55 protein-coding genes and 1 tRNA gene (1 of these 56 running past the window's edge) are annotated in these 57,671 nt (G+C 50.7%); 42 read left to right on the forward strand and 14 right to left on the reverse strand.

Annotation, left to right across the window (positions count from 1 at the left end; all coding sequences use genetic code 11):
* Position 1: 1 nt before the first annotated feature.
* Positions 2-77: transfer RNA gene (locus NFR90_RS05405), tRNA-Gly, on the reverse strand.
* Positions 78-390: 313 nt separating this feature from the next.
* On the opposite strand from NFR90_RS05405, the gene NFR90_RS05410 reads away from it, so the two are divergent.
* The gene (locus NFR90_RS05410; RefSeq protein ID WP_160334145.1) at positions 391-813 is read left to right on the forward strand and encodes a DUF1178 family protein; all 423 of its coding nucleotides are present in this window, start codon (positions 391-393) and stop codon (positions 811-813) included.
* Here the strand turns inward: NFR90_RS05410 and abc-f are convergent.
* From abc-f to queF, 6 genes are all read right to left on the reverse strand, one after another.
* On the reverse strand, positions 806-2,704 hold the full coding sequence (gene abc-f, locus NFR90_RS05415) for a ribosomal protection-like ABC-F family protein (RefSeq protein WP_251451276.1): 1,899 nt from the start codon (positions 2,702-2,704) through the stop codon (positions 806-808). The two genes, NFR90_RS05410 and abc-f, sit on opposite strands and share 8 nt — an antisense overlap.
* Entirely contained in the window at positions 2,704-3,594 is an 891-nt protein-coding gene (gene prmB, locus NFR90_RS05420; protein WP_251451278.1) for a 50S ribosomal protein L3 N(5)-glutamine methyltransferase, read from the reverse strand. Before prmB ends, abc-f begins: the two co-directional genes overlap by 1 nt.
* The gene (dapE, locus tag NFR90_RS05425; protein WP_251451280.1) at positions 3,587-4,729 is read right to left on the reverse strand and encodes a succinyl-diaminopimelate desuccinylase; all 1,143 of its coding nucleotides are present in this window, start codon (positions 4,727-4,729) and stop codon (positions 3,587-3,589) included. Before dapE ends, prmB begins: the two co-directional genes overlap by 8 nt.
* Before the next feature lie 52 nt (positions 4,730-4,781).
* Positions 4,782-5,588 (reverse strand): 2,3,4,5-tetrahydropyridine-2,6-dicarboxylate N-succinyltransferase, encoded by an 807-nt coding sequence (gene dapD, locus NFR90_RS05430; protein ID WP_251451282.1) that lies wholly within the window; start codon positions 5,586-5,588, stop codon positions 4,782-4,784.
* Positions 5,589-5,599: 11 nt separating this feature from the next.
* On the reverse strand, positions 5,600-6,784 hold the full coding sequence (dapC, locus tag NFR90_RS05435; protein ID WP_251451284.1) for a succinyldiaminopimelate transaminase: 1,185 nt from the start codon (positions 6,782-6,784) through the stop codon (positions 5,600-5,602).
* Positions 6,785-6,932: 148 nt separating this feature from the next.
* A complete protein-coding gene (gene queF / locus NFR90_RS05440; RefSeq protein WP_160334139.1) occupies positions 6,933-7,352 on the reverse strand; it encodes a preQ(1) synthase in 420 nt (139 codons plus the stop codon).
* 237 nt (positions 7,353-7,589) lie between these two features.
* Between queF and NFR90_RS05445 the strand changes: the two genes are divergently transcribed.
* The 3 genes from NFR90_RS05445 (at position 7,590) to NFR90_RS05455 (ending at position 11,660) form a co-directional block, all read left to right on the forward strand.
* On the forward strand, positions 7,590-8,771 hold the full coding sequence (locus NFR90_RS05445) for a hypothetical protein (protein ID WP_251451287.1): 1,182 nt from the start codon (positions 7,590-7,592) through the stop codon (positions 8,769-8,771).
* 92 nt (positions 8,772-8,863) lie between these two features.
* Positions 8,864-10,912, forward strand: a complete 2,049-nt coding sequence (gene ligA, locus NFR90_RS05450; protein WP_251451289.1) for an NAD-dependent DNA ligase LigA — start codon at positions 8,864-8,866, stop codon at positions 10,910-10,912.
* Positions 10,905-11,660, forward strand: coding sequence for an S-methyl-5'-thioinosine phosphorylase (locus NFR90_RS05455; RefSeq protein WP_160334137.1), 756 nt, complete (start codon positions 10,905-10,907; stop codon positions 11,658-11,660). Before ligA ends, NFR90_RS05455 begins: the two co-directional genes overlap by 8 nt.
* Here the strand turns inward: NFR90_RS05455 and glnD are convergent.
* Positions 11,657-14,206, reverse strand: a complete 2,550-nt coding sequence (gene glnD / locus NFR90_RS05460) for a [protein-PII] uridylyltransferase (protein ID WP_251451291.1) — start codon at positions 14,204-14,206, stop codon at positions 11,657-11,659. The two genes, NFR90_RS05455 and glnD, sit on opposite strands and share 4 nt — an antisense overlap.
* Positions 14,207-14,223: 17 nt before the next feature.
* Positions 14,224-15,039, reverse strand: a complete 816-nt coding sequence (gene map, locus NFR90_RS05465; RefSeq protein ID WP_251451293.1) for a type I methionyl aminopeptidase — start codon at positions 15,037-15,039, stop codon at positions 14,224-14,226.
* Positions 15,040-15,335: 296 nt separating this feature from the next.
* On the opposite strand from map, the gene rpsB reads away from it, so the two are divergent.
* The 3 genes from rpsB (at position 15,336) to pyrH (ending at position 17,817) form a co-directional block, all read left to right on the forward strand.
* Entirely contained in the window at positions 15,336-16,094 is a 759-nt protein-coding gene (gene rpsB / locus NFR90_RS05470) for a 30S ribosomal protein S2 (protein WP_251451295.1), read from the forward strand.
* Between the two features lie 86 nt (positions 16,095-16,180).
* Entirely contained in the window at positions 16,181-17,068 is an 888-nt protein-coding gene (gene tsf / locus NFR90_RS05475; RefSeq protein WP_251451297.1) for a translation elongation factor Ts, read from the forward strand.
* A gap of 23 nt (positions 17,069-17,091) precedes the next feature.
* A complete protein-coding gene (gene pyrH, locus NFR90_RS05480) occupies positions 17,092-17,817 on the forward strand; it encodes a UMP kinase (RefSeq protein WP_251451299.1) in 726 nt (241 codons plus the stop codon).
* A gap of 104 nt (positions 17,818-17,921) precedes the next feature.
* On the opposite strand, the gene NFR90_RS11625 is transcribed toward pyrH, so the two are convergent.
* Positions 17,922-18,053, reverse strand: coding sequence for a hypothetical protein (locus NFR90_RS11625; RefSeq protein WP_255453124.1), 132 nt, complete (start codon positions 18,051-18,053; stop codon positions 17,922-17,924).
* Positions 18,054-18,341: 288 nt separating this feature from the next.
* On the opposite strand from NFR90_RS11625, the gene frr reads away from it, so the two are divergent.
* The 13 genes from frr to NFR90_RS05545 all read left to right on the forward strand — a co-directional run bounded on the left by frr (position 18,342) and on the right by NFR90_RS05545 (position 31,003).
* Positions 18,342-18,863 (forward strand): ribosome recycling factor, encoded by a 522-nt coding sequence (gene frr / locus NFR90_RS05485; RefSeq protein ID WP_370267787.1) that lies wholly within the window; start codon positions 18,342-18,344, stop codon positions 18,861-18,863.
* Positions 18,864-18,878: 15 nt separating this feature from the next.
* Positions 18,879-19,622, forward strand: a complete 744-nt coding sequence (gene uppS, locus NFR90_RS05490; RefSeq protein ID WP_160334130.1) for a polyprenyl diphosphate synthase — start codon at positions 18,879-18,881, stop codon at positions 19,620-19,622.
* A gap of 4 nt (positions 19,623-19,626) precedes the next feature.
* The gene (locus NFR90_RS05495) at positions 19,627-20,481 is read left to right on the forward strand and encodes a phosphatidate cytidylyltransferase (RefSeq protein WP_160334129.1); all 855 of its coding nucleotides are present in this window, start codon (positions 19,627-19,629) and stop codon (positions 20,479-20,481) included.
* A gap of 9 nt (positions 20,482-20,490) precedes the next feature.
* Entirely contained in the window at positions 20,491-21,675 is a 1,185-nt protein-coding gene (locus tag NFR90_RS05500) for a 1-deoxy-D-xylulose-5-phosphate reductoisomerase (RefSeq protein WP_251451301.1), read from the forward strand.
* 5 nt (positions 21,676-21,680) lie between these two features.
* Complete coding sequence (rseP, locus tag NFR90_RS05505; RefSeq protein ID WP_160334127.1) at positions 21,681-23,030, forward strand: RIP metalloprotease RseP; 1,350 nt, start codon at positions 21,681-21,683, stop codon at positions 23,028-23,030.
* Between the two features lie 31 nt (positions 23,031-23,061).
* Positions 23,062-25,383 carry an outer membrane protein assembly factor BamA gene (bamA, locus tag NFR90_RS05510; RefSeq protein WP_160334126.1) on the forward strand — a complete coding sequence of 774 codons (2,322 nt, stop codon included), beginning with the start codon at positions 23,062-23,064 and terminating at the stop codon, positions 25,381-25,383.
* 42 nt (positions 25,384-25,425) lie between these two features.
* Entirely contained in the window at positions 25,426-25,926 is a 501-nt protein-coding gene (locus tag NFR90_RS05515) for an OmpH/Skp family outer membrane protein (RefSeq protein ID WP_160334125.1), read from the forward strand.
* Positions 25,927-26,079: 153 nt separating this feature from the next.
* A complete protein-coding gene (gene lpxD / locus NFR90_RS05520) occupies positions 26,080-27,168 on the forward strand; it encodes a UDP-3-O-(3-hydroxymyristoyl)glucosamine N-acyltransferase (protein ID WP_251451304.1) in 1,089 nt (362 codons plus the stop codon).
* Between the two features lies 1 nt (position 27,169).
* On the forward strand, positions 27,170-27,613 hold the full coding sequence (gene fabZ, locus NFR90_RS05525; RefSeq protein ID WP_160334123.1) for a 3-hydroxyacyl-ACP dehydratase FabZ: 444 nt from the start codon (positions 27,170-27,172) through the stop codon (positions 27,611-27,613).
* A gap of 9 nt (positions 27,614-27,622) precedes the next feature.
* Positions 27,623-28,417 carry an acyl-ACP--UDP-N-acetylglucosamine O-acyltransferase gene (lpxA, locus tag NFR90_RS05530; RefSeq protein WP_251451306.1) on the forward strand — a complete coding sequence of 265 codons (795 nt, stop codon included), beginning with the start codon at positions 27,623-27,625 and terminating at the stop codon, positions 28,415-28,417.
* Entirely contained in the window at positions 28,417-29,568 is a 1,152-nt protein-coding gene (gene lpxB, locus NFR90_RS05535) for a lipid-A-disaccharide synthase (RefSeq protein WP_251451308.1), read from the forward strand. Before lpxA ends, lpxB begins: the two co-directional genes overlap by 1 nt.
* Positions 29,568-30,203: a ribonuclease HII gene (gene rnhB / locus NFR90_RS05540; protein WP_160334120.1), complete on the forward strand. Its 636-nt coding sequence runs from the start codon at positions 29,568-29,570 to the stop codon at positions 30,201-30,203. The genes lpxB and rnhB overlap by 1 nt, the downstream gene beginning before the upstream one ends.
* Positions 30,200-31,003 (forward strand): TrmH family RNA methyltransferase, encoded by an 804-nt coding sequence (locus NFR90_RS05545; RefSeq protein ID WP_251451310.1) that lies wholly within the window; start codon positions 30,200-30,202, stop codon positions 31,001-31,003. The genes rnhB and NFR90_RS05545 overlap by 4 nt, the downstream gene beginning before the upstream one ends.
* Here the strand turns inward: NFR90_RS05545 and ppsR are convergent.
* Positions 30,996-31,862 carry a posphoenolpyruvate synthetase regulatory kinase/phosphorylase PpsR gene (gene ppsR, locus NFR90_RS05550; RefSeq protein ID WP_251451313.1) on the reverse strand — a complete coding sequence of 289 codons (867 nt, stop codon included), beginning with the start codon at positions 31,860-31,862 and terminating at the stop codon, positions 30,996-30,998. The two genes, NFR90_RS05545 and ppsR, sit on opposite strands and share 8 nt — an antisense overlap.
* Before the next feature lie 89 nt (positions 31,863-31,951).
* Here ppsR and ppsA point away from each other — a divergent pair, with 89 nt between their 5' ends.
* The 5 genes from ppsA to NFR90_RS05575 all read left to right on the forward strand — a co-directional run bounded on the left by ppsA (position 31,952) and on the right by NFR90_RS05575 (position 37,054).
* A complete protein-coding gene (ppsA, locus tag NFR90_RS05555; RefSeq protein ID WP_160334117.1) occupies positions 31,952-34,330 on the forward strand; it encodes a phosphoenolpyruvate synthase in 2,379 nt (792 codons plus the stop codon).
* An 83-nt stretch (positions 34,331-34,413) separates the two neighbouring features.
* Positions 34,414-34,863 carry an NfeD family protein gene (locus tag NFR90_RS05560; protein ID WP_251451315.1) on the forward strand — a complete coding sequence of 150 codons (450 nt, stop codon included), beginning with the start codon at positions 34,414-34,416 and terminating at the stop codon, positions 34,861-34,863.
* Positions 34,860-35,345 (forward strand): hypothetical protein, encoded by a 486-nt coding sequence (locus NFR90_RS05565; protein WP_251451317.1) that lies wholly within the window; start codon positions 34,860-34,862, stop codon positions 35,343-35,345. The genes NFR90_RS05560 and NFR90_RS05565 overlap by 4 nt, the downstream gene beginning before the upstream one ends.
* Positions 35,338-35,859 (forward strand): hypothetical protein, encoded by a 522-nt coding sequence (locus NFR90_RS05570; RefSeq protein WP_251451319.1) that lies wholly within the window; start codon positions 35,338-35,340, stop codon positions 35,857-35,859. The genes NFR90_RS05565 and NFR90_RS05570 overlap by 8 nt, the downstream gene beginning before the upstream one ends.
* A gap of 25 nt (positions 35,860-35,884) precedes the next feature.
* Positions 35,885-37,054, forward strand: coding sequence for an iron-containing alcohol dehydrogenase (locus NFR90_RS05575; RefSeq protein WP_251451321.1), 1,170 nt, complete (start codon positions 35,885-35,887; stop codon positions 37,052-37,054).
* Between the two features lie 32 nt (positions 37,055-37,086).
* Here NFR90_RS05575 and NFR90_RS05580 read toward each other — a convergent pair whose 3' ends face one another.
* Together NFR90_RS05580 and smpB are read right to left on the reverse strand one after the other, a co-directional pair.
* Positions 37,087-37,635, reverse strand: coding sequence for a phospholipase D-like domain-containing protein (locus NFR90_RS05580; RefSeq protein WP_251451323.1), 549 nt, complete (start codon positions 37,633-37,635; stop codon positions 37,087-37,089).
* 12 nt (positions 37,636-37,647) lie between these two features.
* Positions 37,648-38,097 carry an SsrA-binding protein SmpB gene (gene smpB, locus NFR90_RS05585; RefSeq protein ID WP_251451325.1) on the reverse strand — a complete coding sequence of 150 codons (450 nt, stop codon included), beginning with the start codon at positions 38,095-38,097 and terminating at the stop codon, positions 37,648-37,650.
* Between the two features lie 86 nt (positions 38,098-38,183).
* Between smpB and NFR90_RS05590 the strand changes: the two genes are divergently transcribed.
* The 10 genes from NFR90_RS05590 to ilvC all read left to right on the forward strand — a co-directional run bounded on the left by NFR90_RS05590 (position 38,184) and on the right by ilvC (position 49,742).
* The gene (locus tag NFR90_RS05590; protein ID WP_251451327.1) at positions 38,184-38,492 is read left to right on the forward strand and encodes an RnfH family protein; all 309 of its coding nucleotides are present in this window, start codon (positions 38,184-38,186) and stop codon (positions 38,490-38,492) included.
* A gap of 100 nt (positions 38,493-38,592) precedes the next feature.
* A complete protein-coding gene (gene guaB / locus NFR90_RS05595) occupies positions 38,593-40,059 on the forward strand; it encodes an IMP dehydrogenase (RefSeq protein ID WP_160334110.1) in 1,467 nt (488 codons plus the stop codon).
* Between the two features lie 85 nt (positions 40,060-40,144).
* Positions 40,145-41,710, forward strand: a complete 1,566-nt coding sequence (guaA, locus tag NFR90_RS05600) for a glutamine-hydrolyzing GMP synthase (RefSeq protein WP_251451335.1) — start codon at positions 40,145-40,147, stop codon at positions 41,708-41,710.
* A 255-nt stretch (positions 41,711-41,965) separates the two neighbouring features.
* Complete coding sequence (locus NFR90_RS05605) at positions 41,966-42,073, forward strand: Arm DNA-binding domain-containing protein (RefSeq protein WP_251451337.1); 108 nt, start codon at positions 41,966-41,968, stop codon at positions 42,071-42,073.
* A gap of 563 nt (positions 42,074-42,636) precedes the next feature.
* Complete coding sequence (gene tadA, locus NFR90_RS05610) at positions 42,637-43,473, forward strand: tRNA adenosine(34) deaminase TadA (RefSeq protein ID WP_251451339.1); 837 nt, start codon at positions 42,637-42,639, stop codon at positions 43,471-43,473.
* Complete coding sequence (locus NFR90_RS05615) at positions 43,466-44,371, forward strand: LD-carboxypeptidase (protein ID WP_251451340.1); 906 nt, start codon at positions 43,466-43,468, stop codon at positions 44,369-44,371. Before tadA ends, NFR90_RS05615 begins: the two co-directional genes overlap by 8 nt.
* Entirely contained in the window at positions 44,368-46,254 is a 1,887-nt protein-coding gene (locus NFR90_RS05620; protein ID WP_251451342.1) for a hybrid sensor histidine kinase/response regulator, read from the forward strand. The genes NFR90_RS05615 and NFR90_RS05620 overlap by 4 nt, the downstream gene beginning before the upstream one ends.
* 187 nt (positions 46,255-46,441) lie before the next feature.
* The gene (gene ilvB, locus NFR90_RS05625; RefSeq protein WP_251451344.1) at positions 46,442-48,184 is read left to right on the forward strand and encodes a biosynthetic-type acetolactate synthase large subunit; all 1,743 of its coding nucleotides are present in this window, start codon (positions 46,442-46,444) and stop codon (positions 48,182-48,184) included.
* A complete protein-coding gene (gene ilvN / locus NFR90_RS05630) occupies positions 48,184-48,678 on the forward strand; it encodes an acetolactate synthase small subunit (RefSeq protein ID WP_251451346.1) in 495 nt (164 codons plus the stop codon). Before ilvB ends, ilvN begins: the two co-directional genes overlap by 1 nt.
* Before the next feature lie 47 nt (positions 48,679-48,725).
* Positions 48,726-49,742 (forward strand): ketol-acid reductoisomerase, encoded by a 1,017-nt coding sequence (gene ilvC, locus NFR90_RS05635; RefSeq protein ID WP_160334104.1) that lies wholly within the window; start codon positions 48,726-48,728, stop codon positions 49,740-49,742.
* A gap of 72 nt (positions 49,743-49,814) precedes the next feature.
* Here the strand turns inward: ilvC and NFR90_RS05640 are convergent, their stop codons facing one another.
* A complete protein-coding gene (locus tag NFR90_RS05640; RefSeq protein WP_160334103.1) occupies positions 49,815-50,717 on the reverse strand; it encodes a YicC/YloC family endoribonuclease in 903 nt (300 codons plus the stop codon).
* A 189-nt stretch (positions 50,718-50,906) separates the two neighbouring features.
* On the opposite strand from NFR90_RS05640, the gene rph reads away from it, so the two are divergent.
* The 7 genes from rph to NFR90_RS05675 form a co-directional block, all read left to right on the forward strand.
* Positions 50,907-51,659: a ribonuclease PH gene (gene rph, locus NFR90_RS05645; RefSeq protein ID WP_277612797.1), complete on the forward strand. Its 753-nt coding sequence runs from the start codon at positions 50,907-50,909 to the stop codon at positions 51,657-51,659.
* Positions 51,652-52,257, forward strand: a complete 606-nt coding sequence (gene rdgB, locus NFR90_RS05650) for an RdgB/HAM1 family non-canonical purine NTP pyrophosphatase (protein ID WP_251451353.1) — start codon at positions 51,652-51,654, stop codon at positions 52,255-52,257. Before rph ends, rdgB begins: the two co-directional genes overlap by 8 nt.
* Complete coding sequence (gene hemW, locus NFR90_RS05655; protein ID WP_251451355.1) at positions 52,254-53,393, forward strand: radical SAM family heme chaperone HemW; 1,140 nt, start codon at positions 52,254-52,256, stop codon at positions 53,391-53,393. Before rdgB ends, hemW begins: the two co-directional genes overlap by 4 nt.
* Before the next feature lie 205 nt (positions 53,394-53,598).
* A complete protein-coding gene (gene glnA, locus NFR90_RS05660) occupies positions 53,599-55,020 on the forward strand; it encodes a type I glutamate--ammonia ligase (protein WP_160334099.1) in 1,422 nt (473 codons plus the stop codon).
* Positions 55,021-55,072: 52 nt separating this feature from the next.
* On the forward strand, positions 55,073-56,143 hold the full coding sequence (gene glnL, locus NFR90_RS05665) for a nitrogen regulation protein NR(II) (RefSeq protein WP_251451357.1): 1,071 nt from the start codon (positions 55,073-55,075) through the stop codon (positions 56,141-56,143).
* Between the two features lie 30 nt (positions 56,144-56,173).
* Entirely contained in the window at positions 56,174-57,580 is a 1,407-nt protein-coding gene (gene ntrC / locus NFR90_RS05670) for a nitrogen regulation protein NR(I) (protein ID WP_251451358.1), read from the forward strand.
* A gap of 21 nt (positions 57,581-57,601) precedes the next feature.
* Positions 57,602-57,671: the beginning of a radical SAM protein gene (locus NFR90_RS05675; RefSeq protein WP_251451360.1), read on the forward strand. It continues 974 nt past the right edge of the window; the window shows 70 of its 1,044 coding nt (coding positions 1-70); it begins with the start codon at positions 57,602-57,604; its stop codon lies off the right edge, out of view.

Genomic DNA, 57,671 nt, shown 5'->3' on the forward strand with positions numbered 1-57,671 from the left:
TTGGAGCGGGAGACGAGTCTCGAACTCGCGACCTCAACCTTGGCAAGGTTGCGCTCTACCAACTGAGCTACTCCCGCGACAGGAGTTGAACTATACAGGTGGATTTCTATGTTGTCAAACGACACCCGCAAATTTTTTTGAATTTGCAGGAAAAGGAAGTAAAAGAATGTAGCAGACACTGCGAATCGCCCGAGTAATTAGGCAATATCTCACTTGTTTTGAGTGTATTTGTAATGAATATCAATCCAAAGTTATAAATCACTTCAAGTTAGTCTGAAAATTATATGGGAAAACATTAAGTTATATTCCATTTATTGTCTTTAAGAATTACTGCATAACAGAGAATTTTTTGCAATAATCTGAATATAGAGATGGAGTTTTAAAAATACTATGGCACTGAAGGTCTTTAATTTCGCCTGCGTTAACGGCCATACATTCGAAGCAATGGTCGGTAGTGAAGAAGACTTTGAAAAGCAGAAAAAGGCCGGCTTGTTTACCTGTCCTGTCTGCGGGTCTTCAGAGGTGAAGCGCGCCCTCTCTGCGCCGCACGTGAAAACTCAGGCCGCCGATGAAGTGAAAAACAGTGAGTCGTTGGATAGTCTCAGCGATCTTTTTAAGGCCATTCACAAAATCTTGGACGACAGCGAATATGTCGGAGATAAATTTGCTGACGAAGCGCTTGCTATTAAAAGAGGAGAGGCCGAGGAAAGAGTGATTTCCGGTACGGCCTCTCAGGAAGAAGTGGAGCAATTGAGAGAAGAGGGCGTTGACGTGCTTCAGGTTCCCGTCGTGCCCAAAAATAAAGTTAACTGATGTCTTGAAGTTGCTCGGATAAATCGAGCCATTTGGCTTCAAGTTCATCAATCTCGGCAGAAAGCTCTCCGTGCTTTTTCAGACAGACTGCAACTTCATCTTGGTTGCCCTGATAGAAATCTGTGTCCGCAAGCTTTGCATCAAGAGTTTTCTTTTCTGCAGAAAGCTTTTCGAGCTTCTTCTCAACTTTTTCAAGCTCTTTTTTAATGGGTCTGGACAGAGCCGCGATTCTTTGCCTTTCCTGCGCGTCGTTTCTGCGCTGTTCTTTACGGCTGACTACAGCTTTCTCTTCCGGTTTGCCGGCGTTCTTCTTCTCCTGTTTGTCACGCAGAACAAATTCCGCATAGTCATCCAGGTCGCCATGGAACTCCGTCAGCGCCCCGTCATGAACCAGCCACAGCTCGTCGCAGCAGGCGCGAAGCAAATGGCGGTCATGTGAAACCAAAAGCACAGCTCCGCCGTAGGAAGAGAGCGCTTCAGTGAGCGCGTCTCTCGTCGCCATGTCCAGGTGGTTTGTCGGTTCGTCAAAAACCAAAAGGTTCGGCTTTGACCAAGACAAAAGCGCAAGAGAAAGACGCGCTTTCTCGCCTCCGGACATCGGGCCGACCAGGGCCGTTGCCATCTCACCGGAAAACTTGAAGCCTCCGAGATAATCACGAAGCTCTTGTTCTCGTGTATTGGGCGGAGCGACGCGAGCTAAATGCTGAAGCGCGGTTTCATCATCCCGAAGATCGTCAAGCTGATGCTGCGCGAAATAGCCGATGATGAGGCCGTTGCCGTAGCGAATTTCACCGGAGAGCGGCTTGAGCGCGCCGATGAGCGTTTTAATGAGGGTTGATTTACCCGCACCGTTGACACCTAAGACTCCGATGCGAGCGCCTGCTGAAATCACACACTTAACGTTCGTCAGAATCTTTTTGTCGGGATATCCGCAGTCAAGCTCCTCTGCGTGAATCAGGTGCTGAGGAATCTTCTCCGGTTCACGAAAATGAAAGGACCACTGGTAGGTGGAATGAAGAGGAGCGACCTTCTTCAGTTTTTCAAGCATCTTGATGCGGGACTGAGCCTGCTTGGCTTTGGTCGCTTTGTAGCGGAATCGATCAATGTAGGCCTGCAGGTGAGAAGCCGTGGCTTCATAAGCCTTTGCCGCAGCTTGCTGAAGCTTGATTTTTTCAGCTCTTGCGAGCTCATACTGACTGAAATTTCCGGAATAACGATTGATGGTTCCGTCTTCAATAGCCCAGATTGTTCTGGAAACACTGTCAAGAAACTCTCGGTCATGCGAAATCACAATGACTGTCGAATGAATGTGCTTCAGAAAGTTCTCCAGCCAAATGACGGAATCGATATCCAAATGGTTGGTCGGTTCGTCAAGAAGCAGCAAATCCGAGGGTTTCATCAGCGCTCGAGCTAATGCCAGTCGGTTGCGCCATCCGCCCGAAAATTCGGAGACCTTTCTTTGGGAGTCAGACGGCTTAAAACCAAGACCGTAGAGAATCTCTTCGGCTTCAGCAACGACCGCGCCTTCATTAATTTCCGCAAGCTGAGAAAGTGCGGTCGCATAAGCGATGTCATCAGAAGACTCTTCCGCCTTCTTCAGAGCCGCTTTGGCTTCCATCAGCGGCTGATGACCTCCCAGGACAAACTGCAGAGCCTGAGAGTCAGTTTCTAAAATGCGCTGAGCGATATGACTGATTCGAATGGGAGCTGGCGCGAGGATGTCACCGTCCTCGGGCGAGAGCTCTGAGAGGATAGCGGCAAACAGCGTCGATTTTCCGGAGCCGTTTGGGCCGACCAAACCGACTCTTTCTCCGTCGGAAGCCGTTAAATTAACACCTTTGTAAAGGACTCTGACTCCGCGAGTCAGAGATAAATTCTGTAGTTTCAGCATTACGGAACTTGTTCTTTTTTAATGAGAAAGACTTGTTCGTCTCCTCCCGATGTTTTGATCCATTGCACGGGAAGATCAGGGAAGCGGGCTTTAAAGAAGTCCGAATTGTCCCCAAGCTCAACAATGAGGACGCCATTATCGCAGAGGTGCTCTTTGGCCTGATCCATGATCTTTTGGATGACATCCATTCCGTCTTCTCCCGCTTCAAGCGCAAGCGCGGGCTCGTGACAGTATTCGGCCGGCAGACTTTCCATCGCGCTCTGTGTCACATAGGGCGGGTTGGAAATAATGAGATCGTATTTGGCTCCCTGCAGCCCGCTGAATACATCGCTTTGCATCGGGAAGACGCGGTTTTCCAATCCATACTCTTCAATATTGATCTGAGCGACCTCCAAGGCGTCCGGGCTAATGTCTGCGGCGTCAACTTCGGCATTGGGAAAAAGATCGGCAAGCATGATGGCAAGACATCCGGAGCCGGTGCACAGATCCAAAACATGCTTGACATTGAGCGGATCTTCCACAATTCCTTCAAATCGATCTTCGATCATTTCGGCGATAAAGCTCCGTGGAATCAGTACGCGTTCATCCACGTAGAACCGGTAGCCGACTAACCACCATTCGTGGACAATGTAAGCGGTAGGCTCCAAATCATCACATCTTCTGGAGATGTTGTTCAGAAGCATCTCGCGCTCATTGCTCGTCAGAGAAGCGTCTAAAAACTTCTGTTCATACTCCAGCGGAATATGCAGCGAACGCAGCACAAGAAAAGACGCTTCCTGAAAGGGATCGTCATATCCGTGACTGAATGTGGCCTCAGACTCGAAAAGGCGGGTCGACGCATAGCGAATGAAATCGCGTATGGTGGTCAGCGAAGATGTTTTATCACTCATGAGTTTGGTCCAAAAATATATTTCTCAGTGTTTGATAGTAAATTTCCGCTAAATCGGAAATTTGAGAAAGTTCGACACGTTCGTCAATTTTATGGATTCTGTCGTTCGTGGGACCGAATTCAACTATATCCGGGCACCAATTTTTCACAAAACGTCCGTCGCTGGTTCCGCCGGAAGTCGACAGCACCGGCTCAATACCGGTAACGGCGGTAATCGCTTTAGAGAGTCTGCTGGTCAGGAATGTGCCCTGAGCAAAAAACGGTTCCGCGCTTTCCTGCCACGCGACGGAATAGTCAAGACCAAGTCCGCGGCAGATGGATTCGATCTTTTCTTCTAAAGATTTGGCCGTGTGCGCAGGGTTGTAGCGAATGTTAAACGTGATTTCGCAGACGGGCGGGACCACGTTGACCGCTCCCGTGCCCGCATGAATGTTGCTGATTTGGAACGACGTCGAAGGGAAAGGTTCGAAGCCTTCATCCCAAACTTCTGAAGAAAGACGGCTGATGAGCGGACCGGCCATATGAATCGGATTTTTAACTTTTTCCGGATAGGCGACATGCCCTTGGATACCCTTCAGGATCAGTTTTCCGTTGAGAGAGCCTCTTCGACCGTTTTTTATGGTGTCTCCGAGTTTTACCGAGCAGCTCGGCTCTCCCACGATGCAGCACATCGGTGCTTCTTCCGTCTTTATCAGCGCTTCAAGCGCGAATTTGGTTCCGTCACGCCCGTCACCTTCCTCGTCCGAGGTGATTAGAAAGGAGATGCTTCCGTTAAAGTTCGGATACTCTAGGACAAAGCGGCAGGCGGCAGCAGTAAATGCGGCGTCCGATGTTTTCATATCCTGCGCGCCGCGGCCGTACAGATATCCTTCGGATTCCGTCGGCTCAAAGGGCGGGAATTTCCAAGGGGCGCTTCCTGCAGGAACGACATCGACATGACCGCAAAACAAAATGGACGGCTGAGAAGCGCCGATTTTGGCCCAAAGGTTTTTCGTTTCGCCTCGGTTGATTTTTCGGCATTGGAAACCGGCATCCGTGAGCGCTTTTGTGAGAATGTCCAGGCAGCCGGCGTCAGACGGCGTGACCGAGGGGCATTGAATCAGAGATTTGGTTAAGGAGATGGCGTCGTAAGACATAAGTGTGCAGGTAAGCGAAAAGGCAGCCGAAGCTGCCTTTCGTTAATGAAAATTATGAACGCAGCAGTTCGTTGATGCTGGTCTTGGAGCGTGTCTTTTCGTCAACGCGTTTGACGATCACGGCGCAGTTCAGGTTGTACTTGCCGTCTTTAGAGGGAAGACCTCCCGGGACGACAACAGAGCCTGAGGGAACTCTGCCGCGGAAGATTTCACCGGTGGTGCGGTCGTAAATCTTCGTGCTTTGTCCGATGAAAACACCCATTGAAATAACAGAGTTGGCTTCCACGACGACGCCTTCAACAATTTCGCTGCGCGCGCCGATAAAGCAGTTGTCCTCAATGATGGTAGGACCGGCCTGAAGCGGCTCGAGAACGCCGCCGATGCCGACACCGCCGGAGAGGTGGCAGTTCTTGCCGACCTGAGCGCAGGAGCCTACGGTCGACCAGGTGTCAACCATGGTGTTTTCGCCGATGTGCGCGCCGATGTTGACAAAACTCGGCATCAGAACGACACCCGGTGCAATATAGGAGCCCTGGCGGACAACAGCTCCCGGAACACAGCGGATACCGGTTTTTGCCCAGTCGTCCGCGCTGAAGTCTTGGAAGCGAAGCGGGACCTTGTCGTAGAAACTCATGTCTCCTGCACGCATAATGCGGTTCGGATTAATTCTGAAACTGAGAAGAACCGCTTTTTTGATCCACTGATGAGTAACCCATTCGCCGTCGATTTTTTCGGCGACGCGGAGTTCTCCGGATTCAAGCTTGCGGATGACTTCATCGACCGAGTTGGTCACCTCGGGCGGAAGGTGCTCCGGCTTGAGTTCAAAAGCGTTTTCAATCATTTGCTGCAGCGCTAACATTTATCTTTCCTTTATTTAGGGTTAAATTCTGAAATTCTCCTTGCGGCTTCCTTAACCTCGGGAACAGTTGCGACAAGTGCGATACGGATGTAGCCGCGCCCCGGATTCAGGCCGCCGCAGTCCCGACTGAGGAAACTTCCGGGCAGAACCGTAATCGCCTTTTCTTCGTAGAGGCGTTTGGCGTACTCCTGATCATCGATCGGAGTTTTAGCCCAGAGATAAAAACTTGCATCCGGCATAGAAATTCCGAGTGTCTTAGACATCAGCGGAACCGCTGCCGCGAATTTTTCTTTATAAAGCCGTCTGCTTTCACGCACATGTTCTTCATCGTTCCATGCGGCAATGCTTGCCTGCTGAATCGGACCGCTCATTGCGCATCCGTGATAAGTGCGGTAAAGAAGGTAGGGTTTGATCAGAGCTGCGTCTCCGGCGACAAATCCCGTACGCATGCCCGGAATATTGGATCGTTTGGAGAGGCTCGAGAAGACAATCAGGCGCTCGAAATTATCGCGGCCAAGCAGCTTGGCAGCTTCAAGCGCACCCAGAGGCGGCCTTTCTTCATCAAAATAAATTTCGGAATAGCATTCATCGCTTCCGATCACAAAGCCGTATTTGTCGGAATAGCTGAAGAGTTTCTTCCAATCTTCTAAATTCAAAACCTTTCCGGTCGGATTGCTCGGACTGCAGACAAAAACCAGCTGAGTATTGCGAAGAACTTCTTCCGGGACTGAGTCAAGGTCCATCGCGAAGTTATTCTCAGCGGTCTGAGGACAGTAGTAAGGCGTTGCGCCGGCCATCAGAGACGCACCTTCATAAATCTGGTAGAAGGGGCAGGGGAGAATAACAAACGGACTTTTAGTGCGGTCGATATAGGCCTGTGTAAAAGAAAACAGGGCTTCGCGCGAACCGTTGGTCGGAAGAATCTGCGTCAGCGGGTCGGTCTTTACGCCATAGCGGCGGAAAATCCAATCAGAGATTGCAGTTCTGAGTTCAAGCGCGCCGGTCGTGGCGGGATACTTCTCAAAAAGCTTGGAACTGTCGAAAAGAGCCCGGATTACAGCTTCCGGCGCGGCGTGCTTAGGCTCGCCGATAGAAAGGGAAATATGTTCAATGCCGTCAGGCAGCTTCGAATCGGAGAGGAGCGCTCTAAGACGTGTAAAGGGATAAGGTTTTGTAAGCGATAGATCTGGATTCATTATTTTGTATTCCGAAATCAAACTTGATTTTTGATTTTATCAGCACGATTCCCAAAACACTCTTCCGTACACCATAAAAACCTGTGAATACAGGACGGATAGAAAAAAAGCCCGACTTGTGCCGAGCTTTTTTGAACTTCCTCACAGATTAGCCGCGGGTCGGATCGTTGGTTTCGAATTCAGGCAGTTCCACCGGAGCGACAGGTACCCAGCCCTCTTTGCGGTGTTCAACGACAACGGTTGTATAAATGCCGCCGCGGACCCACCATTTTGCTTTCAGACGCATGTAGCGCGGCTTCAGAGCCTCGACGAGATCGTCCAGAATTTTGTTGGTGATGGCTTCATGGAAGGCGCCTTCCTGACGATAGCTCCACATATAGAGCTTGAGCGCCTTCAGTTCAACGTTTTTCTGATCAGGAATGTAGTCAAGAAGCAGAGTCGCGAAATCGGGCTGACCGGTAAGGGGGCAAAGCGAAGTGAATTCCGGGATTTCAATGTGGATCAGGTAGTCGCGATTGGGCTGCGGGTTTGGGAAAGTTTCCAAATTTTTAGTGGGTCTTGTAGACATTTACGAATATTTACCTAAAAAATAATGATATTTTCTGTCAAAAAGACGGAATGATTCTTGAAGGTCAAAAATGTTATCACAGTGCGATGGCCGGCAAGCCCGTATCGGGATATTGCAATATCTTGTAAAGAAACAGTTTTCTTCATTAAGGATCAACCTCAATAGGCCTTTGGCAATAAGACTGTAAAATATCGAATTCAGCGCTAAGTTTTACCGAGGCTTTTGGGGTTTTAAACAATGATAAGTACAGTGGGTATGGTTGTCACAATTGTGATAATCATCGCAGCCGCAATCGGCGGGGTCTGGTATTGGACCAAGATTAAAGAGGATAAATCCTCGGAGCCGCCTAAAGATAATAGGCATGCAGAGATTCAGGAGCCGATTCTTCGAAATGATGACGCTTTGCCGAAACCCATCAGTCATATAAAGATTCCTTCAGAGGAGCCTAAAGAAGAGGATGCTCCGGCGGCCGAGCCTCCTCTTGAAACAGCAGAAGAAGAGAAGAAAGAGGAATCGGAAGTTTCTGCGCTGCCGGCTGAGCAGTCCGAGCCCTCCGATAACTATCTGGAGCAGCCGCAGCCGGAAGAATTAAGTGAATCGGGCCTTTTTAAACATGATCCGTTCTTAATGGAACTGGTGCGAATTAATTTCCGTAAACCTGTTACGGGCAGCCAGCTGACGCCTTTTGTCCGCAGCGCGCTTGATGAAATCGCTCCGCACGGTCTTCTTCGTGTGCTCGCACTTGAAAGCAACAGCCAGCGCTGGTTCAAACCCGACGCGATCGGTATGTTTGAAGCAGTCGCTTTTTACGTACAGCTTGCTTCAAGTCACGCTTCCTTTAATGATGTGTCTCTGAATCAGCTGAACGGCCAGATTTTCCAAAGAATGGAAATGCATTTGGACGGCAGCTGCGAAATTCAGGATGTGCAGGAGCTGGTGAACCGCACCCAGTATCTGAACGCGCTGATCAAGCAGTTCGGCGTGCAGATTACGCTGCTGCTTCGTCCGATTGAAAAGGTTTCTATTGATACCTTTGAGAGAGAGGCCACGCTTCTTGGGTTCAAGCGCCGCAGCTCCAAGCACTACGAAAAGATCGGAGAGTTGGTAACGGACAAAGAAGGCCGACGTCTCGGCAACCGAAAGGGGACGATCGAGATTCGCTGGATTGATGACAGCAACATCACGATTTCTCTGAATGTTCCGCTGATTGCGCCCGAGAAGGATCCGCTGCGCCTCTTTATGACGGCAGTGAACGCCTTCGCGGCAGTCTTCGATGCAGAAATTGTCGGCTCTAACGGTAAAGTTATCGACGGCGCGATGATTTCCCTTCTGAAGCAGGAACTCGATCGTTTCTATAAGGAAATGCGTGCCAAAGATGTTGAGCCGGGCAGCCTGAGAGCGCACCGTCTCTTGGATTAGAGTCGGCTCATAATTACTCATTTAATTTTTATCAGAGCCTTCAATCGGTGTAAATTGAAGGCTCTTTTTTATTCTGACCGCTAGGAGACGCAATGTCGGAGACCGAGAATTTAGACCAAGTCAGGCAGCGAATGGAACAGCTCACCGATGAGCTGGAAAAGCATAACAAGGCTTACTACGTTGACAATAATCCGACGATTTCCGATGAGCTTTACGACTCGATGTTTCAGGAACTTTCGCGTCTGGAAGCTCAGTATCCGCAGTTCAAAAGTCTTTTTTCTCCAACCCAGAGGGTGGGTGCTGCCGTACAGAGCGAACTCTCCAAAGTCCGTCACGCCGTGCCGATGCTTTCCATCTATACGGAGACTGACTATACGGCTGAAGGCGCCTATAACTTTGAAGCGCGTATGCGCAGAGAGCTTGAGCTGCCCGAGGATGTATCGATTGAGTACGATACAGAGCTGAAATTTGACGGTTTGGCGATTAACCTCCGATATGAAGACGGTATTTTGGTTCAGGCGGCAACGCGCGGGGACGGTTATACGGGCGAAGATGTGACCGCCAACGTCAAAACGATCCGTACGATTCCGCTTAGGGCTGAGGGACTTCCGAAGGTTTTTGAGGTCCGCGGTGAGGTCATCATGCATAAAGCGGTTTTTGAGCGTCTGAATGAAGAACAGAAGGCGCTCGGCCTGAAACTTTTCGCCAATCCCCGTAACGCGGCTGCGGGCAGTCTGCGTCAGCTCGATCCGGCGCTGACCGCGAAAAGAAGCCTGAATTTCTATGCGTACGGTTTTGGCGAAGTCTCTGAAATGCCGGTGTCCTCTCAGTCGGAACTGTTGGCCTACCTCAAAGGAAAAGGTTTCCCGGTCGCTCCTGAGCACGGTCTGGCGCACAATCCGGAAGAGCTTCAGGCTTTCCATTCGCGTGTCGCGGAAATTCGTCAGGATCTTCCTTTTGACATCGACGGCGTGGTTTACAAAGTCAACAGTTTTGACCGTCAGAAGCAGCTTGGATTTGTGTCCCGCGAACCCCGCTGGGCATGTGCGCATAAGTATCCGCCGGAAGAAGTACAGACGCAGGTGCTCGATATTACGGTCCAGGTGGGAAGAACCGGAAAACTGACTCCGGTCGCTCGGCTGAAGCCGGTGTTTGTCGGCGGCGTTACCGTCAGCAACGTATCCCTCAACAACGAAGAGTTTTTGGAAAAGCTGGGTGTCAAAATCGGAGACACCGTCGTCGTCCATCGTGCCGGCGATGTGATCCCGGAAGTGGTGCGAGTGATTCCCGAACTTCGGCCGGCGGATGCGAAAGATTTTGTGATGCCGGAGATTTGTCCGGTCTGCGGTTCTCATGCCTATAAAGAAGAAGGCGAGAAGGATCGCCACTGCAGCGGAGGTCTCTTCTGCAAAGCTCAGCGTGTACAGGCTATTCTGCATTTTGTCAGCCGTACGGCGATGGGCATTGACGGCATTGGAGAGAAACTCGCAGAACAGCTCATCCACGCTGATTTGGTGAAAACCGTTGCGGACATCTACAAACTGAAGAAAGAAAACCTGCTCGGCCTCGAGCGCATGGGCGAAAAATCCGCGGAAAAGCTTCTTGCCTCTATTGAAGCGTCCAAACATACGACTTTAGAGCGGTTTATTTACGCGCTAGGCGTTCCGGAAGTGGGAGAGGCGACCGCACGGACGCTGGCGTCGCATTTTGGCGCGCTGAAGAAGATTGAGGAAGCATCGCTTGAGCAACTGATGGAAGTCGAAGACATTGGTCCGGCGGTTGCCGAATGCATTCTGCATTTCTTTGCCGAACCGGTGAATCTGGAAGTTATCGGCGCACTGATTGAAGACGGCGTAACGTGGGAAGAAAACCAGGGGACTAAGGACGAGGATCTTCCGTTTAAAGGGATGACTTTTGTTTTAACAGGCTCTCTGCCTACACTCTCTCGTGATAAGGCGAGCGACTTAATCCGAAAATTCGGCGGCAAAGTCAGCGGCTCCGTATCGAAGAAAACCGCTTATGTTCTCGCAGGTGAGGCGGCCGGTAGTAAACTTGCTAAAGCGCAGGAGCTTGGTATTAATATCATTTCTGAAGAAGATTTGTTTAAATTAATCAATCGGGGGGACAACACGGATGTCTAATGTTTACGCTTTGATCGGAGGCAGCAGACTCGATCACCTCAGCCGGCTCGAAGGCCGCATGATCGACAGGATCGATACTCCGTACGGCAAAGAACCGGTGGAGCTGACTCGCGGTCAGATTGACGGCCTGGAAGTGGTGTTCCTTTCTCGGCACGGCGTCAAAGAGAAAAAGCCGCCTCATATGATCAATTACCGAGCCAATATCTGGGCGCTTTCGACATTTAAGCCCAAGGCGATTATCGCGCTGGCTTCGGTGGGAGCCGTGCTGGTTGAAGATGAAATCGGCACTGTCGCGATTCCGGATCAGATCATCGACTACACTTGGGGCCGTGAGACCTCGTACAACACCGGCAAAGAGTCTGTCATCAATTTCATTGATTTCACATATCCGTTTGATATGGATCTTCGCGATGAAATTGTGCGTATGGCCGACATCATGAATTTACCGATTGTTGACGGCGGTACCTATGCGGTGACACAGGGTCCGAGATTGGAAACCGCGGCAGAAATCGATCGCATCGATCGTGACGGCGGCCATTATGTCGGTATGACGCTGATGCCCGAAGCATGTCTCGCTAAAGAACTGAATCTGCCCTATGCCGCTATTTGTCAGGTAGTAAATCCGGCTGCCGGCAGAGGGGCTTCCGCTAATTCTGTTGAGATTGCTTCGAATGACGAAGAACTCAATAAAGTGACCGATCAGTGCGTAGATTTAGCGATCAAGACCTTTGTAGAGCTCAATCGCTAGACTTCGAGTACCTCTAAAATCGCGGTTTCAAGTTCTCCGCAGAATGCGGGATCCTGAAGCCGCGGACTTTCTATTAAGAAAATATCTTCAACTCTTTCGCCGAGCGTGGCGATACGCGCGGTCAGCAGGTTCAATTTAAACCGAACAAACACGGTCGCAACGGATGCGAGAAGCCCAAGCCTGTCGGTTGCTACGACAGACAGCAGGTAGATGCGTTCGGAGGCATCGGGACGAAGTGTGACGCTCGGCGTGATCGGGAACTGTCTGGATTGTCTGGAAAGACGCCCCTGGACAGGCGGCTGAAGTTTTTCGCCGCTGTCGATGAGGCGCGCGAGTTTTACTTCGAACTCTTTGAGCGTTGCTCCGAAAGTCGGATCCGATTCATCGTCCGTAACAATGAATGAGTCGACGACTCTGCCGTCTTTGCCGGTGTGAATTCTCGCCTCCAGAACCGACAGGTTCGTTCTCTGCAGGGCAGAGACAATCTGAGCGAACAGTTCCGGCCGGTCCTTTGTAAAAACCAGAATTTCGTGGGCGTGTTCCAAACCGCGCAGAGGACGTGCAGCGACAAAGGAATGCTCGGACTCAAGGTGCGGAAGCAGCGTCTTGGCATGCCAGACGATATTGCGCACTGAATGCTTCATAAAATAGGCGACGTCAAAATTATCCCAAAACGCATTGATTCGTTCGGTGTCCTGCGCCGAGAATTTGCAGAGCGCAAGCGCATCCTGACGGCGGCGTGCGACCAGCATGCCGCGGGTCATCTTCCTGCCTTTAAGAATTTTGGCGGTTGATAAGAATAAATCCTGAAGCAGCTGAGCCTTCCACGCGTTCCATATCTTATGGGAGGTCGCACGAATATCACAGACAGTGATGAGGTAGAGGCCGACCAGACGGTCCAAATTTCCTACTTTCCGAGCAAATGCCTCGACAACCTCCGGATCGGAAATATCCTGTTTCTGAGCAACCTGACTCATGGTCAGATGTTCTCGCACCATAAACTCGATGTACTCGGCATCATCGCTTTTAAGGTTTAGACGCCGGCAGAGATCCCTAACAATCTCCGCGCCGATTTTGCTGTGGTCTCCGCCTCGGCCTTTGCCAATGTCATGATAAAGAAGCGCAAGTACCAGTCGCCAATTATCCTTCAGCGATACCATCAGCTCCGTACACATGGGCAGTTCATGCGCATTTTCACTGTGAGTGAAATTTCTGAGGTAGCGGATCGCGAGCAGCGTGTGCTGATCTACGGTGTAGGCGTGGAAAAGATCGTGCTGCATCTGACCGACTATTTTCTTGAAATCCGGCAGCAGCCTTCCAAGCACACCCCAGTGATTCATCTCATTGAGCGCATGCCAGACGCCGCGGCGGCCCTGAATGATTTTTAGAAATGCCTGCAGGTTTTTCGGATCCTCACTCCAGGATTCATCCATCAGCATGTGTGCGCCAAAGAGCGCTCGGTAAAGACGTGATGATTTACGGGCGATCTCAGGATGCCGCTCCTGAATCATAAAGGCCTGAAGAATTCGCGTGCGTGATTCCTCGAACGCATTGTCCGAAGCGATGTCGAGGACTTCTCCGCGGACAGTAAAACCGTCGATCAGATCAAGGGGCGGTCCGCTGTCAGTGACAAAACGCTCTTTGACCGCTTGAAGAATAATACTGTTGAGTTGCCCGATGGTTTTGGCGTTGACATAAAAACGCTGCATCAGGATTTCGCTGGCTCGACGGCCGGGGACGCCGCTTAGTCCTAGTTTTTTGGCTAACGGCTCCTGGATCTCAAATACCAGTCGGTCTTCGTGCCGGCTCGTGAGCAGGTGCATGTGTATTCTCAGTCGGTACAAGTTAACGCGCACCATTTCCAAGAGGTCGCATTCACGCCTCGTGATTAGGCCGGAGCGGTGTACTTCGTCAAAAGTCGCGCCGAATTTTGCAGCACGAAGTACCCAGATGAGAATATTCAGATCTCTGAGGCCGCCGGGAGATTCCTTGATATTGGGTTCAAGCGTGTACGAACTCTCGTGGTATTTAAGATGACGGTGTTCCTGCTCAATAAATTTAGCTCGGTAGAAGGATTTGAAATCCAGACTCTTCTCAAGTTCGGAGGTATAGCGTTTAAAGAGTTCCGAATCGCCCGCGATTAACCGGGATTCCAACATCGCGGTTTGGGCCGTGATATCTAACCGTGCCTGTTCGATGCACTCATCGAGTTTGCGAACTGAGTAACCGACGGTCAGTCCGAGCGACCAAAGCTCTCCGATAACGGCACCGACAGAGTTAAGTTCGGAATCCAGCACGTCATCCGGGAGTAAAAAGAGAAGGTCAAGATCCGAGTAGGGAAAGAGCTGCTCTCTTCCGAAGCCGCCGATTGCGACGACCGAGATTCTGGAAGAGAGCTCCTTAAGTTTCAGAATTTCGCGGACCGCTTCATCTGCCGCCCGCGAATGTTCGAGAAGATATTTATCGGCATCATTCGTCTCTGCGAAATCATTAGCCAGCTGCTGTCGAGTCTTTTTGAAGTTGTTGATGATTTCACTGATCTGCATATGCCGAAATTGTTTCGTTACTTGGTTTTAACCCAGGAGGGGAGTGCGGGGCTGCCTTCGGATACGGTGAGGACTTCCCAACCGGTATCAGTGACCAGCACGGTATGCTCCCACTGCGCGGAAAGACTTTTATCCTTGGTCACGGCGGTCCAGCCGTTGGAGAGGATGGTGAGCTCTTTGCGCCCGGCGTTGATCATCGGTTCGATCGTAAAAATCATACCGGGCTTCATTTCCGCTCCGGCACCCATTTTGCCGTAATGAAGAACCGGAGGCTCCTCATGGAATCCGACGCCGACACCGTGGCCGGTGAATTCTTCGACAACGCTGCAGCCCTGAGCGTGCGCAAATTTCTGAATAGCGTAGCCGATATCGCCGAAGTGTGCGCCGGGTTTGACCATTTCAATGCCTTTCCACATCGCATCGTAGGTGACAGCAATCAGATGGTTGGCGGCGATGGAGCATTTTCCGACGCAGAACATACGGCTTGTGTCACCGTAATAACCGTTTTTAATAACCGTGACGTCAATATTAAGGATGTCTCCCTTTTTGAGAACCTTGGGTCCCGGGATGCCGTGGCAGACCTGATGGTTGACCGAGATGCAGGTTGCTTTAGGGTAAGGGATGCTGTGGTCCGGGTCATATCCGAGGCATGCGGATTTATCCTTCAGCACATCTTCGGTGTAGCGGAGCATCAAATCATCAAGATATTCGGTTGTTACTCCGGGTTTGACAAACGGAGTGATGTAGTCCAGAACCATTGAAGCGTCTTTGCAGGCTTCGCGGATTCCCGCGATTTGTTCCGGCGTCTTTATAAGAATTTCTCTTTTAGCCATTTAAATTCAGTTCTCTCTATTTATAGAAACACAGATGCGCGTTATTTTAGTTGATCTCAATATCGAATTAATGTGCCGCTCGGCACTATGGGCGTTGAATTTTTATTGAGACGCCAGCGCGCATCGGTTTGTAATTTATTGTTCGTTCTGCATAATTTTTTTCTTTTCGTGCTAGAATCCCGCGGTCTTCGAAATATTCGAAAGACGAATTATTTTTTATTAGCGCAGCCTCGCAAACAGGGTTCCGGTCGGAATAGGTGAGGCTGTTGGAATTAAACCCTTAAGGAATTACAAATATGTCATCTCTGAGCATGCGTGAACTGCTCGAAGCTGGTGCACATTTCGGTCACCAGACTCGTTTTTGGAACCCCAAGATGTCCCAGTACATTTTCGGTTCCCGCAACAAGATTCACATCATCAACCTTGAAAAGACCGTCGCCAAATTCGACGAAGCCGCCAAGTTCCTGACAAACCTGGCTGCTCAGAAAGGCACGATCCTCTTCGTTGGTACAAAGCGCACATCTCGTGACGCCATCGTAGCTGAAGCCACACGCTGCGGTATGCCTTACGTTGATCAGCGCTGGCTCGGCGGCATGCTGACAAACTTCAAGACTGTTAAAGTTTCCCTGAAGAAGCTCAAAGAAATGGAACAGCTCGTTGCTGACGGCGGCCTCGAGAAAATGACAAAGAAAGAAGCGCTTGATTTCACACGCGAACTCGAGAAGCTGAACAAGGCCATGGGCGGCATCAAAGACATGAACGGTCTGCCTGACGCTCTGGTTGTTGTTGACGTCGGCTACCACAAGATCGCTATTCAGGAAGCCAACAAGCTTGGAATCCCTGTTGTCGGTATCGTCGATACAAACCACAATCCGGCCGGTGTTGACTACGTCATCCCGGGCAATGACGACAGCGCTCGCGCCGTTGCTCTGTACACCAAGGGTTTCGCTGATGCGATCCTTGCTGGCAAGAACAAGAATCTTGACGAAACTGTCAAGGCTGCTAAGGCCGATGACTTTGTTGAAGAAACCGTCGTCGAAGAAAAGGCTGAGTAATTTAGCCCCTTCACATAGGTAGTCTTGAGAGGGGCGTTTTCGCCCCTTTCTTTTAATCCGATTTTTTACTTTTTAAGGAAAATACAATGGCTGTTGTAACTGCCGCTATGGTCAAAGAACTTCGTGTTAAAACCGACGCTCCGATGATGGAGTGCAAGAAGGCTTTGACAGAAGCTGACGGTGATCTTGCAAAAGCAGAAGAAATTCTGCGCGTCAAGCTTGGCAACAAAGCAACTAAAGCTGCCAGCCGTATTACTGCTGACGGTGTTGTTGCGATCTACATTGATGAAAACGGTAAGAACGGCGCTATCGTCGAGCTGAACTCTGAAACCGACTTCGTTGCGAAGAACGCAGATTTCATCGCTTTCGCCGATGAAATCGCCAAACTCGTTGCCGATCACAAGCCGACTGATCTTGAAGCTCTCGGTCAGCTTAAGATTGGCGACGCCACTGTCGAAGAAAAGCGTAAGGCGCTTATCGGCAAGATCGGTGAAAACATCACTGTTCGCCGCTTCCAGATCCTTGAAGGCAAGGGCAAGCTCTCTACATACATCCACGGCGGCTCCAAGATCGGCGTTATCGTTGACGTTATCGGCGGTACCGATGAAGTCGCTCATGACGTCGCGATGCATATCGCCGCTTCCAAGCCGAAAGCTCTTGACCAGTCCGGTATTCCCGCTGAACTGATCGAAAGAGAACGCCGCGTTGCGATTGAAAAAGCTCACGAAGCCAACAAACCTGAGAACATGATCGAACGTATCGCTGAAGGCTCCGTTCAGAAGTTCCTCAAAGAAGTTACGCTTCTTTCTCAGCCGTTCGTTAAAGACGACAAGCAGACAGTTGGTCAGCTTCTGAAGTCCAACAATGCTACAGTATCTTCATTTGCCCTCTTTGTAGTTGGCGAAGGTATGGAAAAACGCTCCAACGACTTCGCGGCTGAAGTTGCTGCTCAGGTCGCTGCTGCGCGCGTTTAATTTCTCTTAATTCGGAGCAAAAGATGAGTGAGACTGGACAAACAAAGACAAAACGGATTCTTCTTAAATTATCCGGCGAAGCCCTGATGGGCGACAAAGCCTTCGGTATTAACCGCGACACGCTGAAAAGCATCGTCGGTGAGATATCTGAAGTTGTGAAATTGGGTGTCCAGCTTGCCATCGTAGTCGGCGGCGGCAATATCTTCCGCGGTGTTGCGCTTGGTTCAACCGGTATGGACCGTGCCACCGGCGACTATATGGGTATGCTCGCCACCTGCATGAACGCTATGGCGCTTCAGGATGCGCTGCGCAACAGCGGCATTGAAGCCCGCGTTCAGTGCGCTCTTGATATTGATCAGGTTGCTGAGCCGTATATTCGCGGAAAAGCCCTGAGTCATCTGAAGAAAGGCCGTGTTGTGATCTTTGCCGCCGGTACCGGCAATCCGTTCTTTACAACGGATACCGCCGCAGCGCTTCGCAGCGCTGAAATCGGCGCCGATATGGTGCTGAAGGCCACACAGGTTGACGGAGTTTATTCTGCAGATCCGAAAAAAGATCCGGACGCTAAGCTCTATAAGTCCATTTCTTTTGATGAAGCGATTCAGAAGAAACTGAAGATTCTTGACGCGACCGCGTTTACGCTGTGCCGCGATCAGGGCATGCAGATCCGCGTCTTCAATCTGCACAAACCGGGCGCGCTCAAACGCGTTGTGCTCGGAGAAGACGAGGGCACGCTCGTTCATCTCTAAGCTCTGAGAGAATTGAACCATGGGCCGGGAATTTCCCGGCTTTTTTCATGCATTAAAAAGCCCAGACAGGCCGGGCGGTATAAAGGATGAATACAGAGGAAGTGTTATTTGCTTTCTTTGTGTTCTTTCTTCTCTTCTTTCATTTTGTTTTCGGCTTGGATCTTTTCGCGAAGTTCATCGCTTTTTTGTTCCTGATCCTTAAGAATGCCGTTGAACATTTTTTCGATTTTTGCCATGTCTTTCTCCTCTTACATCGACGCTTCAGAATAGCGCAGAGGCTAAAGTGCGCAGGCTCCTGCCGCTCGAATCGAGCAGAAAGAGCGGCGGGAAAAGACTTGCGTCAAATGGTAACTTTTTATAGGGCTTGCGGCTGTCATCCGTGTGGAAAACCATGATAAACTCAAAAGATTAAGACGTTACGAAGACCGCATCCGCTTGACAGCGGAATTGATTTACCAGCAAGAAATTAGACAGGTTACTGATATATGACAACAAAAGAGATTTTTTCACAGACTGAACATCACATGAAGCGTTCCATTGAGACGCTTAAAGACTCTTTTATGAAGATTCGTACAGGACGCGCTCATACTGGCCTGCTCGAACATATCACTGTTGATTACTACGGCTCACCGACCCCCATCAGCCAGGTTGCCCAGCTTGGTCTTGCCGATGCGCGCACGATCACCGTTCAGCCGTGGGAAAAGAAAATGGTTGCTGTTGTTGAAAAAGCGATCCGCAATTCCGACCTCGGTCTGAATCCCGCTACATCCGGCGATGTTATCCGTGTTCCGATGCCTCCTCTGACTGAAGAGCGCCGTCGTGATCTTACAAAAGTCGTCCGCGGTGAAGCCGAAGACTGCAAGGTTGCTGTCCGCAATCTGCGTCGCGACGCCAATACCAAGGTCGCCGCTCTTCTGAAAGAGAAAGAGATCACTGAAGACGATGAGCGCCGCTCTAATACGGAAATCCAGAAACTCACCGATAAGTACATCGGAGAGATCGATAAGCTTTCCGCAGAGAAAGAAAAAGAAATTATGACCGTTTAGTACGGTTCGCACCCTATGCCGGGTAGTAATACAAACGAAAAGCCATGTGCTCGGGTGCCCCGGCACGTGGCTATTGTTATGGACGGCAACGGAAGATGGGCAAAAAAGCGTATGCTTCCGCGTCTTGTCGGACATCAAAAAGGGGTAGAGAGCGTTCGTCGTGTGCTGCAGGGCGCCGCGAAAGCCGGTGTCTGTCATCTTTCTCTGTTTGCCTTTTCCAGTGAGAATTGGAACCGACCGAAAGAGGAAGTGCAGGGCTTGATGAAGCTCTTTCTTTCGTCTTTGCGCAAGGAAATTGAATCGCTGCATAAATCCGGCGTTCGGATCCGATTTATCGGCGATTTGAGCGCTTTTTCCGCAGAACTGCGCAGAGAAATAGACGAAGCGGAGCGCAAAACTGAGAACAATAAAGCAATTACTCTGAATCTCTGTATTAATTACGGCGGCCGCTGGGAGATTTTAGAGGCGGCAAGAAAGATCAGGGACAGCGGCGCAGAGTTTACACAAGAGCAGCTGAGCGCAAATCTGCCAATGGCAGAGTCCGGTGATGTGGATCTTTTTATCCGCACCAGCGGAGAGATTCGGATCAGCAATTTTATGCTCTGGCAGCTTGCCTATAGTGAACTTTATTTCACAGACATCCTGTGGCCGGATTTTGGTGAAAAAGAATTTTCCGATGCTTTAGCTTGGTATGCAGGCAGAGAGAGACGTTTTGGCCAAACATCGGAACAAATTAAAGAATCGTCTCGAAAGGAATAGACGTATGCTTCTGCAAAGAGTCATTACAGCGGTTGTTTTGCTGATTATCGTGATCGGAGCCCTTCTTATTTCTCCGCTTGCGTTTACCGCTGTTGCCGCCGTCGCGATCGGATGCTGTTTTTGGGAGTGGCTGCGCCTGTGCCGCTGGAACTCCGCGCTTGCCGGAGTCTGCGGGGCATTAGCCGCTTGTTTCTTCTTTTATATTGAATATGCTTCTCCGGCCTTTCTTCAGGGGCTGCAGAGCGGTACCGGCCTGATGGTCATCACCTGTGCGGCGACGGTTCTTTGGGCTGTTATTACTTTGCTTGTCTTCACACGCAGAACAACGGGCTGGCAGGTAAAACCGATTTTCGGTTCAGTTCTGGCCTGGGTTATTCTGCCTGCGGCATGGTTCTCTCTGATGTACCTGTTCCGTTCAAAGGGACCGATCTACATGCTTTCGGTTTTAGCTATTGTGTGGGTTGCCGACATCGTGGCTTATTTCGGCGGCCGCGCAATGGGCGGACCGAAGATGGCTCAGGGGATCAGTCCGAAAAAGACTTGGTCGGGCGCGCTGACGGCGTTTGTCTGCGTGATTGCGCTTTCGTATGTCCTTTATTGGGCTCAGCCTTCTTTCCCGCTCTGGAGCAATTCGATTATTTCGGGCCTGGATATTTGGGCCTCCGACTTGGTGCTCTTTATTGCGGTTCTTTTTTCCATTGCCGGAGATTTGTTTGAGAGCGCGCTCAAGAGATCCGTCGGAATTAAGGACTCAAGCAATCTTCTGCCCGGTCACGGCGGCTTTTACGATCGCCTGGACGCCCAGATGAGCGTTCTGCCGTATTCTGTTTTTGTTCTTCTGTTTCTTCAAGGCTTCTAATCTGCGACCATGCAAAACGTAGCGATTCTCGGAGCGACGGGCTCCATTGGAAAAAGCACGCAGGGTGTGCTTGAGCTCTATCCTGACAAATTCCGTCTGTATGCGGTCACCGCGCACTCCCGCGTAAAAGAGCTCGCAGAGATTGCCAAGCGGTTTAATGTTTCTTTGGCGGTGACTTCGGATCCGTCGAAATTAGAAGCGCTGAAGGAAGCCCTGGCGGCGATCGGCTGCAATGCACGGGCTGAAGCAGGCGCCGAGGCGGTTGCTCGTCTAGCGGCCTCGCCGGAAGTTGATATTGTCGTAGGTGCCATTGTCGGCGCAGCTGGCATCGTTTCTACATTCCGCGCGGCGGAAGCCGGCAAGAAGCTTTTGCTGGCCAATAAGGAGAGTGTGGTCTGCGGCGGCAAACTTCTCATGGACACCGTTAAGCGGTGCGGTGCGACGCTGATGCCGGTGGACAGTGAACACAACGCGATCTTCCAGTGTCTTGTGGGCGAAACCGAACGTTCGCGTGAAAAAGCACGCATTATTCTGACCGCTTCAGGCGGTCCTTTCCGAACCAGAAAAGACCTTTCCGACGTGACGATCGAAGAGGCGACGCATCATCCGAATTGGTCGATGGGACGCAAAATTACGGTGGATTCCGCCACGCTGATGAATAAGGGGCTGGAAGTCATTGAAGCGCGCTGGCTGTTTGACTTTCCGCCTGAACGCATTGACGTGGTGGTTCATCCGCAGAGCATCATTCACTCAATGGTTGAATACGAGGACGGCGTTGTGATCGCTCAGATGGGCGCGCCGGATATGAAAAATACGATTGCTTACTCTTTAGCGTATCCGGATCGATTTACGGCAGGAGTGACCCCGTTAAAATTTTCTCAGATAAAAACATTGACTTTTGAAGACCCGGATTTAAATCGTTTCCCTCAGCTCGGCTATGCCTATGAAGCGCTTAAGATGGGCGGTTCGGCCAGTATTGTGCTTAATGCCGCCAATGAGATCGGTGTTGAGGCGTTTCTTGAGGGACGTATCGGCTTTACGGATATTGCCGTTTTGTGCCGCTCCATGATGTATGGTTTCCAGCCGCCGGCTCCGACAACTCTGGAGGAAATTCTTGAGACGGACAGACAGGCAAGAGAGCTGGCTCGGGCGTGGGCAGACGGATATTCCGAACATCGGAGAGATAAGAATTGACATTGATGACGACAGTAATCGCTTTTATTGTCACCATCGGAGTTTTGATCACTTTTCATGAGGCGGGCCACTATTTAGCGGCACGCCTTTGCGGTGTCAAAATTTTGAAATTTTCGATTGGTTTTGGCAAACCGCTTTTCTCATGGAAAAGAAAAAATGACCCGGACGGGACTGAGTGGTCCGTAGCGGCGCTTCCGCTCGGCGGATATGTCCGTATGCTTGACGAGCGGGATCCGGCCTGCCTGCCGATAAAACCGGAGGACGCGGACCGTACGTTCGGTTCCAAGTCGGTTTGGCAGAGATTTTTCATTGTGGCCGCAGGCCCGGCTGCGAATCTGATTTTAGCGGTACTGCTTTTTGCCGCAGTGTTTATGGTCGGCAGCGTACAGCCGCTTCCTGTAACTGCGGAACCTCCCGCCGGAACGCCGGCGGCCGAGATTGGTCTTCATCGCGGAGATCAGATCGTGAGGGTGGACGGTTCAGCCGTAAAGAGTTTTGCCGATCTTCGTTTCGAGCTGATTAACAAATTCGGCAAAGAAGTTCCTATTGAAGTGCATTCACCCAACGGAGCGGAGTTTGAGCGCACGCTGGATTTGAGAAATGTCGGTTTTGACTCTCTCAGCCAGGATGACGATCCGCTGACCCGTATCGGTCTGTCTTTGCAAGTCAGCCGTCCCATTATTACCGGATTTGTCGGAGATTCCGCTGCCAAAGAAGGCGGCCTGGAAGTTGGTGACGAAGTCATCAGCATTAATGGCAAAGCAGTTCCAATGCCCGCTGACCTGGTCGAAGCGGTTAAAAAGTCGCCCGGCATGCCGTTGGAATTTATCGTTGATCGCCAAGGGAAAGAGTTTAAATTCCGCGTAACACCTTCAGCACATCTTGAAGCCGACGGAGAAGAAGCCGGACGCATCGGGGCTTCCATTGGCGTGGATTACCCGAAAACAAAAGTTGCATACGGTTTTTTTGAAAGTTTGCTTCAAGGCGTACGTAAGACATGGGAGACGGCCTCAGTTTCTCTGAAAATGATCGGATTGATGTTTACCGGAGATGTTTCGGTAAAAAACATTTCCGGTCCGGTTTCTATCGCTGATTATGCCGGACAGTCCGTCCAGCTGGGCTTTATCCCGTTTTTATCCTTCCTTGCCGTCATCTCGGTAAGTTTAGGAATATTGAACTTACTACCGATTCCTATGTTGGACGGGGGCCATCTCCTGTATTATTCTCTCGAAATGATTAGAGGCAAGCCTGTATCCGAATCTTTTCAAAGTGCAGCCCAAAAAGTTGGGATTGCTGCTTTGTTAGGTTTGACTGTGCTCGCTCTTTTTAATGATTTGACGAGGCTTTTTTCATAGTTTTAAGAGAGCCGATTTTTATTAAGAATTTATGCCTTATCCTAAGAAAATTACGTTAGCCTGTCTGGGCGCGCTTATGGCAGCTCAAGTGTGGGCCCAAGGACATGTGATCAAAGACATTCGTCTTGAGGGTATTTCCAGAACAGAAGCCGGCACCGTCTTTTCGCATCTTCCTATTCGAGTTGGCGACACCTACACAGCTGAGCTCGGTGCCATGTCCTTGAGATCGCTTTATGCCTCCGGTATGTTCCAGGATGTTCAGCTTGATATGGACGGCAACGTTTTAGTGGTCCGTGTTCAGGAACGCCCGACGGTCGCAAACATCCATACCACCGGTATTGCGGAGTTCGATTCAAAAGGTGTTGAAAAATCGCTTAGATCGGTCGGACTTTCCGAAGGTTCTGTTTTTGACAGAGCGGTTTTGGATAGGGCTGTTCAGGAATTAAGAAGACAGTATTTGACCCGCGGAAGATATTCCGCGGAGGTCAAAACAACGGTGACTCCGGTTGAGCGCAACCGTGTACGCGTCAATATTGACGTTGATGAAGGAACGACTTCCAAGATTCAGCAGATTCGATTCGTCGGCAACAAGGTTTATTCCGAAGGTGACCTTCGCGACGAGATGCAGCTTGGTACGCCGAACTGGTTCTCCTGGTACACAAAACGCGACCAGTATTCAAGAGAAAAGCTGGAAGCTGACTTGGAAGCCATCCGTGCGCTTTACAACAACAACGGTTATCTGGATTTCAAGATTGACTCCACTCAGGTTTCCATCAGCCCGGACAAGTCCGGTATTTACGTCACCATTAACGTTGACGAAGGCAAGCGCTACAAGATTAAAGGCATTCGTCTGACCGGCGACATGCTCGGTCTGGAACCTGAGTTTGAAGAGCTGGTTGATATTAAACCGGGCAGCGTTTACAACGCTTCGGCCATTAATGCTCTGGGCAAAAAGTTCACCGATAAGCTTTCGACGGTTGGTTACGCCTTTGCAAGAGCCGTTCCGTCTCCGGTTGTCGATCCGGAAAATGACGACGAAGTCACGATTGTTTATACGATTGACCCGGGCAGACGCGTCTACGTTCGCAACGTGCTGATTTCCGGCAACACTCGCACGCAGGACGAAGTCATTCGCCGCGAAGTTCGTCAGTATGAAGCCAGCTGGTTTGACAGCGATAAAGTCGCGGTTTCGCGAGACCGTATCGACCGTCTCGGCTTCTTCGAAACCGTGACGGCTGAGCCGACTCCGGTAGCCGGTTCTCCTGACGAAGTGGATTTGAACGTGCATGTTAAAGAACGTCCGACCGGCAACATTTCCGTCGGTGCGGGCTACTCCACTTCCGAGGGTATTATTCTTTCGGGCGGATTCTCGCAGAACAATATTTTCGGCACCGGCAACTCTCTTTCTCTTGAAGTCAATACTTCCAAGAGCTCCAGAACCTATGCCGCAAACTTTACGCAGCCGTACATTACGACTTCCGGCATCAGCCAGTCGTTTGAAATTTACGACCGCCGCTTAGACCTGGATGAGTTGGAAATTACCGACGACGTTAAGTACGAAACTTACGGTGCCGGTGTGACATACGGTATTCCGATCACTGAAAACGATCAGATTTTCCTTGGCGGAAAATTTGAAATGACGGACGTGACGCTTGGAGCCAATGCGCCTCAGCGTTACCGTGAGTATGTTCATGACTTCGGTGACAAGCCGAAATCGGTCGCGCTGACATTGGGCTGGTCCAGAGACAGCCGAGACAATATTCTTGCTCCGACCAGAGGTCGTTATCAGCGCTTGTTCGGTGAAGTGTCCATGCCGGTTCTTGACCTGAGATACTACCGTGCAACGTATCAGTTCCAGCAGTTTGTGCCAATTACGAAGTCGATTACATTCGCGTTTAACACCGAGCTTGGCTACGGTGACGGCTATAACGGCAAAGAGTATCCGTTCTTCAAGAACTTCTACGGCGGCGGTATCGGTTCTGTCCGCGGCTACGAAACTTCATCTTTAGGTCCTCGTGATTCTGACGGCGATGCTTCCGGCGGTAACCGCAAACTGAACTTCTCGATTGAGCTTCTGACACCGATCCCCGGAGCAGATCGTACACTGCGTATGTTTACATTCCTTGACGGCGGCTGGGTCTGGGGCCGTAAAGCCAATTACTCCAGTGACGGTTCCCTTCTTGGGTACCAGAAGGACAGACTGGACCTCGGAGATTTGAGATACTCCGTGGGTGTCGGTTTAGCCTGGATTTCGCCGATGGGACCGCTTAAACTGAGTTTCGCGTTCCCGCTGAATAAGAAGAATTCCGACGAACTTGAAAGATTCCAATTCCAAATTGGTACAGGTTTCTAGTTAATTGTGGCACAATTAGAAAATTGTGTAGGAGATACATTCATGCAAAAAAAATGGTTGGCGGTTGCTCTTGCTTCCGCATTAGTTTGCTCTGCTTCGACAGCAGTCCTTGCAGACGAAGTTAAGATTGGAGTCGTTAACACAGAAGTTATTCTTCGTGATTCTCCTGCTGCACAGGCTGCAAGCAAGAAACTGGAAAGCGAATTTTCCAAACGCGACAAAGAGATCAACGCTGCCGGTCAGCGTTTGAAGAGCGATTTCGAACGTTTTGAAAAGAATGCTCCGACCATGACTGATCAGGAACGTCTGCGCAAACAGCGCGATCTTCAGGATCGTGACCGCGACTTCCAGCGTCGTCAGCGCGAACTGCGTGAAGACTTCAACCAGCGCAGAAACGAAGAACTTCAGAAGCTTCTTCGTCAGGCCAACACGGTCATCAAGAACATTGCTCAGCGTGAAAAGTATGATCTGATTCTTCAGGAAGCGATTTACGTCAATCCGAAGATTGATATTACAGATCAGGTCCTGAAAGAGCTGAAGTAATTTTCCTCATTACAACAAGCAGGCCCGGTGTCTGCTTGTTGTCTTAAGTGCGCAGTCCGCACCCATTGCGGCTTAAACTGACACCGGGTTTCAAAGAACAGATTTTTGTTCTCCGTGCAGTTAAGCTAAATTTTTTGCCACGGAGGCATAATCATGAACCAGCAGACAGAACCGCTCACACTGCTAGAGTTGGTGGATCGCATCAAAGAGAAGAGCAACGACACGCTCCTCAGCACGATCAGCGCCAACGGCGGTTCGGCAAAAATTCACTCTATTGCTCCGCTTGAGACAGCGGGATTCGGCGAAGTTGCATTTCTCGCCAACAGCAAATACCGAGATGCGGCCAGAGACAGTAAAGCGACCGCGTTAGTTCTTACCGAAGAAGATAAAAAGGCGATTTGGGGCGAAGACGAGCCCGAACGCATTCTGGTTGTCACACGCAATCCATACGCCTGGTTCGCCCTTGCGCTTCAAGTGATGTTCCCGCAGGTCAAAGCACAGCCGGGCATTGATGCAAGAGCGGTTGTCGAAGAGGGCGCTGAGATTGATGAATCCGCAACCGTCGAAGCCGGAGCCGTTATTCGCAAAGGCGCCAAGATCGGTGCCCGCTGCTTTATCGGGGCCAATTCCGTCATTGGAGAGGGTACGGTCATCGGCGAGGATTCGCATATTTATCCGAACGTCAATATTTATTATGGCTGCAAAATCGGCCCGCGCAATATTATTCATTCCGGCGCGGTTATCGGAGCTGACGGCTTCGGTTTTGCGCCGCTCGATCGCCGTTATGTCAAGATTCCTCAGATCGGCGCGGTAGAAACCGGAGAGGATGTTGAGATCGGCGCGAATACCTGTATTGACCGCGGCGCGCTTCTTAGTACGACGATTGGCAACGGCACCAAGATCGATGACCTGGTCATGATCGGTCACAACTGCAAAGTCGGCAACAATGTTGTTTTGTCGGGCCGTACGGGTCTTGCAGGCAGCACAACGATCGGCGACAACGTTCAGGCCGGCGGCGGCTCAGGCTTTGCCGGTCATTTGAAGGTCGCGGCCGGCTCAATTATCGGCGGCGGCGCGGGCGTTCCCGGCAATATTGATAAACCGGATTATTATGCAGGCTATATTCCTGCTATGCCGCACAAAGAGTTTTACAACATTCTTTCCGTTATCAAACGGCTTCCTGAAATTCGCCGTCAGCTTAAGCGCCTGTCGGCTAAGATTGATTCTTTAACTGAGAAATAATATGCAAGACATTAATGACATCATGAGGCTTCTGCCGCATCGTTATCCGTTCCTTCTGGTTGACCGCGTACTTGAGACCAACGGTGTGGATAAACTGATTGCCATTAAAAACGTGACGGTTAATGAGCCGCAGTTTACCGGTCACTTCCCGGGCGTTCCCGTAATGCCGGGTGTGCTGATTATTGAAGCGATGGCTCAGGCCTGCGCGATGCTCGCATTTGCGCGCATGGGCGGAGAGCGTGATCCGGAAAAGCTTTTCTATTTTGCGGCGATTGACAACGCTCGCTTCAAACGCGTTGTCATTCCCGGCGACCAGCTTCGCTTTGAATGTACTTTCCTTCGAGAAAAAGCCGGCATGATCAAGATGCACTGCGACGCGACTGTTGACGGTCAGCTTGCTGCCTGCGCCGACATGATGTGTTCTTACCGCACCCCTAAAAAGTAAAGGCTGAATATGGCTAATATTCATCCATCATCCATCGTAGATCCTGCTGCGAGAATTGCGGACGATGTTGTCATCGGTCCCTTCTGCACGATCGGCCCGAATGTGGAGATCGGCGCAGGCACGACGCTGCAGAGCCATATCGTCGTGACCGGCCATACGGTGATCGGAGAGCGCAATAAAATTTACGCGTTTGCCACCATCGGTATTGATCCCCAGGATAAAAAATACCGCAATGAGCCGACTCGCCTGGTGATCGGAAACGATAACGTCATTAGAGAGCACTGCACGCTCTCAACCGGAACGATTCAGGATCATTCACTCACGCAAATCGGCGACGGCAACCTTTTGATGGCGAACGTGCATATCGCGCATGACTGTGTGGTTGGCGACGGCACGATTATTGCCAACAATGTCGGACTTGCCGGTCACGTGCATGTCGGCAATGACGCAATCATCGGCGGTCAGTCCGGCGTACACCAGTTTGTGCGCATCGGGCGCGGAGCAATGCTCAGCGGCGGTTCGATGGTTCGTCAGGACATTATTCCTTACGGCATGTACCAAGGTTATCCTGCGGCTCCGTTCGGCATCAACGTAGAAGGCATGAAGCGCCATGCATATACTCACACGGCGATTCGCGCCGCTCGTCAGGCCTACCGTTTGATTTTCCGTGACGGCAATACGATTGCTGAGGCGGTCACTGCGATTAACGCTCTTGCGGACAGTATTGACGACGAACAGGCAAAGAAGGTATGCGCACTGATGCGTGACTTTATTGAGTCTTCACCGAGAGGGATTGCCCGCTAATGGAGAAACTCACATCCAACTCGATCGTATGGACCGCCGGAGAGAACAGCGGAGACTACTTGGCTTCGCGTGTTCTTCCTTCGCTTTCCGAGGCATTCCCGCAAATGACGATGGAGGGTATCGGCGGAGAAAGAATGGTCGCCGACGGTCTTCAGAGCTGGTACAGCGCGAGTGAACTCTCTGTGCGCGGCTATCTTGAAGTTGTGCGGCATTTGCCGAGAATTCTGAAGATTCGCCATGACGTGATACGCCGCACGCTCGAAAATCGACCTGCGGCATACATCGGCGTGGACGCGCCCGACTTTAATCTGGCGATTGAAGAAAAAGTGCGTTCAACCGGCATCCCGGTCATCCATATGGTTGCGCCGGCTGTTTGGGCGTGGCGTCCGCAGCGTATCCATCAGATTAAAAGGGCGGTTGATCACTTGCTGCTGGTATTTCCTTTTGAGGAAAAAATATTCCGCGAAGCCGGCATCAGCTGCACGTACATCGGTCATCCGCTTGCGGATTTAATTCCGATTGAACCTGACACGCTCGGTGCTCGTGAGAAGATCGGTTTAAAAACAGTCGGACCGGTGATCGCGATTCTTCCCGGAAGCCGTAAAGACGAGATCAAATGGTGTGCGCCTGAATTCTTCGGCGCGGCGGATTTGGTGCTTAAATCGGAACCCACGAGTCGTTTTGTGATTCCCGCGGCTGACGCTAAACGTAAAGAAGAGATTCTGAAGGTTTTGGATCAGTTCCCGGCGGTGAAAGAAGCGTCTTTAATTTTAGACGGGCAGTCTCACACGGCAATGGAAGCTTCGGACGCGATTTTGGTCGCAAGCGGAACAGCGACACTTGAGGCGGCGCTCTATAAGAAGCCGCTGGTTATCGGCTACAAGATGCCCGCGTTGTCGGCGATGCTGATCTTGTCCAAGGGACAGACAAAGTGGATCGGACTTCCGAATATTCTGGCGCAGAAATCCCTGGTCCCTGAGTGCGTTCAGATGTTCTGCTCTCCTGAAATCCTTTCCTCCCATCTTCTGCATGCGCTTGAGCCCAAGCGGCAGGAAGCTCTGAAAGCGATTTTTACCGACATTCATCATTCGCTGCTGCGTCCGACGGCCCAGCTGACAACAGAGGCGATTGAGAAGGTTCTGAAGCGCTGATGGATTATTTATTTGATTTTGAGCCGCAGGGGCTGGTCTGCGGGGTAGACGAGGCAGGCAGGGGTCCGCTTGCAGGACCTGTCGTGGCCGCGGCCGTTATACTTGACCCGAATAACCCGATCGAAGGTCTGCGCGATTCAAAAAAGCTGACTGCGCATGTCAGAGAGCGTCTCGCGGTAGAAATTCGGGAAAAAGCGATATGCTGGGGGATCGCGGAAGGTACCGTCGCAGAAATTGATTCTCTGAACATTCTTCAGGCGACGATGCTCGCAATGAGAAAAGCGGTGCTTCAGCTGACACATAAGCCCGATATCGTACTGGTGGACGGGAATCGCCTTCCGGAGCTGCCTTTTCGCGCGGAACCGATCGTTAAGGGTGACGATTTAATTCCGGCGATTTCCGCCGCCTCCATATTGGCGAAAACCTTCCGCGACGCGCAAATGAAAATTTTTGCGGAAATGTATCCGAGATACGGTTTTGAAAAGCATTCCGGATACGGAACGGAACTTCATCTTAAGATGCTCAATAAATGGGGCCCTTGTCCGATTCATCGGCTGACGTTCGGCCCGGTAGTGGAAGTGGCAAAACGTTTTGAGCGAAAAGCAGATCGATTAAAGAGGAAACAGCAGCGATGATAAGAGTGCGTGCAACAAGCGGAGCGAATGAATCTTTAAAACGAGCTAGACGTCTGCTTAAATATCCGAGACTTTGCCGTAGGACCGGCACAACCTTAGCAGAAGGTCTGCATCTGGCCGGCGAGCTCTGCAAGCATCCTGAATTAATTCGTACGATTTTTATCCGTGAGGGAGCGGACAGAAATCACGAGCTTCGAGCTGTTCTGGGAAAGCTTGAGCATTTGAACATTTATCTTTTGGAGCTGCCCGCAGCACATTTCGCTTCGATTTGTCCGGTGGAGAACGGTGCGGGTATTGTCTGTGAGATTTCTACTCCCGTGCCGCAGGAACAAGTCGGGCACGGGGATATTGTTTTTCTTGACGGAGTTTCCGATCCCGGCAATGCGGGCACGATTATTCGGCTTTCTCTTGCCGCCGGCGTGTCAACTATCGCGGTGTCGGATCAATGTGCCTACATTTGGAGTCCGAAAGTATTAAGAGCGGGGATGGGGGCTCACTTTTTCTGTCGATTTATTTTCGGAAAATCTCTGAAGTCGATCAAAGAGGAGAGCGGCAATCAGTGTTTGGTCGCTGACGCACGAGGCGGAAAAGATTTGTTTGCCGAGAACTGGGGCGAGAGGCCCACGATTTGGGTGTTTGGCAATGAAGGCGCCGGTGTTTCGCAGGACAGTCTGCAAAATTCCGACAAAACGCTTTTGATTCCGATTGACAGACGGGTCGAGAGCCTTAATGTGGCCTCGGCCGCGTCTGTCTGCTTATTTGAGCAGCGTCGCCGCAGGCTGCCGAAATCGGCTACATAGACATCATCGGATCCACGTTGACCTTGAGCTCGAGAAGGATTGTGGCCGAAATTTCCTCAATGGATTTTGTCGTGGAGGACAGGAATTTAATTCCTTCGTTATCCATCATTCTTTCCGCTTCGTACACTTCGTAGCGGCAGTTTTCTAATGACGCGTAGCGCGAATTCGGTCTCCTTTCGCTGCGGATCTGAGAGAGGCGTTCAGGAGCAATCGAGAGTCCGAAAATCTTTCCCTTGCAGTTTTCCAAAGCGGGCGGAAGTTCTCCGCGGTCAAAGTCCTCGGGAATAAGAGGATAGTTTGCGGCCTTGATGCCGTACTGCATGGCCAAATAAAGACTTGTCGGTGTTTTTCCGCTTCGCGATACGCCGACAAGGATGACATCGGCTTCCTCAAGGCCATTGTTAGTCTGTCCATCATCGTGAGAAAGCGTGTAATTAATAGCGTCGATACGGCGGTTGTAACGATCCTGATCTCCGATTTCATGACTCTTTCCGACGGAGTGGTCGCTCGGGACGCCGAGTTCACGCTCAAGCGGGCCGACGAAGGATCTGAACAGTTCAATAACGAAGGCGTTGCAGTATTCGTTGAATGTGGAAGCGAGAGAGCCGGCAACTAATGTTGAGAACACAATCGGGCGCACGCCGGTTTCTTTTTCGATTTCATTAATTCGAAGAGCGGCAGCCTTAGCTTTTTCGTCGGTATTGACGAACGGCATTCTAAAGCGCTGATATTTCAGGCCATGGAACTGTGCCAATACGGAGTTTGCCAGCGTTTCAGCCGTAATAGCGGTTGCATCCGATACAAAAAACACGGTACGCTGCTTCGGCTTTCCCTGATTATCGGTTCCGATAGAAGTCATAAATTGTTACCTGTTGATTAAATAAGGTGAATTGCAGTGAAAGACAAGCTAAAATTTAGCAAATTTTTTCTCACCATTTTGAGGTAAACATGACACAAGGACGTTTCGTCATTCCTTTCAGCCAGCTGCGCATGAGCGATGTTGACATCGTCGGTGGTAAAAACGCGTCGTTGGGCGAACTTTTAAGCCAGCTTACAGAAGCGGGCATTCGTGTTCCTGACGGTTTTGCTACAACTGCAGAGGCTTTCCGCGTTTTCCTGAAGGAAGGCGGTCTGGATAAGAGGATTGAAGAAAGACTTAAATCGCTGGATGTAGATGACGTCAAAGAGCTTGCAAAAGCCGGTGCAGAGATTCGCTCCTGGATTGAAGAGGCGCCTTTCCCCGCAAAGCTTGAACAGGAAATTCGCGAACATTATGAATGGCTGAAAGACGGTCAGGAAGAAATCTCCGTGGCCGTTCGCTCTTCTGCGACAGCCGAAGACCTTCCCGACGCATCTTTTGCCGGTCAGCAGGAAACCTTCCTGAACGTTGTCGGCATTGATCAGGTCTTTGCGAAGATGAAGGAAGTTTTTGCTTCTCTCTATAACGATCGCGCGATTTCCTATCGTGTTCACAAAGGCTTTGAGCACGCCGATGTGGCGCTTTCCGCAGGTGTTCAGCGTATGGTTCGCTCCGACAAGGGAGCCGCCGGCGTTATGTTTACGATGGATACAGAAAGCGGCTTTGATCAGGTTGTTTTCATTACCGCGAGCTACGGCCTTGGTGAAACAGTCGTTCAGGGTGCCGTGAACCCGGACGAATACTTTGTTCACAAACCGATCCTTGCTCAGGGCAAGTTCCCGGTTATCCGCAAAGTGCTCGGCAGCAAGAAGATCAAGATGGTCTTCGATCTGGACAAATCTTCCGGCCGCTCTGTCAAGGTTGAAGATGTTCCCGAAGCCGATCGCCGCAAGTTTGCTTTGAATGATGAAGAAATCACTCAGCTTGCTAAGTACGCTGTCATTATTGAAAAACACTACGGTCGTCCGATGGACATCGAGTGGGGCAAAGACGGAATCGACGGCAAGCTCTACATTCTGCAGGCTCGTCCGGAAACGGTTAAGAGCCGTCAGAAGAGCCAGGATGTTCAGCAGAAATTCGTTCTGTTGGAAAAAGGCGAAGTTCTTGTCACCGGCCGAGCGATCGGTCAGAAGATCGGCGCCGGTAAAGTTCGTATCGTGGCCGGCCCCGAACAGATGGATTTAGTTCAGGAAGGCGACATTCTCGTTACCGACATGACCGATCCTAACTGGGAACCGGTGATGAAGAAAGCGAGCGCGATTGTCACTAACCGCGGCGGTCGTACCTGCCACGCTGCGATTATTGCTCGTGAACTTGGTATTGCGGCGGTTGTCGGATGCGGCGATGCTACTGAAATCCTTAGAGACGGTCAGGAAGTCACTGTTTCCTGCGCCGAAGGCGACACCGGCAATATTTACAAAGGCCTGCTGCCCTTTGAAATTAAGGAAGTTCGTCAGGGTGAACTGCCTGAGATTCCGGTCAAGATCATGATGAACGTCGGCAACCCGCAGCTTGCTTTCGACTTCCAGGCGATCCCGAACAAGGGTGTCGGTCTGGCTCGTCTTGAATTCATCATCAACAACAATATCGGTATCCACCCGAAAGCCTGTCTTGACTACCCGAATCTTCCGGCCGATCTGAAAGAAGCCGTTGAAAACGCTTCTGCCGGTTACGAAAATCCACGAGAATTCTATAAAGACAAGATTGCTGAAGGTGTTGCGACAATTGCTGCCGCCTTCTATCCGAAGAAAGTCATCGTTCGTATGTCTGACTTCAAGAGCAATGAGTACAGAAAACTGATCGGCGGCAAGATTTATGAGCCGGAAGAAGAGAACCCCATGCTCGGTTTCCGCGGCGCCAGCCGTTATGTTTCTGAAGACTTCAAGGAATGCTTCGCAATGGAATGTGAAGCACTCAAGAAAGTTCGCGATGAAATGGGTCTGACCAATGTTGAAATCATGATCCCGTTCGTCAGAACCGTAAGAGAAGCCCGTGAAGTTAATGAGAAGCTGGCTGAACACGGTCTGAAACGCGGCGTTAACGGACTTCGTCTCAATATGATGTGCGAAATTCCGAGCAACGCTTTGCTGGCTGAAAGATTCCTCGAGTACTTCGACGGATTCTCCATCGGCTCCAACGACCTGACTCAGCTCACACTTGGTCTTGACCGTGACTCCGGTCTGATCGCGCACTTCTTTGATGAACGCGATGCGGCGGTTAAGGTACTGCTCTCCAAAGCGATCAAAGCCTGCCGTGAAAAAGGCGCTTATGTCGGCATCTGCGGACAGGGTCCTTCCGACCATCCGGACCTCGCTCAGTGGCTGATGGACGAGGGCATTGAGTCTATTTCCCTGAATCCGGACACAGTGCTTAATACATGGCGTCGTCTTGCGAAAGCCAAGAAATAAGCTTCATTATGCGTTAGGAAACCGCGGACAGTCCTAAAAAGATTGCCGCGGTTTTTCTATCCCATATAATGATCGAATAGATCTTGGATAACAAAGCAAAGGTTGTTGTGATGGGACTGTCCTATTTTTGGTTTGTTGCAGCCGCGATTATCGGCGCAATGGATTTGTACTTCGGAAACATCCTTCTTCTGGTCATTTCAGGAGCGGCTTTTATTACCGCGATTCTTTCATTCTTTTTGCCTTCGGTTTACTTTCAAGTTGCGATCTTTGCCGTTATTTCCTTACTGGTCATGATATTCATCGCGGCGCTTAATCGTTATCGGAGGACTGTTGACAATTATTCCGAATCTCTCCGCCGCCATGTCGGACGCAGTGTGACTGTCCACGAGTGGCGCAGCAATCGTTTCGCTACTGTCCAATATGACGGGCGACTGTGGGAAGCTGAAATCGCTTTTAACAACGAAGATTCGCTTAGAGCAGGAAAATACAGGATATGGAAAATTCTTCCCAATCGTCTGGTGCTGATCAAATGAACGCAGCTATTCCGGAGGGTGCTGATCTCCCGAGCTTAGATGATCCGCAGGAGGTCAACTATTTGCTTTACTCGCATGCGCTTGCTGCGGCCAATCGACTTTCAGAGGCGGCGCGCAAGCATGTATCCCGTCAGGAAGTGATTGATGTGGATAAAAAGGCGTCTGCCTTTTTAGCCTCTGCGCTTCTTGGAAAGAATCCGGCTTATGCGCCGGCGAAGGTGAACACTCCCGAGACGATCGAGCGGAGACTTCGCAGCGCTCTGTCAAATCGACTCTCTCAGGTCGGTTTAACCGAGCAGGATGTTGTTGATTCACGCGATTTTATGCAGGTTGCCATGTTCATGTTTACCAACGAGGTCCATGAACTCATTCAGGAGATTGAGAAGAATCCGGACACGATCGTAGAAGAAGGTCCGATCAAACTCAATGCGCTTCTTGGTAAATGGGTTCAGCTGATAACCAAGGAACATCTTGATGCCTAAGTGCTCTCTTAACTGTAACCGCGGCTGCGGTCACGATCACAGCTCAAAAGCGGAGCAACCGCCCTCCATTGTGGATATTGAAGTAGTTCGCCGAATTTTGTCTCAGGCGCTCGTTAACATGTTTAAGCGCTCCATTGCGTGTGTTCAGGGCGAGATTACCGAGGACGAACGGGTAGAAAAAGATCAGAAGCTTGTGGAGTGGCTGGGAGATACTTTCTGCGGTAAAAATCCCCATTTTGAAATCGGACCGGATGACTGGAATCCGGACGGTTTAGCTCAGTTTATCCGTATGACGGTGCAGGAGATCGCGGAAAAGACCGAAGAAGACACTCCTGAAGAAACCATTTATGAGACGGCTGCCTACTTCTGTGCGAAATCTTATTTAGTGCTGCGTGACACGTTCCAGGCGGGCTGGGAGATCGAAGACGCGAATAACCTGCCGCCGATGCTTCAGGAGTGGGTTGAAACCTGGACCATGCTTTTTGTCGGTGCGGTCGGCGATGATTTTGAATAAATCTCAAATCTAATGGAATGACAATATGAATAATTTTGAATACTGCAATCCCACTCATCTGATTTTCGGCAAAGGCAGAGAGAACGATATCGGTGCGATTCTTCTGAAAAAGCTTCAAGCCGGTGACACAGTACTTGTTGTTTACGGCGGTAAATCCGCAGAAAAAAGCGGACTGATTGACCGCGTTCGTCGCTCGCTTGAAGCTGCCGGGCTGTCTGCGGTCTTTAAAGGCGGCGTCACTCCGAATCCGCAGCTGGACTTAGTCCGCGACGGTATTGAAGCGGCGCGCGAGTGCGGCGCTCGTGCGGTTCTTGCGGTTGGCGGCGGCAGTGTCATTGATGCTTCCAAAGCCATCGCGATCGGCGTGCCGTATGTGGGAGACGTATGGGACTTCTTTGCCGCAGGCGTAAGCCCTAAAGAAGCGCTTCCGGTCGCCTGTGTGCTGACACTGCCTGCGGCAGGTTCCGAGCAGAGTATTCGTATTGTGATTTCCGGAGAAGGGCGCAAGCTTGGCGCCGGCTCTCCCGTTGTGAGACCTTTTGCCAGCGTCATTAATCCGGAAATTTTCTTTACGCTTCCGCAAAAACAGATTCGCGCGGGCGTTATTGACATGATGAGTCACATCATGGAGCGCTATTTCACGCTGACGGAAGGTACCGACTTTGTTGATGGGCAGGCCGAAGCGGCGATGAGAACGATCATGCGCAACGGTTTGAAGCTGATGAAAAACCATGAAGACTATGACGCATGGTGTCAAGTAAGTGTAGCGGGTTCTTTTGCGCATAACGGCTACTATGCGCTCGGCCAGACGGAAGACTGGGCTTCGCACGGGATGGAGCATGAACTCAGCGCCTGGGATACCTCCATTACGCATGGTGACGGACTGGCCGTTGTGATTCCGGCCTGGATGCGCTATGTGTATGATGTCAAGCCTTCAAGGTTCGCTCAGTTCGCGATCAATGTGATGGGCGAGGAAGCGGGCGCTGATGACAACGAGACCGCGCTCAAAGGCATTGAGGCGCTCAAGCGCTTCTATCGTGAAATGGGCGCGCCCGCGACGCTCTCCGATTTGGGCGCAGATAAGGCAGATTCCCGCGAACTTGCTGAAAAAGCGGTGCGTATCCCCGGTAAGCTCGGCGGGTTCAAGAAACTTTACGCTGAAGATATCGCAAAGATTTACGACATGATGCGCTAAAGAGAAGAGCCCGGGTTCCGGGCTCTCAATTTTTACGGTTTTGTTTTTAGCTCAAGCGTTTTCGTCTGACTGTGGCCGAAATGTTTTTCCCAGTTCTTTCGATAGGCTTGATTTAATCCTGCAGAACGCAGTACGAGAAGATTTTCTCCGTTGGACTGTTCAGCCGCCTCGACAAAGTTAAAACTTCCGGTAATGACGATGTCGGAGTCGATGATAATAATTTTGTCATGCGCGGTTCGATGGGTCGTGTCAATATAAGTCGGCACCGAGTTCTCGCACAGCATCGGCACAGTCGTTCTCTTCTTTGCAAGCATCTTCTGATCGATGATGATCCTGACATCAACGCCTCTCTTATAGGCGCGGATCAGGGCTTCAGTGATCGCTTTATTAGAGAACAGGTAGGCCTGCATCAGCACTTGCTTCTGCGCATGATCGACCGCCTCAACAACGGCTTGCTGAGCTCCCCCTTGGGGAGAGAAAAAGACCTGCACGTCGGCCGGATAGGACTCAGCGGCCAGGGCAGGCTGAATGGCTGCCGTCGAAAGGACAGCCGCCAAAATACTGATGCAAAGTTTGTTCATTTAATATCTCTACTAACGGTTACGAGTTTTTAGCAAACGCTCCTGTTGACGTTTCCATTCCTTTTTACTCGCATCCTGGCGTTTTTCGTAGAGTTTTTTACCCTTTCCGAGTCCGATTTCAAGTTTGACGCGGCCGTCCTTGAAGTGCATATCTAAAGGTATAAGCGTATAGCCGGCCTGTTCAACTCTTCCGATAAGACGCATGATCTCATGCTTATGCATCAGCAGCTTGCGGGTGCGTGTCGGATCCACTTTTTCGTGTGTGCTTGCTGTTTTCAGCGGAGTGATATTCGCGTTCAAAAGGAAGAGTTCTCCGTCTCGGACGAAGATATGTGATTCCTTGATTGAAGCGCCTCCGGCGCGGATGGATTTAACTTCCCAGCCGCGAAGGACAAGACCGGCTTCAAATTTGTCTTCGATGGTGTAATCGAATCGAGCTTTTTTGTTTTGAATGATAGCCACGGCGGCATCTCCTAAAAACAATAGAATCAATATCAGAAAACGAATTTTAACCCGTGTAGAATTTCCGAAACTTATCTGAAACGGAAATGGGGGACTTATCGTTGAAAGTATCTCTGGCTGTTCAAACAAAACAGGGACTGAAGAAGTCAGAACTGGAAGTCCCTGCAGGTGCGTCAGTTTCTCAGGCACTTGCGTTGGGAAATGTTCAGATCAGTGACGAAAATGGTGTGAGTATTTTCGGTTTGAGGTGCAAAGCCGATACCCTGCTTTCCGAGGGCGACCGTATTGAAGTCGCCCTTGCGCTTATTATTGATCCCAAAGAAGCCAGACGGCTCAGAGCCGAGCAGAAGAGCGCTTCCATTCAGCGCGGGAGGAAACACGCTTCAGATAAATAACAGGCTTTGTAAGTAAAAATCGCTATAGATTTTTTTATAAATAACGTAAAAGCGGTATCCAAATTTCTTTATAATTCATTTTTGTGCTTAGAGGTTCCAAATGAGACTCCTTCAAAAGGCTTTAACCTTTGACGACGTTCTTCTCGTACCTGCATATTCCAATGTACTTCCCCGCGAGACCGTCCTTACCACACAGTTCACCAGAGACATCAAACTTAATCTTCCGCTTTGTTCCGCAGCCATGGATACGGTTACGGAAGCCAATCTTGCGATTGCTTTAGCTCAGGAAGGCGGAATCGGCATTATTCATAAAAATATGACTTCAAAGGCTCAGGCCGCTGAAGTTGCCAAAGTTAAACGTCATGAAGCCGGCATGGTTTCCGATCCGATTACGATCGGCCCGGATATGATTGTTGCGGACGTTCTCAGACTGACACGCGAGCATCACATTTCCGGTCTGCCTGTCGTAGACGGCACCAAAGTTCTCGGTATGGTGACCAACCGCGACCTTCGTTTTGAAGACCGTATGGAAGCCAAGATCAGCGAAATCATGACTCCGGCAGACCGCCTGATCACGATGAAAGAGGGCGGCACTTTGGAAGACGCTAAGAAGCTGATGCATCATCACCGTCTGGAGCGAGTTCTGGTTGTCGACGATGACTTCAACCTGAAAGGCCTGATGACTGTTAAAGACATCACCAAAGCGACCGAACATCCCTATGCAGCCAAAGACAAACACGGCAAGCTGCTTGCCGGTGCTGCTGTCGGCGTAGGCGCCGGCACAGAGGAGCGTGTCGAGCTGCTGGTGGATGCCGGTGTTGACGTTCTCGTTGTTGACACTGCCCACGGTCATTCTCAGGGTGTTCTTGATCGCGTTCAGTGGGTTAAGAAACATTATCCGCAGATTCAGGTTATCGGCGGCAATATTGCGACAGCTGCCGCTGCGCTCGCGCTGGTTGAACACGGTGCTGACGCGGTCAAGGTCGGTATCGGACCGGGCTCCATCTGCACAACACGTGTGGTCGCCGGTGTCGGTGTTCCTCAGATTACCGCTATTTCCAACGTTGCCGAAGCCCTTAAGGATTCCGGCGTTCCTCTGATTGCTGACGGCGGTGTTCGCTTCTCCGGCGACGTAGCCAAAGCGATCGCGGCCGGCGCCAACTCCGTCATGATGGGCGGCATGTTTGCCGGCACTGACGAAGCTCCCGGTGAAATTATTCTGTATCAGGGCCGCTCTTATAAGAGCTACCGCGGCATGGGTTCTCTCGGTGCCATGGGCAAGGGTTCTGCCGACCGCTACTTCCAGGACAACAACAACGGCAATGTTGATAAGTTTGTTCCTGAGGGTATCGAAGGTATGGTTCCGTATAAAGGATCTGTTCTTGCGATCATTTATCAGCTTGCCGGCGGTCTTCGTTCCTCCATGGGCTACTGCGGCTGCAGAACTATTGACGAAATGCGCACGAAAGCGGCCTTCGTTGAAATTACTTCCGCGGGCTGGAGAGAGTCTCACGTTCATGACGTGAAGATTACGAAGGAAGCTCCGAACTACAGATTGGAACATTAATTTCTTTCATAACATGAAGTGCTAACAAAAGTCGGTTCAGAGGATTTAAACTGAACCGACTTTTTAACAAGGGTTTTAAACCGACATGAATCACGATCGCATACTTATTCTTGACTTTGGAAGCCAGGTGACGCAGCTTATCGCGCGCCGGGTCCGTGAGGCTCACGTTTACTGTGAAGTCCATTCCTGTGAGGTTACGGACGAATTCATTCGTGAATTCAAGCCGACCGGCATTATTCTTTCCGGCTCTCACATGAGTGCGTACGAAGAATCCACCGATGAAGCGCCGAAAACGGTTTTTGAGATGGGCGTACCTGTCCTCGGCATTTGCTACGGCATGCAGACGATGGCGATGCAGCTTGGCGGCAAAGTTGAGAGCGGTGCTCAGAGAGAATTCGGCTATGCCGAAGTCCGTGAGCACGGTCACACAAAGCTTCTTGAGAACCTGTATGACTTCATTGATGACGACGGTCACAACTATCTCAAGGTTTGGATGAGCCACGGCGACAAAGTGACGCAGATGCCGGAAGGATTCAAACTGATGTGTTCCACACCGACTTGTCCGATTGCCGGCATGGCTGACGAGGAGAGAGGTTTTTATGCGGTTCAGTTCCACCCGGAAGTGACGCATACGGAAAAGGGCCGTCAGATTCTTGAAAACTTTGTGCTTCGTATCTGCAAAGCCAATCCTGATTGGGTAATGGGCAACTTTGCAGTTGAGGCGGTTGAGAAGATTCGCGCCCAGGTTGGCGAAGATGAAGTTATTTTAGGTTTGTCCGGCGGTGTTGATTCCTCCGTGACTGCAGCTTTGATTCACAAAGCGATCGGTGAACAGCTGACTTGTGTCTTTGTTGACAACGGTCTTCTGCGTCTGCATGAAAGAGAGCAGGTTGCTCAGACATTCCGTGAGAATATGGGCATGAAGCTTGTTGTTGTCGATGCATCCGATCGCTTCATGGCGGCGCTTGACGGTGTGACGGATCCGGAAGCCAAGCGCAAGATTATCGGCCGACTGTTTGTTGAAGTTTTCCAGGAGGAGGCGGCGAAGCTTCCTCGCGCCAAATGGCTTGCTCAGGGCACGATTTATCCGGACGTGATTGAATCCAACGGCGCGAAGACTAAGAAAGCCCAGACGATTAAGTCTCATCATAATGTCGGCGGTTTGCCGGACACGCTTCATCTGAAGCTGCTTGAGCCGCTTAGAGAGCTGTTTAAGGATGAAGTTCGCGAGCTTGGTATTGAGCTTGGTCTTCCGGCTGAGATGGTATATCGCCATCCGTTCCCCGGTCCCGGCCTTGGCGTTCGAATTTTAGGTGCTATTAAGCGTGAGTATGCAGATCTGCTGCGTGAAGCCGATGCGATTTTCATTGAAGAGCTGCGTGCGGCGGACTGGTATGACAAGGTCAGCCAGGCGTTCGTTGTTTTCCTGCCGGTCAAGAGTGTCGGCGTTATGGGCGACGGCCGTACCTATGACTGGGTGGTCAGCCTGCGTGCTGTTCAGACAAGCGACTTCATGACTGCGAAATGGGCCAATCTCCCCTATGAACTCTTAGGGAAGGTATCCAACAGAATTATTAATGAAGTGAAGGGTATTAATCGCGTCGTATACGACGTATCCGGAAAACCCCCTGCAACCATTGAATGGGAATAACTAAATCGGGTTTTTAGTCGTTTTCTAGTATTTCAGGGTGTTTCAAAAAAGCACCCTTTTTTATTTCTAAAATCAATAAATTATCCGTCCTTTCGGTTTCATTATTTTTCTGTTTGTTCGTCTACTTTCCTCAGCATTACAAATAAATTTTCATGGTTTATTTGATGGTCTTACGACAGAAAAATCATCAAACCATCGTAACATGATGATGTTTCTACAAAAAAATAGTGTTTTCTGATGGTTTGGAGCTCCGACATGCTGACTGATAAAAAGATCAACCAATTGACACCGAAAGAGATGCAATACAAGTTCGCCGATCGCGAGGGCCTTTATTTGCTCGTCTATCCGACCTGTAAAATTTAACTATCGCTATAACAATCGCCAGGAGCCACTGAACATAGGCAGTTATGGCAAAATCAGAGGCCTAGGCGAGTAAAAAACTTGTGCAGCCGGCGGCTGCTAAGCGTTTGCCTCTTGTTACACACGCTGGGTTAAACGGGCAGAATGCGCTTATGACCTGAATCAAATCAAGAAAGTCCGAATATCGGGACTTTGTTTTTATTGCTAAAACTTATTGTTTCTGAAACGCTTCTCTTCACCTAGGATTTCCTTAAAAAGTGGTATACACGCATATAAGGAAATAGTCGTCGTATTGAGTGCGTGTTTTGTTAAACAGAATTTGCACACAATGGAGTAGCATAAGATACCCATAAAAGACAAACCAACATCTTAAAAAACCGCGGTCAACAATATTTTCAGTTGGGCAATGCCCCTCTAAACCCAAAAGAACTGAGCCTGAGAGCAAAAGCTATAACTTTTTCGGGAAATAAAATACTTGAGATTTCTTACAAAATGTCAAATACTGTCTGGATAGTCCGATAAAAGTCCAGACTGTTCTTGTATTTGTTTCTAGTTGGGAGGATGCAGTGGACGTTATTGAGAGGTTCGTGAACCTGTCTATTCGCACTGGTTCGTCTTTGGATGATTTGGCAAAGCAGCCGGAAAATCTTAACTGTGTGCTTTCAGTGTTCAGGGCTTGCTGCGACTGCAGCACAAAACCCACAAAGGCAGAAGCGGAAGCCTTCCTTTCCGCAGCAGGCAGCTGGCTAAGCGTGACAGCCGACAAACTCGCACAGGACAGCTTGAAATTAACTGCACCTCTGCAGGCAAAAATCAGTTTGGTCAATTTGACAAGACGCGTTGATGAGCGACGCCGCGAAATTCGCGAAGAACGCCGACGCCGTGCTCTGGAAATGGAAGAAGTAAAGAGAGCATCTCGAGTGGATACAAGCCGGGATGTAGAATTTATGAGCGAAGCGCTCGCTGAGGCTCATAAGGCTATGCTGGAAGGAGAGGTGCCCGTCGGTGCGGTGGTTGTCGATCCGCAGGGAAAAATTGTCGGCCGCGGACATAACCGCGTCATTTCAGATAAAGATCCTTCGGCGCATGCGGAAATCCTTGCGCTCAGAGACGCCGCGCGAACAACCGAGAACTACCGTTTGGAAGACTGCTCGCTCTACGTCACGCTAGAACCCTGTCCGATGTGCTCGGGCGCCATAATCGGCGCGCGCCTCAGCAGATTGGTCTACGGCGCTAAAGACGATAAGGCCGGAGCGGTCGATAGTGTGGTAAAACTGTTTAAGATAGATCGGCTTAACCACCATACGAGAGTGACCGGCGGCGTACTTCAGGATCAGAGCCTTCAGCTGCTCCGTGATTTTTTTGCCAGATTAAGACAGATTCGTGGGAGAAAGAGTGAATAGAGTTGGGATTACAGCACCGTCCGGTAATGTCCTGGATATAGAGGCCGTAGAACGTGCGAGGGCATTGTTCGAAGGGAGAGGTTGGGATGTAACAGTCGGGGAATCGGTCTATTCAAGTTCTATGAGATTTGGCGGCAGCAGTGAATCGGCGCGGACTTCAGACTTTAACCATATGTGCATGAAGGAGGAGCTCGTTCTCTGCGCCAGAGGCGGTTACGGCTTTTCAAGAATTCTGCCGGGCGTCGATTTTTCAGTGATCGCGCAAAAAGGCACTTGGGTGGCCGGATTCTCCGATATCACTTTCTTCTCTCTGGCATACCTTGCGCTCACCGGCGGAAAAAGCCTGCAGGCCCCGACGGCTTCCGTGCTCGGCAACCTTGAATGCGATCCTTATACCATCGAGACGTTCTTTAATGTGCTCGGCGCGACGGACTATACACTGGATTTTCATACTCCGTTCCATGATTTCGAAACCGAAGGAAAACTCTGGGGCGGCAACCTTTCTATCCTTTGCGCTGCTTTAGGCACGCCGTATTTCCCCAGAATCAAGGGCGGGATCCTATTCGTTGAAGATGTGGATGAGCCGGCTTATAAAATCGAACGTAACTTAAATCAGCTGATTCAGTCAGGCGTTATTGAAAATCAGAAAGCGGTCCTTCTCGGGGATTTCTCTCGAGTCAGGCGATCAGCGCATGATTTCGGATATGGTTTGGACGAAGCGCTGAGTTTTGCTTCTATGCATACTTCGACGCCTTTTATTTCAGGCCTGCCGTTTGGACATAAGATGAAAATGGCAACGCTCGTCGTTGGGGCGCAGTCAGTGCTTTCAATACGCAGCCATAAGGCGCTTCTGACCATGAAGGGCTGCCCCGCGTTCAGAGAAAGGATTCGTTTGTGAAGAACGGACTGCTAAGAAGATTTCGACACGTATTTGAGCCGGACCCTCCGGAGAATAATCATATTCATCTCAATTACAGCTCTGAGCAGCTGAGAAAAAAAGTCGAATTCCGTCAGCTCGCAATCCTGAAACACAGAACAACGGCAGTAGTCGCGATTCGAATGCTGCTGATCCTTATTTTCTCGGGTGTCTGCTGGAAGTACGTCGGCGGCTGGGTTATGGGGCTCTGGCTCGGGTTTGCGCTGATGCATACACTGGCCAGCATGAAGTCTGCGGATGATTTTTTTAATGAGATCGAGCCGGAAAAGAAGTTCAGATATTGGAGAAACCGCTCTCTTCAGATGATTATCGTATCGGGACTGTCCGTGGGGTTTGCCGGGTTCTATTTCATGATTCCCGACAACGTCATTGTGGAAATGGTCCTTCTTGCCTTGGTTGTGGGCGTCACTTTCGGAAGCATCCCGCTCTATGCGATCTGGCCGCCCGCGCTGTGGGCTTATGTACCCTGTACACTGCTTCCGACCTTCGTCAAGCTTTTTATTATTTACGAGACGCCCTGGTTCGTCGCGGTCTTCTGGTCTGCCGTTCTGCTTTTAATCATCTTCTATTTCGGAGCACGTCTGAATTCCATTTACACGCAGGGTATTTATCGAGCCTTTGAGCGCGAATACCTGATGGAGCAGCTGATCTATCAGCGGCAGCGCGCGGATTATGTCCGAGAAGCGGCGGAAATGGAAATCAATTCCAGAACGAAATTTTTTGCCGGAGCTAATCACGACCTGCGTCAGCCGCTTCAGGCAATGGGGATCTTTATTTCCGTCCTCGAAAGTCAGGCCGATGATCAGACCCGACCGATCGTGGAAGGTCTTTCTAAGGCGTGCCATTCAGTATCGACTCTGGTGGATCAGATTTTGATGATCTCAAAGTTGGATTCAAAAACCATCAAAATCAATCCGATTCGCTTTTCGCTTCAGGAACTGTTCGCCGAACTCGAAGCCGAATTTGAACCGCAGTGCCGAAACAAGGGACTTTCTTTGGAAGTGCAGAGCGTTCCCGCCGATATTGTCACGGATGAGCAGCTTCTGGAACGAGTGATTCGTAATCTGCTCGGAAACGCGGTCCGGTATACCAGCAGCGGAATGCTTCTGCTTCGCAGCAAGATCAGCCGAAAGAACACGCTCATCATTACGGTTTCCGATACCGGATGTGGTATCAGCCCCGAAGAGAGAGAAAAACTGTTCCAGGCTTATTATCGAGGCGCGGGCGGTTTTAAGGCTAAAGAGGGCTTTGGCCTCGGTCTGTCCGTGGTTAAGAAAATCTGTGAGCTTTTGAGCATTGACATTAAAGTGATATCTAAGGTCGGGAAGGGATCGATTTTCCGCTTGGAACTTCCTTTGAGAGCACAGACATCAAAAGAAAGCTCTCCGGCTAAACCTCAGACGCTGAACCTGCGTCCGCTCGACGGCACTCGGATCCTTGTTATTGAAGACGACCGATTGATTCGAGAAAGCCTTAAGACACTTTTGGAAGGCTGGGGATGTGTCGTAAGGACCGCAGAATTTTATGATGCCGAATTGGCGGCAAAACTGGTTCACGAGTCTCCGATTGATCTGATATTTTCAGACTTCAATCTGGGCCCGGAACATATGACCGGTCTGCAGTCGATCTTTAGGATTCGCTCGGCGCTTGGTCGGCGAATTCCCGCGATTGTGAGCACGGCCGCGCCGCGTGACGCGGTAATCTCTCAGTATGAGGAGGAAACGGAAGGACTGAATTTCTCCGACTCCGCCGTCGACCTGATGGAAATGCCGCTGCTGCTTCAGAAACCGATCTCCCCGCACGAGATTAATCGGGCGATTCATCGTCTGCTTGATAAAAAGTAAACATATCTCTCGCAGAGAAGAATATTTGAGTTATATTGAATTTTCTTCCAACAGAAGATAAAAAACTCTCAGCCGAATTTCCACAACAAAAGAAGGCTGACAGTCTGCTGATATCCCGAGACTCGATCACAAATCCGGTGTTCGGACTCCAATCAATTTCCCACGGACTTTGAAAGGACTTTTCCAAATGAAAAAAGAAGAGGCGGGAAGGACCGCCGAAAAACTCAACGGCTCGGACATCTTTGTCCGCGCTTTGGCAGAAGAAGGTGTTGAATACGTGTTCGGATATCCGGGCGGCAGCGTACTGAATATCTTCGATGCTATTTACAAACAGAATAAATTCAAACACATTTTGGTTCGTCACGAGCAGGGCGCGGTTCATGCGGCTGACGCATACGCCAGAGCTTCCAATAAAGTCGGCGTCGCACTGGTGACGAGCGGACCCGGAGCGACCAACGCCGTAACCGGCATCGCGACGGCACATTCTGACAGTATCCCGATGGTTGTCTTTACCGGTCAGGTCAATACGGCCGCGATTGGACAGGACGCGTTCCAGGAAGTCGATATTGTCGGCATCACAAGACCGTGCGTAAAACACAATTTCCTTGTTAAAGACGTACGCGATCTTGCTCCGATTATTAAAAAAGCCTTTTATATTGCTAAGACAGGACGACCTGGCCCTGTCCTTATTGATATCCCGAAAGATGTCTCTGCAGCGATCACCGAATACAACTATCCGGAAAACGTCGAACTGCGCTCCTATAAGCCGGTGCTGAAGGGACACCTCGGTCAGATCAAAAAAGCGCTTCAGATCATTCTTAAATCCGAAAGACCGCTTCTTCATATCGGCGGCGGTGTCGTTTCGGCAAATGCGAGCGAAATGCTGCAGAGATTTGCCTACGAGCTCGGCGTACCGGTGAACTCCACTTTAATGGGACTCGGCGCAATGCCTTCCAATGATAAGAAGTTCCTCGGCATGGTCGGCATGCACGGCACTTACGAAGCGAATATGGCGATGCAGAACTGCGACTGTCTGGTCGTTATCGGCGCTCGCTTCGATGACCGAGTGGTCGGACTGCCGTCTAATTTCTCGCAGGATAAGCGCACGATTATTCATATTGACGTGGATCCTTCGACAATTTCCAAACGAGTGAAGGTTGATATCCCCATTGTCGGCGATGTCAAGGAAGTTCTCGCCGATATGCTGACGCTGCTTGATCAGAAACCGGAGCGGCCCGATCCTGAAAAAATGGCGGCGTGGCAGAATCGGATTAAACAGTGGCGCGACGTCAACTGCTTAAGTTACGAAAATAGCGATAAGGTCATCAAGCCCCAGTTCGTGCTTGAAAAGCTTCAGGAAATCGGCGGCGACGACATGATCGTGGCAAGCGACGTGGGCCAGCATCAGATGTGGTGCGCTCAGTTCCTGAAATTCCGTAAACCCCGTCACTGGCTGAGTTCAGGCGGCCTCGGAACGATGGGTGTGGGACTGCCGTATGCGATCGGCGCTTGTGTCGCGGCTCCTGGCAAACGCGTTGTGTGCGTGACAGGAGACGGCTCTATTCAAATGAATATTCAGGAATTAGCGACCGCTAAGCAGCTCGGCATTGCTCCGAAAATTATTCTTCTGAACAACAACTACCTCGGTATGGTGCGTCAGTGGCAGGAACTCGAGTACGACGGCCGCTATTCACACTCGCATATGGAGGTCACACCGGACTTTAAGGCGCTTGCCGAAGCTTACGGACATGTCGGCATCGTTGTTGATAAGCCTTCGGAAGTAGAGACCGCCCTGAAGGATGCGTTCGGAAAATATAAGGATCAGCTAGTGTTTATCGATATTCATGTCGATCCGACCGAAAATGTTTGGCCGATGGTTAAGGCCGGTCACGGTCTTACGGAAATGATCCTAGGCTCGGAGAAAATCTAATGAATCGTCACGTCTTATCTATTCTTTTGGAAAACGAACCGGGCGCACTTTCCCGGGTCGTCGGGCTCTTTTCAGCCCGCGGCTACAGCATCGATTCTTTGACCGTCGCCCCGACGGAGGATAAAAGCGTTTCACGCATGACCATCGCCAGTATCGGCAACGACGAACTGATTGAGCAGATCACGAAGCATCTGAATCGTCTGATCGAAGTCATTAAGGTGGTGGATTTAACCGAAGGGGAATACGCCGAGCGCGAGCTTATGCTGATTAAGGTCAGAGCGCTGGGCAAGGACCGCGAAGAGATGAAGCCTCTGAATGATATTTTCAGAGGCAGAATTATCGATGTGACCGATAAGACTTATACAATTGAGCTCACGGGAAATTCTGAAAAGCTCGACGCCTTCATTAAGGCGGTCGACCCCGAATCCGTCTTGGAAATGGTTCGCACCGGCTCCTGCGGAATCGGCCGTGGCGATAGAATACTGAAACTGTAACGAATTGACTTACCTAAGGATTAAGTCACTTATTAAAGAGGAAAAAAATGAAAGTTTATTACGATAAAGACGCAGATCTTTCTCTTATCAAAGGCAAGAAAGTCGCAATCATCGGCTACGGCTCTCAGGGCCACGCCCACGCTCTGAATCTTCACGATTCCGGCGTTGATGTTGTCGTCGGCGTTCGTCCGAACGGCGCTTCCTGGAAGAAAGCTCAGGCTGCCGGCCTGAAAGTTGCAAGCATCGAAGATGCAACAAAAGACGCCGATGTCGTCATGATCCTTCTTCCGGACGAATTTATCGCCGATGTCTACAAAAAACAGGTTGAACCGAACCTGAAGGAAGGCGCTGCTCTGGCTTTCGCTCACGGCTTTAACATCCATTACGGTCAGGTCACTCCGAGAGACGATCTTGACGTTTGGATGGTTGCTCCGAAAGCTCCGGGACACACAGTTCGCCGTACATACACCGAAGGATCCGGCGTTCCTCAGCTGATTGCTGTTTATCAGGATAAATCCGGCAAGGCCCGCGAAGTCGCCATGTCTTACGCTGCCGCCAACGGCGCCGGCAAAGCAGGCATCATCGAAACCACATTCAAAGAAGAGACCGAAACCGACCTCTTCGGCGAACAGTGCGTTCTCTGCGGCGGTATCGCTGAACTCATCAAGATGGGCTTTGAAACTTTGGTTGAAGCCGGCTACGCTCCCGAAATGGCTTACTTCGAATGCTGCCATGAAATGAAGCTGATCGTTGATCTGATTTATGAAGGCGGTCTTGCCGACATGAACTACTCGATTTCCAATAACGCTGAATTCGGCGGCTATGTCACCGGCCCGCGTGTTGTTGCCGATGAAGCCCGCGCCGCTATGCGTCAGGCTCTGAAGAACATTCAGAACGGTTCCTACGCTAAGGAATTCCTCCTTGAAAACAAGGTCGGCGCTCCGATGCTTCGTTCTATCCGTGCTCAGACTGCGGCTCATCCGATTGAAGTCGTCGGCGCTCGCCTGCGCGGCATGATGCCCTTCATCTCTGCTCATCGTCATATCGACCGCAGCAAGAACTAATCAAAGGCGTTTTGCTTAAATAAAAAATCAGCGGCCCAACGAGGCCGCTGATTTTTTGGAATGAATTGAGCGTTATTCCAAATTCTGAATTTGCTCACGCATCGATTCAATCACCAGTTTCAGATTGACGGAGGTCTGCGTCATATCAATAGAAGCGGCTTTGCTTCCAAGCGTGTTGGCCTCACGATTTAATTCCTGCATTAAAAAGTCGAGTCTGCGTCCGACTGCGCCGCCTTTGTCTAAAACACGGCGAACTTCGCGCACATGGGTGCGAAGCCGCTCCATCTCTTCATTAACGTCAATCTTGATGCCGTAAAGCGTCACCTCCTGACGAATGCGGTCGTTGATTTCCTCTTTGGAGATCTGGCTGTTTTCCGAAAGTGTTTGCGTGAGCGCCTCATCAAGCCGCTCGACAAGCTTCTCTTTCATGGTGTGAAGAATCAGAGGAATTTTCGGTTCAAGCTCATCGACCAGCGCGTCGATCTGTCCGCAGTACTTCAAAAGAACGTTCTTCAGGGCTTCGCCTTCGCGCAGGCGGCTCTCCTTAAAGAGCTGCAGACAGTCGCGAACACCGGCCAAAATCGATTCTTCAAATTTTTCTTTATCCGTTTCGGGAGTTTCCAGAATTCCTTCAAACTGCAGAATGGCCGTTACGGATAATTTGGCCGCGTTAGGCGCCAGCGCAAGTACCTGCTCCTGCATGGAAAGAAGTTTAGAAAGCGCCTGTTCGTTGATATGAGAAGCGCTGATCGCGGAGGAAGCCGTAAGATTAAAGCGAACTTCAACTTTGCCTCTGGCGACGGTCGAGGCGACTAATTCGCGAATTTTAGGCTCAAACGGCCGAAACTCTTCCAGGCATCTGAAGCTGAAATCTAAAAAACGTGAATTGACAGAGCGGACATCAATATTTAATTCGCCAAGTTCGGTCTGAATCTTGACGTTTCCGTATCCTGTCATGCTGGAAACTGTACCCATGAAATTCTCCCAAACGGAAGCGCTGAAAAAAGTCGCTTCCTAACATTAGGTATGCATTGTAATCTCGCGGAGCGGTTAAAGGACCTTTTGTACCAGCTTTAGGGAGCCGTCAGTCGATGACGCGCGAGGCCTATAATGTCCGCAGCAGATAAGCGGCGTTTGCACGCGATACATTATCCGGAGAAAACAATGACCGAAGAGCTTCAGCTGAGACCGAGCGGAAGGAACCCATCCGAACTCCGTTCCGTTCGAATCACGCCAAACTGTAATAAATACGCGGAAGGATCCTGTCTGATCGAGATGGGGGATACGAAAGTCATCTGCACGGCAAGCGCGGATTTTCGCATTCCGTCCTGGATGGCCGAAAGCGGAAAAGGGTGGGTTACCGCTGAGTACGGCATGCTGCCGAGAGCGACCGGCACGAGAAACGACCGCGAGGCCGCTAAAGGAAAACAGAGCGGCAGAACTCAGGAGATTCAGAGACTCATCGGCCGCTCTCTGAGGGCGGCGGTTGATCTCTCAAAACTCGGCCCCATGACGCTGAAAATCGACTGTGATGTGATCCAGGCTGACGGAGGAACAAGATGCGCCTCTATCACCGGCGCCTATGTCGCGCTAGCGCTCGCTGTCGCAAAACTGCAGAAAGAGGGGCGCTTTGAAGAAAATCCGCTTTCCGCTCAGGTGGCGGCGCTCTCCGTGGGCATCTACAACGGTACTCCGGTCTGCGACCTTGACTATATCGAGGATTCTCACTGCGGAACGGATATGAATGTCGTCATGACAAACCAGGGCGGATTTGTAGAACTGCAGGGGACCGCCGAAGGTCGAGTCTTTACCCGTCAGGAGCTGAATCAGCTGCTCGATCTGGCCGAGAACGGTCTCTCTCAGCTTTTTGAATACCAGAGAAGCGCTATTGAAGAAGGAAAAGCCGCCAATGAATAGAAAGATCGTACTTGCAAGCAATAACAAGAAAAAAATGAAAGAAATGCAGGAGCTGCTTGCTCCGATGGGTGCCGAAGTGATCGCCCAGGGATCGCTAGGCATCCCGGCTGCGGAAGAACCCTTCTGCACATTTATGGAGAACGCGCTCGCCAAGGCACGCCACGCCGCAAAGCACAGCGGTCTGCCTGCGATCGCGGATGATTCCGGTATCTGTGCGGACGCATTAGGCGGCATGCCGGGTGTTTACAGCGCGCGATATGCGGGAGAGCCTTCGAATGATGCGGCAAACAACGCCAAACTCGTGAACGCGCTCAAGGGACACACTGATCGAAGCGCGCACTACGTATGCGTGCTCTGCGCGGTACGTTCTGCGGATGATCCGGAACCGCTGATCGCGATTGATTTCTGGGAAGGAGAGATCGCTGAAGAGCCCAAAGGCGAGGGCGGCTTTGGATATGATCCTTATTTCATCGTGGGTCCTGACGGCAGACGAGCTGCCGAGATGAGCGCTGAGGAAAAGAACACGGTGAGCCATCGCGGCAAAGCGATGCGCAGGATGAGCGAGCTTCTGCAGCGCCGCTGGGGTTGGAAGTTTTGAAGCCGATTCCTCTTTCTCTGTACATCCATTGGCCCTGGTGCCTGAAAAAATGTCCGTACTGTGACTTTAATTCACACGGGGTCAAAGGCGAAATATCGGAGCAGCGCTACACCGAGGCGATCTGTCGTTCCATGCGCGAACAAGTGCAGTTTGCTGCAGACAGACCTCTGGAAACTGTCTTCTTCGGAGGCGGCACGCCCTCTCTGATGTTGGCAGAGTCTCTGGAGAAAATTCTGGCCTGCGCTGATGAGACCTTCGGACTGGTGAGCGGCGCGGAGATTACGCTTGAATCCAATCCGGGAACATTTGAACTCGCTAAATTCAAAGACTTTAAATCAGCCGGCGTCAATCGGCTTTCTCTTGGCGTGCAGAGCTTTGAAGATCAAAAGCTTCGCTCGCTCGGCCGCGTGCACAATGCTCGGGAAGCCAAGGAAGCGGCGCTCGGAGTGCGCGAAATTTTTGACAACTTTAATCTCGACCTGATGTTCGGTCTGCCGAATCAAAGCTTGGAAGATCTCAAACAGGAACTGGCCTTTATCGCGCAGATTGATCCGCCGCATCTGTCCTATTACCAGCTGACTCTGGAGCCGAATACTTATTTTGCTAAATATCCGCCCGAAGGAATTCCTAATGAAGACACACTCGAGGATATGACCGAACTTATCGCGCAGTACACGACCGATCTCGCGCTTGAGCATTACGAGGTATCCGCATATGCCAAAAGCGGTCATCGGTGCCGGCATAACCTGAATTACTGGGGTTTCGGAGACTATCTTGCGGTCGGTCCGGGAGCGCACGGCAAGTACAGCCACGATAAAGAGATTCATCGCTTTTATAACTACAGGGATCCGGCGCGCTGGCTCCTCTGTCAGAACCGCGGAGAATCATTTGTCTCGCATACTGAAAAAGTTCCTTCTGAGGCGATTCCGTTTGAATTCATGCTGAACGTACTCAGACTTCGGGATGGGGTGCCGAGAGATTATTGGGAGCAGCGGGCGTTTGTCAGCTGGTCTGAAGTCGAGCCCGTTTGGCGAGTCCTTGAAAAGGACGGACTTGTTGAAGATCCTAAAAAGCGTATTTGCTGTACCGAAAAAGGGTGGCGGTATCTGAATGAGGTGCTGGAAGCTTTTTTGTGATGCACTAAATAAGCGCGCATCAAAAAAGTGCAGAAAAATCCGCATAAAGCACCAAAAAAGTGCATTATGGTGGAGATTTTCCAAAAACAGGAATAGACGCAGGGGAGCGGGCGTGATTTTTAGCGCGTCTTTTTTGGCACGCTTCTTGCTTATTCACCGGTGAAAACCAATTTATTCTTAGTTCTACCGATCTAAAGGAGATATCATGGCTAAGTCCATAGAAGATGTCATGCAGATGCTGACAGAAAACGACGTTAAGTTCGTTGACCTTCGATTTACAGATTTTATAGGCAAAGAGCAGCACGTTTCCGTTCCGGTGTCCGCTTTTGATGAAGACAAATTTGAGGAAGGCCATGCTTTTGACGGCTCTTCCATTACCGGCTGGAAGGGCATCGAAGCGAGCGACATGCTGCTGATGCCGCAGCCCTCAAGCGCACGCATGGATCCTTTTGCCGACGAAGGGCAGGAAACCCTGATCCTGACCTGCAGTGTTGTCGAACCTGCGACCGGCAAAGGCTATGACAGAGACCCGCGCAGCATCGCCAATCGCGCTGAAGCCTATCTGAAGAGCACCGGCATCGGCGATACCGCGTTCTTCGGCCCCGAACCCGAATTCTTTATTTTCAACGGCGTCAGCTGGGGCTGTGATATGAACCGCAGCTTCTTCAAGATCGAGTCCGATGAGGGCTTCTGGTCGAATGCCGACTCAATGGACGGCGCAAACGGCGGCCATCGTCCCAGAGTCAAAGGCGGCTATTTCCCGGTTGCTCCGGTGGATTCTTTAAACAGTGTCCGCGCCAGTATGTGCCTGCTTCTTGAACAGCAGGGTGTTCCCGTTGAGGTCCACCACCATGAAGTCGGCGGATGCGGTCAGTGCGAAATCGGTACTCTGTTCAGCACACTTACCGAAAGAGCCGACTGGACTCAGATTCTCAAGTACACCGTTTGGAACGTCGCAGCCGCCTACGGTATGACAGCAACCTTCATGCCCAAACCCGTCGTTGGCGATAACGGCTCCGGCATGCATGTTCATCAGTCCATTTGGAAGGACGGCAAGAACCTCTTCGCAGGCAACGGTTATGCAGGTCTCTCTGATCTCGCCCTTTATTACATCGGCGGCGTGATCAAACATGCCCGGGCTCTGAACGCGATTACCAATCCGACCACCAACAGCTATCGTCGTTTGGTTCCGGGTTTTGAAGCTCCGGTTAAGCTCGCTTATTCCGCACGCAACCGTTCCGCCTCTTTGCGTATCCCGTATGTGGCCAGCGAAAAGGCCCGCCGCGTTGAAGTTCGCTTCCCGGATCCGATGGCTAACCCCTATCTTGCCTTTGCCGCTCTGCTGATGGCCGGTATCGACGGTATCCAGAACAAGATCCATCCGGGCGAAGCCGCAGACAAGAATCTTTATGATCTTCCGCCTGAAGAAAACGCGAAGATCCCGACCGTCTGCTCTTCTTTGGAACAGGCGCTTGACGCGCTTGCTGATGATCACGCTTTCCTTACTGCCGGCGGAGTGTTTAGCGAGGACATGATTGCCGCTTACATCGATATGAAGCGTCAGGAAGTCACTCGTGTTCAGATGGCTGTTACACCTGAAGAATACGATATGTATTACTCCCTGTAATAGGGTCTCTCCGTCGTGAAGACGGACAAAACGAAGACCGAGCGAGGTTGAGATGAGCTTAGATAAATTGGATTTTGAAAGTTTTGATCTGCTTCGGCTCGGTCTAATTGTTTGCGATGAAAACGCGCGGATTCTTTACGCCAATACCACCGTTCAGTTTTATCTTGGCCAGAGCGCGAAACTTCTCAAGGATCGGTCGATATATACCGTACTGCCGTGTGCGGAACCGTGGATTCAAAACTATTACAAGCGTCCGGATGTTTCGTATCTGGTGCAGTCGGAACTCTGCGAGATGCTTCGGCCGCCTAAAGAGCCGAAGCAGGTTTTTGTGACTTGCCATCCGATGGCCGACGATCCGCGCTATCTTTTTTTTGAGATTTCTCCGGCAGCAAAAGCGCTTCTGATTTCCCACGAGCGCCACATGAACGAACTGTCGGAAAATACACGCCGGCTGCTGCGCAATCTAGCGCATGAAATCAAAAATCCGCTCGGAGGCATCAGAGGTGCCGCTCAGCTCTTAGAGACCGAATTGTCGGATCCGGAACAGAAAGAATATACGGAAGTCGTGATTAGCGAAGCGGATCGTCTGCAGTCGCTCGTCGATAAGCTGCTTGCGCCGTATCGGCAGTCATATAATCCCGCGCCGACCAATGTTCATGAAGTACTTGAGCGGGTACGCCTGCTGGTGGAAGCGGAATTTCAGGACAGACTGCAGATTGTCAGGGATTACGACATCAGTGCTCCGGAAATTACCGCTGACCGAGGTCAGCTCACGCAGATTTTTCTGAATCTGATGCGTAATGCGGCAGAAGCGCTTTCGGTACGGATGTGGGAGGGAACGGCTGAGATTCGACTGAAAACGCGTGTGGTGCACCATGTTTCGATCGGCGAAGAAATTAAAAAAGCTGCGCTGAATATTCATGTTATCGATAACGGTGAGGGGATTCCGCAGGAGCTTTTGGACAGCATTTTCTATCCGCTCGTAAGCGGCAAAGAGAAGGGGAGCGGACTCGGGCTCTCATTGGTCCAATCGTTCGTAGAGCGGCACGGCGGAACTATATCCGTCAGCAGCGAGAACGGGAAGACGGATTTCAGCATTCTCTTTCCGCTGAACGCCCAATAACAAGAAAAACGAGTCACTCGGAGAACCAGAATGAAAGATATTTGGATTGCGGACGACGATCGATCTATTCGATGGGTTTTAGAAAAAGCGCTGAAAAAAGCCGGCCTGCCGTGCAGGACTTTTTCTGAAGCGGACTCACTTCTGCTGGCACTTAAAACAGAACAGCCCTCCGTCATTCTGAGCGATATCCGCATGCCGGGAAAGAGCGGTCTGGAAATGCTGACCGAGATCAAGCGCGATTATCCGAAGCTTCCGGTCATTATCATGACCGCGTTCTCGGATCTTGACAGCGCGGTATCAAGTTTTCAGAGCGGCGCTTTTGAATATCTTCCGAAGCCCTTTGATATTGATAAAGCGGTTGAGCTTGTCCGCCGCGCTTCTGAAGAAAACGCTTCCGAAGAAGCCGCGCCCGAGCAGCAGGTGTCCGAAATAATCGGTAAAGCGAGCGCGATGCAGGATGTTTTTCGCGCTATCGGACGCCTTTCGCACAGTAAAGCCACCGTCCTTCTGACCGGAGAATCCGGTGCCGGTAAGGAAGTGGTTGCCAGAGCGCTTCACAAGCATAGTCCACGAGCCAAAGAGGCGTTTATCGCGCTCAATATGGCGGCGATTCCAAGAGATCTGATGGAGAGCGAACTTTTCGGTCACGAAAAAGGAGCCTTCACCGGCGCCAACAGTGTTCGCCACGGACGGTTCGAACAGGCTGAAGGCGGCACACTGTTTCTTGACGAAATCGGCGATATGCCGGCAGAGCTTCAGACACGCCTGCTTAGGGTGCTTTCTGACGGATACTATTATCGAGTCGGCGGCCATCAGGCGCTTAAAGCCAACGTCCGCATCATTGCGGCGACGCATCAGAATTTAGAGAACATGGTGCATGAGGGACGCTTCAGAGAAGACTTGTACCATCGTCTCAACGTCATCCGTATTCGTCTTCCTCCGCTTCGGGAACGCAAAGAGGATATTCCGCTTTTGATCGCGCATTTTTTGAAAAAGTCCTCTGAAAGTCTGGATGTTGAACAGAAAATTATGACGGCCGAAGCGATGGACTTTCTGAAGGAATTCCCTTTCCCGGGCAATGTGCGCCAGTTGGAAAACCTTTGCAATTGGCTCGTTGTGATGGCGCCGTCCCAGCATATTCAGCTGAGCGATCTTCCTGCGGAGATTCTTCAGTCGGCTCCCGCTAAAGCGGTCTCAGCGGCTCCTCTTGTCGGCGGAACCTGGCAGGACGGTTTGAGGGCGGCAGTTGAGGCGAAATTGAAGGAAGAAACGCCGGACCTGATGAAAGAACTCACTGACGCCTTCGAAACGGCGGTTATTGAAACCGCGCTTGAATTCACACACGGTCGCCGAGTGGAGGCCGCCTCCAGACTTGGTATCGGGCGCAATACCATTACACGCAAGATTGCGGAATTAAATCTTAAAACTGAGGATTAAGACGCCTGCTATCATTGCGCCATGAATTTTGAGAGCGTAAATAACGAATTAGCCGCACTAGGCTGCAAACAGAGCCATATTGATGCATTCT

Origin of the sequence: Parasutterella muris, from assembly GCF_943193095.1 — a bacterium.
In the GTDB taxonomy this organism is placed as follows: Bacteria; Pseudomonadota; Gammaproteobacteria; order Burkholderiales; family Burkholderiaceae_F; genus Parasutterella; species Parasutterella muris.

Coding starts and splice junctions, on each gene's coding strand:
- rnhB (WP_160334120.1), top strand. CDS start 29,568: ATGGATTATTTATTTGATTTTGAGCCGCAGGGGCTGGTCTGCGGGGTA.
- map (WP_251451293.1), bottom strand. CDS start 15,039: ATGGCTAAAAGAGAAATTCTTATAAAGACGCCGGAACAAATCGCGGGA.
- dapE (WP_251451280.1), bottom strand. CDS start 4,729: ATGTCTTACGACGCCATCTCCTTAACCAAATCTCTGATTCAATGCCCC.
- NFR90_RS05495 (WP_160334129.1), top strand. CDS start 19,627: ATGCTTCTGCAAAGAGTCATTACAGCGGTTGTTTTGCTGATTATCGTG.
- NFR90_RS05565 (WP_251451317.1), top strand. CDS start 34,860: ATGAACGCAGCTATTCCGGAGGGTGCTGATCTCCCGAGCTTAGATGAT.
- rdgB (WP_251451353.1), top strand. CDS start 51,652: ATGAATAGAAAGATCGTACTTGCAAGCAATAACAAGAAAAAAATGAAA.
- prmB (WP_251451278.1), bottom strand. CDS start 3,594: ATGAGTGATAAAACATCTTCGCTGACCACCATACGCGATTTCATTCGC.
- ppsA (WP_160334117.1), top strand. CDS start 31,952: ATGACACAAGGACGTTTCGTCATTCCTTTCAGCCAGCTGCGCATGAGC.
- ilvB (WP_251451344.1), top strand. CDS start 46,442: ATGAAAAAAGAAGAGGCGGGAAGGACCGCCGAAAAACTCAACGGCTCG.
- glnL (WP_251451357.1), top strand. CDS start 55,073: ATGAGCTTAGATAAATTGGATTTTGAAAGTTTTGATCTGCTTCGGCTC.
- guaB (WP_160334110.1), top strand. CDS start 38,593: ATGAGACTCCTTCAAAAGGCTTTAACCTTTGACGACGTTCTTCTCGTA.
- queF (WP_160334139.1), bottom strand. CDS start 7,352: ATGTCTACAAGACCCACTAAAAATTTGGAAACTTTCCCAAACCCGCAG.
- pyrH (WP_251451299.1), top strand. CDS start 17,092: ATGAGTGAGACTGGACAAACAAAGACAAAACGGATTCTTCTTAAATTA.
- rpsB (WP_251451295.1), top strand. CDS start 15,336: ATGTCATCTCTGAGCATGCGTGAACTGCTCGAAGCTGGTGCACATTTC.
- NFR90_RS05580 (WP_251451323.1), bottom strand. CDS start 37,635: ATGAACAAACTTTGCATCAGTATTTTGGCGGCTGTCCTTTCGACGGCA.
- NFR90_RS05575 (WP_251451321.1), top strand. CDS start 35,885: ATGAATAATTTTGAATACTGCAATCCCACTCATCTGATTTTCGGCAAA.
- rseP (WP_160334127.1), top strand. CDS start 21,681: ATGACGACAGTAATCGCTTTTATTGTCACCATCGGAGTTTTGATCACT.
- bamA (WP_160334126.1), top strand. CDS start 23,062: ATGCCTTATCCTAAGAAAATTACGTTAGCCTGTCTGGGCGCGCTTATG.
- NFR90_RS05455 (WP_160334137.1), top strand. CDS start 10,905: ATGTCTAATGTTTACGCTTTGATCGGAGGCAGCAGACTCGATCACCTC.
- NFR90_RS05590 (WP_251451327.1), top strand. CDS start 38,184: ATGGGGGACTTATCGTTGAAAGTATCTCTGGCTGTTCAAACAAAACAG.
- NFR90_RS05640 (WP_160334103.1), bottom strand. CDS start 50,717: ATGGGTACAGTTTCCAGCATGACAGGATACGGAAACGTCAAGATTCAG.
- NFR90_RS05515 (WP_160334125.1), top strand. CDS start 25,426: ATGCAAAAAAAATGGTTGGCGGTTGCTCTTGCTTCCGCATTAGTTTGC.
- NFR90_RS11625 (WP_255453124.1), bottom strand. CDS start 18,053: ATGGCAAAAATCGAAAAAATGTTCAACGGCATTCTTAAGGATCAGGAA.
- NFR90_RS05445 (WP_251451287.1), top strand. CDS start 7,590: ATGATAAGTACAGTGGGTATGGTTGTCACAATTGTGATAATCATCGCA.
- lpxD (WP_251451304.1), top strand. CDS start 26,080: ATGAACCAGCAGACAGAACCGCTCACACTGCTAGAGTTGGTGGATCGC.
- ntrC (WP_251451358.1), top strand. CDS start 56,174: ATGAAAGATATTTGGATTGCGGACGACGATCGATCTATTCGATGGGTT.
- rph (WP_277612797.1), top strand. CDS start 50,907: ATGACCGAAGAGCTTCAGCTGAGACCGAGCGGAAGGAACCCATCCGAA.
- uppS (WP_160334130.1), top strand. CDS start 18,879: ATGCCGGGTAGTAATACAAACGAAAAGCCATGTGCTCGGGTGCCCCGG.
- ilvN (WP_251451346.1), top strand. CDS start 48,184: ATGAATCGTCACGTCTTATCTATTCTTTTGGAAAACGAACCGGGCGCA.
- lpxB (WP_251451308.1), top strand. CDS start 28,417: ATGGAGAAACTCACATCCAACTCGATCGTATGGACCGCCGGAGAGAAC.
- ilvC (WP_160334104.1), top strand. CDS start 48,726: ATGAAAGTTTATTACGATAAAGACGCAGATCTTTCTCTTATCAAAGGC.
- NFR90_RS05570 (WP_251451319.1), top strand. CDS start 35,338: ATGCCTAAGTGCTCTCTTAACTGTAACCGCGGCTGCGGTCACGATCAC.
- frr (WP_370267787.1), top strand. CDS start 18,342: ATGAAGCGTTCCATTGAGACGCTTAAAGACTCTTTTATGAAGATTCGT.
- NFR90_RS05545 (WP_251451310.1), top strand. CDS start 30,200: ATGATAAGAGTGCGTGCAACAAGCGGAGCGAATGAATCTTTAAAACGA.
- tsf (WP_251451297.1), top strand. CDS start 16,181: ATGGCTGTTGTAACTGCCGCTATGGTCAAAGAACTTCGTGTTAAAACC.
- fabZ (WP_160334123.1), top strand. CDS start 27,170: ATGCAAGACATTAATGACATCATGAGGCTTCTGCCGCATCGTTATCCG.
- abc-f (WP_251451276.1), bottom strand. CDS start 2,704: ATGCTGAAACTACAGAATTTATCTCTGACTCGCGGAGTCAGAGTCCTT.
- NFR90_RS05410 (WP_160334145.1), top strand. CDS start 391: ATGGCACTGAAGGTCTTTAATTTCGCCTGCGTTAACGGCCATACATTC.
- ppsR (WP_251451313.1), bottom strand. CDS start 31,862: ATGACTTCTATCGGAACCGATAATCAGGGAAAGCCGAAGCAGCGTACC.
- NFR90_RS05605 (WP_251451337.1), top strand. CDS start 41,966: ATGCTGACTGATAAAAAGATCAACCAATTGACACCGAAAGAGATGCAA.
- dapD (WP_251451282.1), bottom strand. CDS start 5,588: ATGTTAGCGCTGCAGCAAATGATTGAAAACGCTTTTGAACTCAAGCCG.
- lpxA (WP_251451306.1), top strand. CDS start 27,623: ATGGCTAATATTCATCCATCATCCATCGTAGATCCTGCTGCGAGAATT.
- dapC (WP_251451284.1), bottom strand. CDS start 6,784: ATGAATCCAGATCTATCGCTTACAAAACCTTATCCCTTTACACGTCTT.
- guaA (WP_251451335.1), top strand. CDS start 40,145: ATGAATCACGATCGCATACTTATTCTTGACTTTGGAAGCCAGGTGACG.
- glnD (WP_251451291.1), bottom strand. CDS start 14,206: ATGCAGATCAGTGAAATCATCAACAACTTCAAAAAGACTCGACAGCAG.
- ligA (WP_251451289.1), top strand. CDS start 8,864: ATGTCGGAGACCGAGAATTTAGACCAAGTCAGGCAGCGAATGGAACAG.
- NFR90_RS05500 (WP_251451301.1), top strand. CDS start 20,491: ATGCAAAACGTAGCGATTCTCGGAGCGACGGGCTCCATTGGAAAAAGC.
- glnA (WP_160334099.1), top strand. CDS start 53,599: ATGGCTAAGTCCATAGAAGATGTCATGCAGATGCTGACAGAAAACGAC.